This is a genomic window from Flavobacterium sp. DG2-3 (genome assembly GCF_030730925.1).
In the GTDB taxonomy this organism is placed as follows: Bacteria; Bacteroidota; Bacteroidia; order Flavobacteriales; family Flavobacteriaceae; genus Flavobacterium.
This window is the reverse complement of the sequence record NZ_JAVAMB010000001.1, coordinates 806,885-864,555: the sequence shown is the minus strand read 5'-3', so window position 1 is coordinate 864,555 and position 57,671 is coordinate 806,885. Positions and strand designations below refer to the sequence as shown.

Annotated in this window: 53 protein-coding genes and 1 tRNA gene (2 of these 54 running past the window's edge); 22 read left to right on the top strand and 32 right to left on the bottom strand. The window is 34.1% G+C overall.

The annotated features are described in order from the left end of the window. On the top strand, positions 1-206 hold the final stretch of the coding sequence (locus Q9Q97_RS03695; RefSeq protein WP_306154740.1) for an alpha-isopropylmalate synthase regulatory domain-containing protein. Its footprint begins 1,315 nt before the window's first position; 206 of the gene's 1,521 nt are visible here — the last part of the coding sequence; its start codon lies beyond the left edge, outside the window; the stop codon is at positions 204-206. A gap of 149 nt (positions 207-355) precedes the next feature. Next, positions 356-1,411, top strand: a complete 1,056-nt coding sequence (gene leuB / locus Q9Q97_RS03690; protein ID WP_289664457.1) for a 3-isopropylmalate dehydrogenase — start codon at positions 356-358, stop codon at positions 1,409-1,411. Positions 1,412-1,508: 97 nt separating this feature from the next. Here leuB and Q9Q97_RS03685 read toward each other — a convergent pair whose 3' ends face one another. Then, positions 1,509-1,880 carry an RNA-binding protein gene (locus Q9Q97_RS03685; protein ID WP_306154737.1) on the bottom strand — a complete coding sequence of 124 codons (372 nt, stop codon included), beginning with the start codon at positions 1,878-1,880 and terminating at the stop codon, positions 1,509-1,511. Positions 1,881-1,989: 109 nt separating this feature from the next. Continuing rightward, the gene (locus Q9Q97_RS03680; RefSeq protein WP_306154735.1) at positions 1,990-2,478 is read right to left on the bottom strand and encodes a DUF6252 family protein; all 489 of its coding nucleotides are present in this window, start codon (positions 2,476-2,478) and stop codon (positions 1,990-1,992) included. Positions 2,479-2,661: 183 nt separating this feature from the next. Here Q9Q97_RS03680 and Q9Q97_RS03675 point away from each other — a divergent pair, with 183 nt between their 5' ends. The 4 genes from Q9Q97_RS03675 (at position 2,662) to Q9Q97_RS03660 (ending at position 5,176) form a co-directional block, all read left to right on the top strand. Further along, positions 2,662-3,225 (top strand): 30S ribosomal protein S16, encoded by a 564-nt coding sequence (locus tag Q9Q97_RS03675; RefSeq protein ID WP_306154734.1) that lies wholly within the window; start codon positions 2,662-2,664, stop codon positions 3,223-3,225. Between the two features lie 15 nt (positions 3,226-3,240). Continuing rightward, positions 3,241-3,765, top strand: coding sequence for a ribosome maturation factor RimM (gene rimM, locus Q9Q97_RS03670; protein WP_306154732.1), 525 nt, complete (start codon positions 3,241-3,243; stop codon positions 3,763-3,765). Between the two features lie 232 nt (positions 3,766-3,997). Continuing rightward, positions 3,998-4,348 carry a four helix bundle protein gene (locus tag Q9Q97_RS03665; RefSeq protein ID WP_306154729.1) on the top strand — a complete coding sequence of 117 codons (351 nt, stop codon included), beginning with the start codon at positions 3,998-4,000 and terminating at the stop codon, positions 4,346-4,348. Positions 4,349-4,468: 120 nt separating this feature from the next. Next, a complete protein-coding gene (locus tag Q9Q97_RS03660) occupies positions 4,469-5,176 on the top strand; it encodes a tRNA1(Val) (adenine(37)-N6)-methyltransferase (RefSeq protein ID WP_306154727.1) in 708 nt (235 codons plus the stop codon). 37 nt (positions 5,177-5,213) lie between these two features. Here Q9Q97_RS03660 and Q9Q97_RS03655 read toward each other — a convergent pair whose 3' ends face one another. The 7 genes from Q9Q97_RS03655 to Q9Q97_RS03625 form a co-directional block, all read right to left on the bottom strand. Next, positions 5,214-6,854, bottom strand: coding sequence for a S41 family peptidase (locus tag Q9Q97_RS03655; RefSeq protein WP_306154725.1), 1,641 nt, complete (start codon positions 6,852-6,854; stop codon positions 5,214-5,216). Positions 6,855-6,890: 36 nt separating this feature from the next. Next, entirely contained in the window at positions 6,891-8,180 is a 1,290-nt protein-coding gene (locus Q9Q97_RS03650) for an HlyD family secretion protein (RefSeq protein WP_306154723.1), read from the bottom strand. A 2-nt stretch (positions 8,181-8,182) separates the two neighbouring features. Then, positions 8,183-10,375 carry a peptidase domain-containing ABC transporter gene (locus tag Q9Q97_RS03645; protein ID WP_306154721.1) on the bottom strand — a complete coding sequence of 731 codons (2,193 nt, stop codon included), beginning with the start codon at positions 10,373-10,375 and terminating at the stop codon, positions 8,183-8,185. A gap of 314 nt (positions 10,376-10,689) precedes the next feature. Continuing rightward, entirely contained in the window at positions 10,690-10,881 is a 192-nt protein-coding gene (locus Q9Q97_RS03640) for a hypothetical protein (protein ID WP_306154719.1), read from the bottom strand. A gap of 45 nt (positions 10,882-10,926) precedes the next feature. Beyond that, positions 10,927-11,061, bottom strand: a complete 135-nt coding sequence (locus Q9Q97_RS03635) for a hypothetical protein (RefSeq protein ID WP_306154717.1) — start codon at positions 11,059-11,061, stop codon at positions 10,927-10,929. A 69-nt stretch (positions 11,062-11,130) separates the two neighbouring features. Further along, positions 11,131-11,313, bottom strand: coding sequence for a hypothetical protein (locus Q9Q97_RS03630; RefSeq protein ID WP_306154715.1), 183 nt, complete (start codon positions 11,311-11,313; stop codon positions 11,131-11,133). A 57-nt stretch (positions 11,314-11,370) separates the two neighbouring features. After that, on the bottom strand, positions 11,371-12,927 hold the full coding sequence (locus Q9Q97_RS03625; protein WP_306154713.1) for a vitamin K epoxide reductase family protein: 1,557 nt from the start codon (positions 12,925-12,927) through the stop codon (positions 11,371-11,373). 583 nt (positions 12,928-13,510) lie between these two features. Here Q9Q97_RS03625 and Q9Q97_RS03620 point away from each other — a divergent pair. Continuing rightward, positions 13,511-13,654: a TIGR04149 family rSAM-modified RiPP gene (locus tag Q9Q97_RS03620; protein ID WP_306154711.1), complete on the top strand. Its 144-nt coding sequence runs from the start codon at positions 13,511-13,513 to the stop codon at positions 13,652-13,654. 45 nt (positions 13,655-13,699) lie between these two features. Continuing rightward, positions 13,700-13,843 carry an rSAM-modified peptide gene (locus Q9Q97_RS03615; RefSeq protein ID WP_306154707.1) on the top strand — a complete coding sequence of 48 codons (144 nt, stop codon included), beginning with the start codon at positions 13,700-13,702 and terminating at the stop codon, positions 13,841-13,843. A gap of 13 nt (positions 13,844-13,856) precedes the next feature. Here Q9Q97_RS03615 and Q9Q97_RS03610 read toward each other — a convergent pair whose 3' ends face one another. After that, complete coding sequence (locus Q9Q97_RS03610; protein ID WP_306154705.1) at positions 13,857-15,635, bottom strand: helix-turn-helix domain-containing protein; 1,779 nt, start codon at positions 15,633-15,635, stop codon at positions 13,857-13,859. A gap of 167 nt (positions 15,636-15,802) precedes the next feature. Between Q9Q97_RS03610 and Q9Q97_RS03605 the strand changes: the two genes are divergently transcribed. The 3 genes from Q9Q97_RS03605 (at position 15,803) to Q9Q97_RS03595 (ending at position 18,679) form a co-directional block, all read left to right on the top strand. Continuing rightward, positions 15,803-16,981 carry an acyl-CoA dehydrogenase family protein gene (locus tag Q9Q97_RS03605; protein WP_248729059.1) on the top strand — a complete coding sequence of 393 codons (1,179 nt, stop codon included), beginning with the start codon at positions 15,803-15,805 and terminating at the stop codon, positions 16,979-16,981. An 88-nt stretch (positions 16,982-17,069) separates the two neighbouring features. Next, complete coding sequence (locus Q9Q97_RS03600) at positions 17,070-17,852, top strand: DUF3050 domain-containing protein (RefSeq protein ID WP_306154701.1); 783 nt, start codon at positions 17,070-17,072, stop codon at positions 17,850-17,852. Positions 17,853-17,920: 68 nt separating this feature from the next. Further along, positions 17,921-18,679, top strand: coding sequence for an SGNH/GDSL hydrolase family protein (locus tag Q9Q97_RS03595; protein ID WP_306154699.1), 759 nt, complete (start codon positions 17,921-17,923; stop codon positions 18,677-18,679). 220 nt (positions 18,680-18,899) lie between these two features. On the opposite strand, the gene Q9Q97_RS03590 is transcribed toward Q9Q97_RS03595, so the two are convergent. The 8 genes from Q9Q97_RS03590 to Q9Q97_RS03555 form a co-directional block, all read right to left on the bottom strand. After that, the gene (locus Q9Q97_RS03590) at positions 18,900-19,919 is read right to left on the bottom strand and encodes a hypothetical protein (RefSeq protein WP_306154697.1); all 1,020 of its coding nucleotides are present in this window, start codon (positions 19,917-19,919) and stop codon (positions 18,900-18,902) included. Next, complete coding sequence (locus Q9Q97_RS03585) at positions 19,897-21,525, bottom strand: NAD(P)-binding protein (protein ID WP_306154695.1); 1,629 nt, start codon at positions 21,523-21,525, stop codon at positions 19,897-19,899. The genes Q9Q97_RS03590 and Q9Q97_RS03585 overlap by 23 nt, the downstream gene beginning before the upstream one ends. Beyond that, on the bottom strand, positions 21,500-23,020 hold the full coding sequence (locus tag Q9Q97_RS03580) for a polyamine aminopropyltransferase (RefSeq protein WP_306154693.1): 1,521 nt from the start codon (positions 23,018-23,020) through the stop codon (positions 21,500-21,502). Before Q9Q97_RS03580 ends, Q9Q97_RS03585 begins: the two co-directional genes overlap by 26 nt. After that, positions 23,013-23,228, bottom strand: a complete 216-nt coding sequence (locus Q9Q97_RS03575; protein WP_306154691.1) for a DUF350 domain-containing protein — start codon at positions 23,226-23,228, stop codon at positions 23,013-23,015. Before Q9Q97_RS03575 ends, Q9Q97_RS03580 begins: the two co-directional genes overlap by 8 nt. Before the next feature lie 206 nt (positions 23,229-23,434). Further along, positions 23,435-24,661 carry a DUF4178 domain-containing protein gene (locus Q9Q97_RS03570; protein WP_306154689.1) on the bottom strand — a complete coding sequence of 409 codons (1,227 nt, stop codon included), beginning with the start codon at positions 24,659-24,661 and terminating at the stop codon, positions 23,435-23,437. Between the two features lie 3 nt (positions 24,662-24,664). Beyond that, positions 24,665-25,027 (bottom strand): S-adenosylmethionine decarboxylase family protein, encoded by a 363-nt coding sequence (locus tag Q9Q97_RS03565; protein ID WP_306154686.1) that lies wholly within the window; start codon positions 25,025-25,027, stop codon positions 24,665-24,667. Between the two features lie 307 nt (positions 25,028-25,334). Then, a tRNA-Ser gene (locus tag Q9Q97_RS03560) sits at positions 25,335-25,421 on the bottom strand. A 54-nt stretch (positions 25,422-25,475) separates the two neighbouring features. After that, positions 25,476-26,345, bottom strand: coding sequence for a LysR substrate-binding domain-containing protein (locus tag Q9Q97_RS03555; protein ID WP_306154684.1), 870 nt, complete (start codon positions 26,343-26,345; stop codon positions 25,476-25,478). Positions 26,346-26,435: 90 nt separating this feature from the next. Between Q9Q97_RS03555 and Q9Q97_RS03550 the strand changes: the two genes are divergently transcribed. After that, on the top strand, positions 26,436-27,680 hold the full coding sequence (locus Q9Q97_RS03550; RefSeq protein ID WP_306154683.1) for an MFS transporter: 1,245 nt from the start codon (positions 26,436-26,438) through the stop codon (positions 27,678-27,680). 139 nt (positions 27,681-27,819) lie between these two features. On the opposite strand, the gene Q9Q97_RS03545 is transcribed toward Q9Q97_RS03550, so the two are convergent. From Q9Q97_RS03545 to Q9Q97_RS03520, 6 genes are all read right to left on the bottom strand, one after another. Next, on the bottom strand, positions 27,820-28,848 hold the full coding sequence (locus Q9Q97_RS03545; protein WP_306154681.1) for an asparaginase: 1,029 nt from the start codon (positions 28,846-28,848) through the stop codon (positions 27,820-27,822). Then, positions 28,838-29,974 (bottom strand): 1-acyl-sn-glycerol-3-phosphate acyltransferase, encoded by a 1,137-nt coding sequence (locus Q9Q97_RS03540; protein WP_306154679.1) that lies wholly within the window; start codon positions 29,972-29,974, stop codon positions 28,838-28,840. Before Q9Q97_RS03540 ends, Q9Q97_RS03545 begins: the two co-directional genes overlap by 11 nt. A 63-nt stretch (positions 29,975-30,037) precedes the next feature. Then, positions 30,038-30,826, bottom strand: coding sequence for a TatD family hydrolase (locus Q9Q97_RS03535; protein WP_306154677.1), 789 nt, complete (start codon positions 30,824-30,826; stop codon positions 30,038-30,040). Positions 30,827-31,227: 401 nt separating this feature from the next. Then, positions 31,228-32,937 carry a S41 family peptidase gene (locus Q9Q97_RS03530; RefSeq protein WP_306154675.1) on the bottom strand — a complete coding sequence of 570 codons (1,710 nt, stop codon included), beginning with the start codon at positions 32,935-32,937 and terminating at the stop codon, positions 31,228-31,230. Between the two features lie 507 nt (positions 32,938-33,444). Further along, on the bottom strand, positions 33,445-34,170 hold the full coding sequence (locus Q9Q97_RS03525) for a tol-pal system YbgF family protein (protein ID WP_306154672.1): 726 nt from the start codon (positions 34,168-34,170) through the stop codon (positions 33,445-33,447). A 2-nt stretch (positions 34,171-34,172) separates the two neighbouring features. Further along, on the bottom strand, positions 34,173-34,757 hold the full coding sequence (locus Q9Q97_RS03520) for an RNA polymerase sigma factor (protein WP_306154671.1): 585 nt from the start codon (positions 34,755-34,757) through the stop codon (positions 34,173-34,175). 131 nt (positions 34,758-34,888) lie between these two features. Between Q9Q97_RS03520 and Q9Q97_RS03515 the strand changes: the two genes are divergently transcribed. The 5 genes from Q9Q97_RS03515 to Q9Q97_RS03495 all read left to right on the top strand — a co-directional run bounded on the left by Q9Q97_RS03515 (position 34,889) and on the right by Q9Q97_RS03495 (position 41,849). After that, positions 34,889-35,188, top strand: a complete 300-nt coding sequence (locus Q9Q97_RS03515; RefSeq protein ID WP_306154669.1) for a hypothetical protein — start codon at positions 34,889-34,891, stop codon at positions 35,186-35,188. 365 nt (positions 35,189-35,553) lie between these two features. Continuing rightward, positions 35,554-36,537, top strand: a complete 984-nt coding sequence (locus Q9Q97_RS03510) for a hypothetical protein (protein ID WP_306154667.1) — start codon at positions 35,554-35,556, stop codon at positions 36,535-36,537. 112 nt (positions 36,538-36,649) lie between these two features. Beyond that, on the top strand, positions 36,650-38,602 hold the full coding sequence (locus Q9Q97_RS03505; protein WP_306154665.1) for a PKD domain-containing protein: 1,953 nt from the start codon (positions 36,650-36,652) through the stop codon (positions 38,600-38,602). Positions 38,603-38,811: 209 nt separating this feature from the next. Beyond that, positions 38,812-41,442, top strand: coding sequence for a CHAT domain-containing protein (locus tag Q9Q97_RS03500; RefSeq protein WP_306154663.1), 2,631 nt, complete (start codon positions 38,812-38,814; stop codon positions 41,440-41,442). Next, on the top strand, positions 41,412-41,849 hold the full coding sequence (locus Q9Q97_RS03495; RefSeq protein WP_306154660.1) for a retropepsin-like aspartic protease: 438 nt from the start codon (positions 41,412-41,414) through the stop codon (positions 41,847-41,849). Before Q9Q97_RS03500 ends, Q9Q97_RS03495 begins: the two co-directional genes overlap by 31 nt. A 67-nt stretch (positions 41,850-41,916) precedes the next feature. On the opposite strand, the gene Q9Q97_RS03490 is transcribed toward Q9Q97_RS03495, so the two are convergent. The 6 genes from Q9Q97_RS03490 to Q9Q97_RS03465 form a co-directional block, all read right to left on the bottom strand. Further along, on the bottom strand, positions 41,917-43,167 hold the full coding sequence (locus tag Q9Q97_RS03490) for a TCR/Tet family MFS transporter (protein WP_306154658.1): 1,251 nt from the start codon (positions 43,165-43,167) through the stop codon (positions 41,917-41,919). Positions 43,168-43,288: 121 nt separating this feature from the next. Continuing rightward, positions 43,289-46,465 carry an efflux RND transporter permease subunit gene (locus Q9Q97_RS03485; protein WP_306154656.1) on the bottom strand — a complete coding sequence of 1,059 codons (3,177 nt, stop codon included), beginning with the start codon at positions 46,463-46,465 and terminating at the stop codon, positions 43,289-43,291. Positions 46,466-46,567: 102 nt separating this feature from the next. Then, entirely contained in the window at positions 46,568-47,635 is a 1,068-nt protein-coding gene (locus Q9Q97_RS03480; RefSeq protein ID WP_306154654.1) for an efflux RND transporter periplasmic adaptor subunit, read from the bottom strand. A 12-nt stretch (positions 47,636-47,647) separates the two neighbouring features. Next, on the bottom strand, positions 47,648-48,982 hold the full coding sequence (locus Q9Q97_RS03475) for a TolC family protein (RefSeq protein WP_306154652.1): 1,335 nt from the start codon (positions 48,980-48,982) through the stop codon (positions 47,648-47,650). 89 nt (positions 48,983-49,071) lie between these two features. Continuing rightward, on the bottom strand, positions 49,072-49,671 hold the full coding sequence (locus tag Q9Q97_RS03470; RefSeq protein ID WP_306154650.1) for a TetR/AcrR family transcriptional regulator: 600 nt from the start codon (positions 49,669-49,671) through the stop codon (positions 49,072-49,074). Positions 49,672-49,779: 108 nt separating this feature from the next. Next, positions 49,780-50,301 (bottom strand): YceI family protein, encoded by a 522-nt coding sequence (locus Q9Q97_RS03465; RefSeq protein WP_306154648.1) that lies wholly within the window; start codon positions 50,299-50,301, stop codon positions 49,780-49,782. Positions 50,302-50,565: 264 nt separating this feature from the next. Between Q9Q97_RS03465 and Q9Q97_RS03460 the strand changes: the two genes are divergently transcribed. After that, positions 50,566-51,540 carry a polyprenyl synthetase family protein gene (locus Q9Q97_RS03460; protein WP_306154645.1) on the top strand — a complete coding sequence of 325 codons (975 nt, stop codon included), beginning with the start codon at positions 50,566-50,568 and terminating at the stop codon, positions 51,538-51,540. Positions 51,541-51,586: 46 nt separating this feature from the next. After that, on the top strand, positions 51,587-51,940 hold the full coding sequence (locus Q9Q97_RS03455; protein ID WP_306154643.1) for a hypothetical protein: 354 nt from the start codon (positions 51,587-51,589) through the stop codon (positions 51,938-51,940). Between the two features lie 169 nt (positions 51,941-52,109). Here the strand turns inward: Q9Q97_RS03455 and Q9Q97_RS03450 are convergent, their stop codons facing one another. Both Q9Q97_RS03450 and Q9Q97_RS03445 read right to left on the bottom strand, forming a co-directional pair. Next, positions 52,110-52,538: a hypothetical protein gene (locus Q9Q97_RS03450; protein WP_306154641.1), complete on the bottom strand. Its 429-nt coding sequence runs from the start codon at positions 52,536-52,538 to the stop codon at positions 52,110-52,112. A gap of 43 nt (positions 52,539-52,581) precedes the next feature. Further along, on the bottom strand, positions 52,582-53,133 hold the full coding sequence (locus Q9Q97_RS03445) for a hypothetical protein (protein WP_306154639.1): 552 nt from the start codon (positions 53,131-53,133) through the stop codon (positions 52,582-52,584). Between the two features lie 116 nt (positions 53,134-53,249). Here Q9Q97_RS03445 and Q9Q97_RS03440 point away from each other — a divergent pair, with 116 nt between their 5' ends. The 3 genes from Q9Q97_RS03440 to Q9Q97_RS03430 form a co-directional block, all read left to right on the top strand. Then, complete coding sequence (locus Q9Q97_RS03440) at positions 53,250-56,024, top strand: 2-oxoglutarate dehydrogenase E1 component (RefSeq protein ID WP_306154638.1); 2,775 nt, start codon at positions 53,250-53,252, stop codon at positions 56,022-56,024. Positions 56,025-56,099: 75 nt separating this feature from the next. Next, on the top strand, positions 56,100-57,332 hold the full coding sequence (odhB, locus tag Q9Q97_RS03435; RefSeq protein WP_306154636.1) for a 2-oxoglutarate dehydrogenase complex dihydrolipoyllysine-residue succinyltransferase: 1,233 nt from the start codon (positions 56,100-56,102) through the stop codon (positions 57,330-57,332). A gap of 199 nt (positions 57,333-57,531) precedes the next feature. Next, a protein-coding gene (locus Q9Q97_RS03430; protein WP_306154634.1) for a TonB-dependent receptor crosses the window boundary here: on the top strand, positions 57,532-57,671 show its beginning. 2,353 nt of this gene lie beyond the right edge of the window; 140 of the gene's 2,493 nt are visible here — the first part of the coding sequence; its start codon is at positions 57,532-57,534; its stop codon lies off the right edge, out of view.

Sequence of the window (57,671 nt, the reverse complement as noted above, 5' to 3'; positions counted from 1 at the left end):
AGATTTACAAAAGCAAAAAATTAACGCTTCCAAAATTAATCGATTACGCAGTAAGAATCCCACCTGGAAGTAGTTCTGACGCTTTATGCGAAACGATCATTACGTGGGTAAATAACGGAAAAGAATTTAAAACAAGAGGTTTAGATTCAGATCAAACGGTTGCAGCGATAATTGCAACACAGAAAATGCTTAATATAGCTGGTTAAGATGCTAAGTCGCTAAGCTACTAAGGTTCTAAGATTTATTGGAACTTAGTAGCTTAGCATCTTAGTAGCTCAGAAGCTTAAAAAATAATCGCTAAGAAACCTTAGAATCTTAGCAACTCAGAACCTTAGAACCTTTTAAAAAAACTAGAATGAAATTAAACATAGCCCTTTTAGCCGGTGACGGAATCGGACCAGAAGTAATCGATCAAGCCGTAAAAGTATCAGATGCTATTGCACAAAAATTTGGACATGAAATTACTTGGAAACCAGCTTTAACTGGTGCCGCTGCAATTGATGCAGTTGGCGAGCCTTATCCAGATGCAACACACGAAGTTTGTAAAAATGCTGATGCCGTTCTTTTTGGAGCGATTGGACACCCAAAATATGATAACGATCCTTCTGCGCCAGTTCGTCCAGAACAAGGTTTGTTAAAAATGCGTAAAGCATTAGGTTTGTTTGCAAACGTAAGACCAACTTTTACATTTCCTTCATTATTAGACAAATCTCCATTAAAAAGAGAAAGAATCGAAGGAACAGACTTAGTTTTCTTAAGAGAATTAACTGGCGGAATTTATTTCGGAGAAAAAGGAAGAAAAGATAACGGAGACACTGCTTACGATAACTGTGTTTATACAAGAGCTGAAGTACAGCGTTTGGCTAAAAAAGGTTTCGAATTGGCAATGACTCGTTCTAAAAAATTATGTTGTGTGGACAAAGCAAACGTTTTGGAAACTTCACGTTTGTGGAGAGAAACGGTTCAGGCAATGGAAAAAGACTATCCAGAAGTTGAAGTAAGCTACGAATTTGTTGATGCAGTTGCGATGCGTTTGGTTCAATGGCCAAATTCTTATGACGTATTGATTACAGAAAACTTATTTGGAGATATTTTAACAGATGAAGCTTCTGTAATTTCTGGCTCAATGGGATTAATGCCTTCTGCATCTATGGGAGCTGAAGTATCTTTATTTGAACCAATTCACGGTTCTTACCCACAAGCTACAGGATTGAACATTGCTAATCCAATGGCTACTGTTTTATCTGCTGCTATGATGTTCGAAAACTTCGGATTGATGGAAGAAGGAAAAGCAATGAGAGATGCTGTAAACAAAGCTTTAGAAGCAGGAGTAGTTACTGAAGATCTAGCTAACGGAGGCAAAGCCTACGGAACAAAAGAAGTTGGTGACTGGTTGGCTGCGAATGTATAATTAGTTAATTTTTGTTTCAGGTTGCAGGTTCCTGAAACTTGAAACAAAAAAAGGGATCAATGAAAATTGATCCCTTTTATATTTTAGAAAAAAAATATTAATATCCTCCTCTGTTTCCACCACGGTCATTTCCATAACCTCCACGGTCATTTCCACCACGGTTGTTTCCATAACCACCACGGTCGTTTCCGCCACGGTTGTTATTAAAACTTCTTCTTTCGCCTTCTGGTTTAGGCTCAGATTTATTCACAACAATTGTACGTCCTGAAACTACAGCACCGTTCAATTCATCGATAGCTTTTTGAGCCTCACTATCATTTGGCATTTCAACAAAACCAAATCCTTTACTTCTTCCAGTAAATTTATCAGTAATAATTTTAACAGAGTCAACTGCACCATAAGCCTCAAAAGACTCTCTTAAATCTGCTTCCTCAATACTGAATGGAAGGCTTCCAACAAAAATATTCATAGATATTTATTTATAATACTTGACAAATGTAGTCTTATTTTTTTCTAATCTACTATATATAAGTTTATTTAAGTTTTTATTTGGATTTAAGCATAACCGAATAGCAGTATTATTCGGCTGGAATTTTATTATCTGCCCCTATCTTAATTTTATAAAAAACACCTTCAGTAAAATGTATTTCCTGTTTTTCAGCATCAGGATTAGTATTAACAGCCGTAAATTTGAATGTTCCCGAAATAGTATTTTCTTCCTTATTATATTCGGTCACTGTAATTTCTCCATTTCCTTTACCTGCTCCAGTGCTAAATTCTGCCTCTTGTCCTTCAATTGTAGTTTTATAAATGGCCTTTGTATTTTCATCCACACCTAAAACAAAAGTTTTCTCAGCTATTTCAGGAAGCTGAAAATTGATTTGTTCGTAGCCAAGAGAACTTTCGACAATAAAAACTCCATTCGTTTCCATTTCTACTCCATGAATTTGAGCTCTCCAAAAAGTGTTCTCTTTTAAAGCTTGAAAAGCGGTATTATTAGATGCAATATCTGCTGTACAAGATCCTAGCAGAAGTATAAGTGATAAAAAACAGAAGTATTTTTTCATGTTTAAAAATGAATTTGGTGCAGACTTAATACACTAAGAACTGAAACTAAAAAGTCAAAAAAATGCTGAAAAAACAGCTCTTATATATTTAATGCTTTTTGAAACGTATATTTCGTAAAAAAATTATATCTTTGCGCCCTTAATTAACAGAGGTCGAGTACCTCAAAATTTAATCATCAGATTATGTCAGTAAAAATTAGATTACAAAGACACGGTAAAAAAGGAAAACCTTTTTACTGGGTTGTAGCTGCAGATGCACGCTCAAAAAGAGATGGTAAATACTTAGAGAAAATCGGTACTTACAATCCAAACACTAACCCAGCAACTGTTGAGCTAGATCTTGACAGCGCAGTAAAATGGTTACACAATGGTGCACAACCAACTGATACTGCAAGAGCAATCCTTTCTTACAAAGGCGCTTTATTGAAACACCACCTTGATGGAGGTATCCGCAAAGGAGCTTTAACTCAAGAGCAAGCAGACGCTAAATTAGCAGCTTGGTTAGAGGCTAAAACTGGAAAAGTTGATGCTAAGAAAGATGGTTTATCTAAAGCAAAAGCAGATGTTAAAGCTAACGCTTTAAAAGCTGAAAAAGAAGTAAACGCTAAACGTGCTCAAGCTCAAGCTGAGGCGCTTGCTGCTGCTACTGCTGTTGAAGAAGCTCCTGCTGCTGAAGAAGTTGCTGAAGTTGAAGCAACTGAAGAAGCTCCTGCTGCTGAAGAGAATAACGAAACAACTGAAGCATAATTTTACTTAGCGATAATGCGTAAAGAAGACTGTTTTTATTTAGGTAAAATCGCTAAAAAATTTAGTTTCAAAGGTGAAGTTCTGATCTATTTAGATACAGACGAACCTGAGTTATACGAAAATCTGGAATCAGTGTTTGTTGAACACAACAAACACTTGGTTCCTTTTTTTATTGAGTCAAGCTCAATGCATAAAAACGACTTTCTAAGAGTTCGTTTTGAAGATGTAAACACCGAAGAAGAAGCTGATGCTATTGTTGGAAACGGTATTTATCTTCCTTTATCTATGTTACCAAAACTTAGCGGTAACAAATTCTACTTTCACGAAGTTATTGGTTTTGAAATTGAAGACAAACGTTTAGGCGTTTTCGGAAAAATAACTTCTATCAATGATTCAACTGCCCAACCTCTTTTTGAAGTTTTAAATGGCGAAGTTGAAATCTTAGTTCCAATGATTGACCAATTCTTGGTAAAAATCGACCGCGAGAACAAAAAGGTTGTTATGGATCTTCCTGAGGGATTGATCGAAATGTACCTTTAATTAAAATTCCAAATTTTTTAAATTCCAAATTCCAACTAAAAGGAAATTCCAATATTGAAATCCCAAATTCCAATGCTGGGAAGGAATACCTGTGAGAAATTCCAAATTCCAACCGAAAGGAAATTTCAATTAAAGTGTTATTATTTCAAAAACAAATTTGAAAGAAAAAACTTTCTTTTGATAACATTTGTTCTATATTTACAATCCCAACTTGGAATTTGGAATTTACACCATGAATAAACCATTTGACTTAGAAGAGCGAACTTTTTTATTTGCTAAAGAATGTCAAAATTATATTAAAACACTACCTAAGACAACTTCTAATATTGAAGATGGTAAACAGCTTGTAAGATCTTCTGGCTCTGTAGGTGCAAATTATATCGAAGCAAATGAAAAACTTGGTGATAAAGATTTAATCTTCCGACTCAAAATAGCCCGAAAAGAAGCTAAAGAATCTAAATTTTGGATTCGCTTATTACATGAACTAAATCCCGAGCAAAAAAATCAATCTGAATCTCTATTATTCGAAATAGAAGAATTGCGAAAAATTTTATCAGCTATAATTTCCAAAACATCAAAGTAATTAATTTGTAAAATATTACTTTTGTTGCTCAATCCTCTTCAATTGGAATTTGGGATTTCAATATTGGAATTTCTACCCAACATTGGAATTTGGAATTTAAAAAATTTGGAATTTTTATTTATGTTTCAATTCAAACAATTTTCTGTAAAACAAGATAAAACAGCAATGAAAGTCGGTACAGACGGCGTTTTATTAGGCGCATGGGCTCCTGTTTCTCATCATCCGTTTAGTGTATTAGATATTGGTGCGGGAACCGGAATTATTGCTTTGATGATCGCACAGCGTTCTAGCGCAGAACAAATTGATGCTTTAGAAATTGATGAAGATGCATACGAACAAGCGGTAGAAAATTTTGAAAGTTCTCCTTGGGGCGATCGTTTATTTTGTTTTCATGCAGGTTTGGATGAATTTATCGAAGAACCTGAGGATGAATATGATTTGATCGTTTCGAATCCGCCGTTCTATGCTGAAAATTATAAAACAGAAAGTGAACAACGTGATTTAGCGCGTTTTCAAGATGCAATGCCTTTTGAAGAAATTGTTGAAGCTGCCGATCTATTACTTTCTGAAAATGGTATTCTTGCGATTATTATTCCTTTCAAAGAAGAAGAAAAATTTATTGCTTTAGCCAAGGAATCAGAACTTTACCCAATAAAAATTACAAGAGTAAAAGGAACTCCGACTTCTGAAATCAAACGTAGTTTATTGGCTTTTAGCCGAAATGAAATTTCAGAAATCGAAGTTAATGAATTAGTCATTGAAATTGACAGGCATGTTTATACGCCCGAATATATTGAATTGACAAAAGAGTTTTATTTGAAGATGTAAAAAACATCTTTGACAAGGGTTTCTATTTAAATTCTCCCTATTTTCCATTTTTAGCAAAAAGAATTGCCCTGTCCAGAATTTCATCTTTACCCTTCTGAATTCCTAAAATAGTTTGCTGAACTTCAATATCTGGAACAATCCCAATACGTTGGGTCTCTTTTTTATCTGGATAAAAAACTCCATAACAAGTAAAAGAAGTCCAAAGACCTTTAATAATTTCAAATCTATAACTATATCCGTCTGAGCCTGCGGTCTGATTTCCTATTATAGTTGCTTTTGGAGCAACTTTCAAAGTCATTGCAGAATATTCAGAATGGCTGATTGTTTTTTCATTTACTAAAATAATGACATTGCCTTTGTAATAATCTGGATTAATTTTTCCGCATTTCCCACCTTCAGCATCTTTTCTCCAAATAAAACGCCCAGGAGAACTTAAATCAATATCGACCGATTTTACAAATTCGACTGGTTCCGGATTTAAATATTCTGCAATAAGATAATTGGTGCCCTGCGGATAGTTGCGAATATCAAAAATTATAGCTTTTGTATTTTTAAATTTTTCCATCATAGCTTCCACATCATCAGGAAATAACGCTCCCATGTTCACATATCCAATATTATTTTCCAGCAATTTATATTTCTCCTGATGATTTTCATAATTAATCATTAGTTCTTTATATTCATAGAAATTTATTGTTTTTATCATTGTTTTATTATCTCTGATAAATTCAATTTCAGCAGTATTTGTCTTATTATAAAAAACGGGCCAATCTATTTTGTTTAAAATAGCAGGAGAATTAGAACCTTCAATATATTTTTGATTTTTCTTTATAAGCTCGACAACTGATTCTCCTCTTATTTTAGTAATAATATCACCAATTTTTACATCGTTTATCTTTGATAGAGAATCATTTTTAAAACCCGTAACGATTGCCTTATCATCAATAATTTTCACATTAAAAGGAATAGATTTCCATCCGAAAATTTGAAATAATTTATTTGCTCCAAAAAGAGCATGACTATCATTCAGTTTAGCACTCAGTTCTTTTAGTGATAAATAATAATCATTCTCAGAGATTGGACTAATTGTTCTTGGCAGAAATTCATTCAAAGTCAAATCCCAGTTTTGATCCATTTGGTATTTGTACGGAAAGAAATATTCTACATAATTCCAAAAACGAAACAAAGCCAAAAGACGAAATTTTTTATCCTTATCATTAAATTCACTGTATTCTATTTCATTTTTGAATGCAATGCCTTCTTCAACATAATATTGCTTTCCTTGAATTTTATTCTCTTCAATAAATTTAAGCTTTTGACAAAGGCTTTTAGCAAAAAATTCATTTTCCTGAATCCAAGAGAGATCAAAATTTTTATCAAAATACTCCATCTTTTCAGAAACAATTTCAGCTTTATAGACTTTTACTTTCCCTAAAGAATTAATCCATTTTTCTAAAACATCTGAAAACTCAGCATCAGTTTTTGCTTTTTCAATTTTAGGCAAAACTTCGAAAAGCTGTTGATCCCAATCAAATTTTCCACTCGCAACATTTGGGTGGTAATATTTTAGAAACCCCCAAACTTTACATGTTGCCGCTAACTTTTGAGTTTCATTTATTGGTTTTGAAAAAGAAAACTGAAATAATAAAAGAAGAATAAAGAGTAATGTTTTTTTCATTTAGGAAAATGGTTCTGGTTAGATTTGTGATTTGTGTTAAACCTGTTCAAAAATATTTTTAAACTGATATAAAATTCGTTCTATTAAACGCAAATCTTCGGTTACAATTTCTGCGCTTCCTTTCATTTCCTGCTGAAAGGCAATCTGTTTGTTATAAGAAGTTTTTAAACCGTTTGGAAGTGCCACGTCCAGCAATAAATTTCCATCTTTATCTGGCACTAAGGAAATATTTTTTATTTCACCTTTCAGAACGCCAAATTCTCTATCAGGATAATTGGCCAGTCGAATATTGACTCTCTGCCCCACTTTTATTTTTCCTGAATTTAAAGCCGGCGCTTTTACTTTTCCGATGAAGCTGTTTTTTGCATCTGGAATAATCGAAAACACATTGTCTCCAACATTTATGGTCTGATTCTCATTCCAAACCTGCAGAAAAGTGACCTTACCGCTAATTGACGATTTTAAGGCGTATGCCAGTTCCCAATCTCGTATTACTTTTTTTAACTGGTAAAAAGACTGAGAAACACTCCGACCGAGATTAACTTCTTCTCTGGTACTGTTTATCTGCGAATTCTGGCTTGATTTTGTATTGTCAATAAGAGAAGACCTCAGTTGGGAAATTGACGACAGTAAACTTCTGTAATTCTTTTGAGCTTGAAGAAAATTCAGTTTTTTGGCTTCCATTTCTTGAGCCGAAATAATCCCTTTATTGAATAACGTTTCAAAACGGGCAACCTCGTTTTTCTGAAGTTCCAATTCGCGCTCATTAAGCAATTTCTGCTGCTGCAGAATTTCTAACCGCTCTGTAATCTGAATTTTTTCTGACTTCTGCGCTCTGCTTTCAATCTCAAAAGGATGCAGATCCTGGTTTAATTCCTGCGCTTGATAATCTTTTTGAAATACGGCAAATGCACTTTCTATTTCGCCTAATTGTTTGTTTTTTAATAATTCGAAAGGAAATTCTTTTTTTGAGTTGTTTATATCATATTTATCTACAATATTTTTTAGCAGAAAAACATCTTTGTAATTGGCCGTATTTTCAATAATGGCCAATGTACTGTTTTTGGCAACCAGCGTTTTGTTTTTAACTAAAATAGCTTCAATGCGCCCAGAAGATTTGGACACTATTTTCTCTGGCGGAATATTAGTGGTGATTACGATTTCCGTCCTTACAACGTCTGGATATTTTACAAACCACGAAACAAAAAACAGCATGATGATGATGGCAAATATCAGAACAGTTCCCCATCGTATCATCCAATGCGGCACTTTGGTCAGGATATCCTGCACTTCTTCGCTTCTTAATTCAAATGTATCTTCGTTCATGATTAATTTCCTAATTGCAGCTGATTTCTAACCAATTCAAAATAATTTCCTTTTTGTTCCACCAATGCAGAATGGCTTCCGATCTCGATGATTTTTCCTTTGTCTAAAACCACAATCTGATCTGCATTCATTACTGTACTCAATCGGTGCGCGATTACAACTACGGTTTTGTCTTTGAAAAAGATATCCAGTTTTTTCATGATTTCTTTTTCATTATTGGCGTCTAATGCCGAAGTTGCCTCGTCAAAAAATAGAATTTCAGGATTTTTATAAACTGCTCTTGCAATTAATAAGCGCTGTTTTTGTCCGGTACTCATTCCCAGACCTTCTGCCCCTATTTTGGTATTAAACCCTAAAGGCAATTCGCTGATGTATTCTTTAATATTGGCTACATCAGCAGCATAAAGCAGTTTTTCTTTATCTACCCTGTCAACTCCAATAGCAATGTTATTGGCAATAGTGTCGCTAAAAATAAAACCTTCCTGCATCACAGCGCCAATATTGGATCTCCAGGCACTTTGCGATATATTTCTAAGCTGCGAATTTCCGATAAGGACTTCTCCTTTTTCGGGTTCGTAGAACTTAAGAAGCAGTTTCATTAAAGTTGTTTTACCACTTCCGCTGACTCCTACTATCGCAGTTACTTTATTGCAAGGAATTATCAGATTTAAATTATCTAAAACGGGAACATCTGAACCTAAATATCGAAAAGAAAGATTTTTAATTTCAATATCGACATTTTGCGGGACTTCGTTCGTCTGATTGATTTCCTGCTGCACTTCGTCTTCTTTCTCATGAATTTCGGACAATCTCGCAAGCGAAATTTTAGCATCTTGCAATTCTCTTACAAATTCAATCAGTTGTGTAATTGGACCATTTAAACTTCCAACAATGGCGCTTATGGCAAGCATCATACCCAACGTTATAGAACCATCGATTACTAATTTGGCCGACAGGAAGATGATAAATATATTTTTTAATTCATTAATAATCGAAGAACCGATGGTTTGTGTCTGCTCCAAAACCAATCCTTTTATAGAAACCCTGAAAAGTCTCGCCTGAACATACTCCCAGCCCCAGCGTTTTTGCTTTTCGGCATTATGAAGCTTTATTTCCTGCATTCCGTTTATGAGTTCCATTACTTTACTCTGTTCGTTAGAAACTTCCGCAAATCGTTTATAATCTAATGCTTCTCTTCTTTTCAAAAACAAAACAATCCATGCAAAATAACATACGCTTCCTGCAAAAAAGACTAAAAAAATCTGCAGATTGAAATAGGCCAAAACAGCCCCCATGACAAACATATTAATCACAGAAAAAAGAACATTCAATGATGATGTGGTCAATATTTTCTCAATACGGCGATGATCATTTATTCGCTGCATAATATCTCCCGTCATTCGAACATCAAAAAAGGAAATAGGCAGATTCATTAATTTGATAAAGAAATCTGAAATAAGAGAAATATTGATTCGAGTGGATAAATGCAGCAGAATCCAGCTTCTGATGAGTTCTAAGCCTGTTCTTCCTGCAAAAACAAAAAGCATGGCAAAAAGGATCAGATAGATAAAATGGATATTCTGATTCTGGATTCCGACATCAACAATACTCTGTGTCAGAAAAGGAAAAATCAGATTGAGCAAACTGCTCGCTAAAAGTCCTATCGCAAGCTGGATAAGAAATGATTTGTATTGAAGCAGATATTGGGAGAGAAAACGGAATCCTAATCCTGAATTTTCTTCTTTATCAAATTCAGATTGAAAAAATTTAGGCGTTGCTTCGATCAATAAGGCAATACCTTCTTTTGTTTGGTCATTGGCATTATTACCAATCCAGAATTTAACAAACTCTTGCTTATTGTATTCTAAAAGGCCAAAAGCAGGATCTGAAATATAATATTTCCCCTTTTTAATTTTATAAAGTACTACATAATGATCGTTATTCCAGTGAAGAATACACGGCAAAGGAGCTTCTTCAATTCTTTTTACAGACAGTTTAACCCCTAAAGTTCGAAATCCGATTTTCTCGGCGGCATCACTCAAAAAAAGCAAATTACTCCCTTCACGAGTTGTTTCGCTAAAATCTCTCAACTCCTGAATATTGATTGTTTTACCGTAATATTTAGCAATAATTTTTAAACATGTCGGTCCACAATCTTTATGGTCTGCTTGTCTATAATGCGCGAATTTTTTCAATTTTATTTTGATTTATTCAAGACCAATGTAAGAAAAAATTTTCTTGTTAATCCATAAAAAAACAGAGAAGATATAAATCTTCTCTGTTTAACTATTTAAAAACAAATTTTAGCAACACAATTTCTTTAGGACATGGCCGCGGTTACCCTAACCAAATAAAACTAACACAGCGGCCAACTCCTAAGAATCTCAGTACCAATCATCAATACTGAGAATATGCTCAATGTTCCACGATCGAGCGCCTATACATTCAAAAAAAACATGACTAAATTCTAAATAAGGCTATATCGTATTACTTTTAAAAAAGTTAAAAATTAACAACAAAGACGACTTGTATCACAAATACCCGATGATGTATTTAGCGGACAAGTTTCGCCTGGCGGTATTAAAATGCATCCTGCTTGCAAAGCATAAATCCAGCATTCTGGAATTCCCCCTCTAATGGTTTTTTGCTCACTTTTATTAATGTGCTGAGCACCTTCAAGGCTTAAAATTTTCTTTAGCATATAATACCTTTTTTAGTAACTATCTTTCTGTTACTTCTTTGAAAATTAACAAGCATAATATTTATCGACAGCCGCATCATTGCAATTGAATTCTTGCGCATAATCACTGCCCAAAATATTTTTCTGCTCTTTTTTTGTCAGTTTTCTTGTTTCTTTGCTTTTCAAAATTTTTTCTAACATAATCTAGCTATTTACATTTTTGAGTTTAAGCCTCAAATCTCTAATAACTTGATGCTTAAAATTTCCTCTTTAGCAGCTTCCGACATAATTACTTGGAATGCAGTTCCAGTACGCTGGTACAGTTCCAAATTCTGTACATCTTTTAGCTTTAAATCCGTCTTCACAAATAGGAGCATGATCTCCGTTTATTGTTTTCAGTTCATTAGCAGTCAATTCTACTGCACCTTTCAATTTCAAAATATTTTTTAACATAACTGCAGGTTTTTGGGGTTTAACTATTTCTATTTGGACAGTCGAAACTTCTGTGTTTTATGCTGTTTTTTCTAAAATTTGAACTTCTTCTACAAAATCATTTAAGAAATATTTCAATTCATTCAATTCATATTCATTAGGAAACAGCCTGTCGTTTACAATTTTAATAGGTGTGTAATTAAAATTGTTCATAGAGCACCAATCGTATTGTTTCTGAATTTCTTGATTTATCATCATGCTTACAGAATCAACATTCCATTTTTTAAGCCATTTTTTGTGAATCATTCTCTTGATATACCAGTCTGAAATTGCTTCAACTGTTTTTCCTGGCGTTGTTCTATTAATCGTTAAAAGTCTTTCGACAACCGCTTTGTATGGATTATCGTTGTTTTCTGGATTAATATTAAAAAGAACATTCAAAAATATTTTATCTGGATATTTTAACACTAAATCAAAAGCTTCTTGAAAAGTTTTATAGCAATGTCCGCAGCTTGGGCTAAGGATTACAGAAAGCCTCACTCCTGCATTTTTATTACCAAATGTCAAACCTCTTAAATCTTCAAATCCTTTTGTATATTTTACTTTTTTAGACAAAAAGTTTAATAGCGAATAATTTCTTTTAAATTTCTTAAGCTCTTTAAGAGAGTTCTCATTCTCAAGCATTTTTCTAATCATTACCTTAACTGTTGCCCAAATTGGTATTAAAAGCAATAAAGAAAACACGTATGGAAAAATGGCTTGGAAACTAAAACTTAGTGTAAATAAATCTGAAGAAAACCAAACAATACTCTGAACCAGTATTAAAAATGAGATTGCTAAGCACATGATGCACCATTTTTGAATCTCAAATTTTTGAATCCAAATCGAACAAACTATTATTGGAATAGCCAATAGACTTAAAAACCCAACAAAAACAGCTGAACTTAAAGGCTGAACCAATATCGCAATAATGCTTGAGCTAAAGAAAAGCAATGGCAAATCTGAAAAACTAATCCATCTATTTGCAATATCATCATTGAAGCTTATTACGGAGTGGCAAGAAGAATTGGAACTTAAATTGCAGAATTTTGAAATCACTGTGTTTTTAACTCCCCATCTTTCTTGTACAATAAAGATGCTTACAATTAAACCAAGAACAGATGTTACCAAAAATGAAGCGCTAAATATATCAAAACGATTGTAGAAGAAAGACAATCCGGCTAGAAGCACAAGTGGCAAAAAGTATTTTAACCAATTGTATTCGATTTTTAGATTTTCTCTTGCTACAACATTGTTTGGTTCAATAGCTACAATTACACCATTCCAGTCTAAAAGGAATTTGTCATACGATAATTTTTGAGTTCCTTTTTTTGTGGTTGTAATTCTAACTCCGCTTTTGATCTTTTCGACTAAGATTAATTCATCTTTAAAATAAGCCAAAAAGTTAGACGGCAAATCTTCGATCTGTTCTTTCGAAACTCTTACGGCTGCATTCTCTACAGAAAGCAAATCAAACGAATCTGTAATGGCAAACAAACTCGGATAATTCGGATGAGACAAAAACAGATCCTTGAACTCATTTTTTATGTCTGAGTAGCGATTGATTTGCAGAAATTTTTGGACCAGTTTTAACATCGTTTTTGATCGTTTTTAAATCATAATTACACTGCAAAGATTGGGGATTTTATTGATAAAAAATGCATATATGCATACATTTTATTAATTATACCACATACAATTTATAAATTATACCAAGTATAGTAAATATTGCAATAGATTGTTTTTCAGCGCATTACGTACTCGTTTTTTCATCAAAAAGCTCAAAAAGTCCATTTTCGATTAACGGTCTTTCTTTTTATCTAGTTTTGGATAAGCAATAATCTAAACATTAAAAAACATGAAAAATAGGGCAAATAAATCCTATGATTTTACAAGAAAAAAATCATAAAAAAAGGCAACAAAAAGTGATTTTAAATCATCAAAATTGCCCCTTAAAAGCATCAAAAAAACACTCCCAAAAAAGTAAGTTAGGATTAATTAAAAAACATAGAATTACCTTAAAGTAATATTTTTTCTACTGCTTTTTGAACTAAAATAAACCAAAAAAATCTTTACATAAACCAATTTTTTAGCGCAGTTTTTTGTCGCATTTGATAAAGTTGCTTAGAAAAATTATGAAAGATTTATAGTACTAATTTTTAATATAATGCATAAAAACATGAATAATTCTAAATTAACATTCAACGATTTTCAATTAGAAACAATTTCTAAAAAAGAGCTAAAAACAGTCAAAGGTGGACAAGGAGAACCAGTTGACGGGAACGATCCTAAAAAAAATGACGGTGGAAATGGTAACACCTAAAGCAAACCAGAAAAACTTTTAAAATTAATCCAAAAAAATAATGTCATGAAAAATAACAAATTAACATTTAAAGATTTTCAATTAGAAACAATTTCTAGAAAAGAGCAAAAAACGATTAAAGGTGGGGAAGATGATCCTATTGATCCAAACGATCCGAAAAAAAACAATGGCGGAAATGGAAATACATAGAAGTTAATACAGATTAAATATTATTCGCAAACTGAGCTGGAGACACTCCAGTTCTTTTGCGAAATGATTTTGCAAAAGAAACGGCATTTTTAAACCCAACACTTTCTGCAATTGCTTGTGTAGAATATTTTCGATACAAATGATTTGTAATCATCTGGTTAATTACATAGTTGATTTTCAGTTCATTGGAATATTCACTAAAAGATTTTCCAAATCTTTTATTCACGACATAAGACAAATAAGTTGTATTGGTTTTGATTTTTTTGGCCGCGTACGAAAGCGTAAAATCGGCATTTAGGTATTCTAGTTTTTCTTCAAGCGCCAATAATTTTTCTACAATTTTATTTTCCTTAGCCTCATCAATACTTAAATTTGCATTTTCTTTCTTCAGAATAACATCTTCATTTTCAGAAACCTCAACTGTTATCTCTTCTTCCGCACGAACATTCTCTATTTCTGTTTTCTCAAGTTCTTTTCTTTCTAGATTAGCTTTGAACTCTTCAATCAAAGCATTCATTTTCTTTTGGGCTTTATTTTTATCTCTAATATTTTTGATGAGGAAAAATACAATTCCGATAACCAGAATTACATAAAATATTTTCAAGGCCTTATTCCAAAAAACCTCATATTTATATTTCTCCTGGACATCAAACATTTCTTGACTTAGATCTTCTGTTCCCAGTTTATAGTTAACCTCTAATGCTTCCTCTCTTAAATTCCCTTCGTATTTTTCATAAGAATCCAAATATACTTTAGAGTGTTTGTAAGCCAGTTCAGGTTCGTTTTTAATACTGTAAATTTTGGCCTGTATGTAGTTAGACTTAAAAAAACCAATATCAGCAGTTTTGTTTTTTTGGCTAATAGAATCTACCTTTTTTAAAAATATAAGTGCTTTATCATATTTCTTAATAGAATAGTAAAGGTCTCCTAGGTTATAACTGGCAATTTGATATAGATATTCATTCTCTACCTGTTTAGCATAAAAAGAGATATCATAGTAAATTTTTTCGGCGTTGGTATAATCTTTTTTAAATACATAAATATTACCCAAACTAAGTTTTGAAGTAATTTTATTATTAATAAACTTATCCGAGTATGCTATACTTTTTTTATAGTAATACTCTGCAGAATCTAATAAATATTTTTTCTCTCGATTTTTATTGTAAAATCCTTCATAAGAATTTCCCAGATTAGTATAGGTATTACTTTTAGCATTTTGAAACTGATCTTTTTCATATAGCCCTTCATTCTTATCTAAAAACAAATCATTCTGTCTTAAAATTTTTATGGATAATTGATAATTGCCTACACTCTCATTGAGTAAAGCAATATTCGCTTTGAATTTTATAACCTGAACGACATCATTTATTTTAGAAGAAAGCTTAACCCCTTCCTGATAACTTCCTAGCGCTTTTCCATAATTAGATCTCTTCCAATAAATAAGACCTCTATAGTTACATAAATACGCATGCAATTTTGTTTTCTCATTAGACTCCGGAATCTTATTCAGATGCTTTAAAGCTTCAGCATACATTTTTTCAGATTTGTCAATGTTGCTCTTTAATTGATATAAATAAGAAGCTGCTCCATAAGCAAATGCAACATGAATCTCATTTTTAGACTTAAGTATTTGATTTACATAAGTCAAGCCTTCGTCATAATTACCATTAATGCTGAAACGTATTTTATCCTGTAATTCTAAATACTTCTCTTCTGAAAGCTCTCCATTAGTTTGAGCGGCTCCACTGCAAAGTATTAGTAATAAAAAGAAAAAAGAGATGATCAGCCTCATTAAAGTTTGTTTTTGGAATTCAAAAATAGTCTATAAATTATCAATAAACTACAATTAATTTGCCAAATTCCTATTAATTATATTTTTACTATATATAAATATAACAATTTAACCGTTATTTGTTATATTTTTATTGTGTAACTTTGCTTTGATAAAAATTAAACAACATGAAACCAGACCTATTTCAATCTCCAGATTATTATAACTTAGACGATTTGCTAACAGACGAACATAAATTAGTTCGAGAATCTGCTCGCGCGTGGGTTAAAAGAGAAGTTTCTCCAATTATAGAAGAATATGCTCAAAAAGCTGAATTTCCGAAACAAATTATAAAAGGTCTTGGTGAAATTGGTGGTTTCGGTCCTTATATTCCAGTAGAATATGGAGGAGCAGGATTAGATCAAATCTCGTACGGACTTATTATGCAGGAAATTGAAAGAGGCGATTCTGGCGTAAGATCTACCTCATCTGTACAATCTTCTTTGGTAATGTATCCAATTTGGAAATACGGAAACGAAGAACAGCGAATGAAATATTTGCCAAAATTGGCTACAGGAGAGTTTATCGGCTGTTTTGGTTTAACAGAACCTGATCACGGATCAGATCCAGGAAGTATGATTACCAATTTTAAAGATATGGGCGATCATTATCTTTTAAATGGTGCCAAAATGTGGATTTCAAACGCGCCTTTTGCTGATATTGCTATTGTTTGGGCTAAAAATGAAGAAGGAAGAATTCACGGATTAATCGTAGAACGAGGCATGGAAGGATTTTCAACTCCAGAAACACATAATAAATGGTCACTTCGTGCATCGGCAACTGGCGAATTGATTTTTGATAATGTAAAAGTGCCTAAAGAAAATCTTTTACCTAATAAATCTGGTTTGGGCGCTCCGCTTGGCTGTTTAGATTCGGCTCGCTACGGAATTGCATGGGGAGCAATCGGAGCAGCAATGGATTGTTACGATACGGCTTTACGATATGCAAAAGAAAGAATCCAGTTTGGAAAACCGATTGGAGGAACTCAATTACAACAGAAAAAATTGGCCGAAATGATTACCGAAATCACAAAAGCGCAATTATTAACTTGGCGTTTAGGTGTTTTAAGAAATGAAGGAAAGGCGACAACAGCGCAGATTTCTATGGCAAAACGTAACAACGTAAACATGGCAATTACCATCGCACGCGAAGCAAGACAAATGCTCGGAGGTATGGGAATCACTGGCGAATACTCGATTATGCGTCACATGATGAATCTAGAAAGTGTGATTACTTATGAGGGAACTCATGACATTCATTTACTGATTACTGGAATGGATGTAACTGGAATTCCTGCGTTTAAATAATTGATAATTATTAAAATATATACAAAATCAATCTAAAAAGCTTCTTCTAACAGAGAAGCTTTTTATCTTTGCATCAAAATTTTTTAAAATGAATATCGAAACGATAAACAAAAGCATACAACCACAAAAAGACCAATTATTAAACCACTCTTTATATAATAAGATTCAAAACATAGATGAGTTACACAGCTTTTTAGAAACTCACGTTTTTGCTGTTTGGGATTTTATGTCACTATTAAAAGCATTACAAGCCAAACTTACCTGTACAACAACACCTTGGTTTGCCACTAAAAATCCAGAAACCCGTTATTTAATTAATGAAATTGTTCTTGCAGAAGAAACTGATTTAACTTTAGACGGAAGGAGACAAAGCCATTACGAAATGTATTTGGAAGCAATGGAAGCTTGCGGTGCCGATACAACTGGAGTTTTGAGCTTTTTATCAGAAGTACATTCGCTACATAATATATTTGTTGCCATCAAACAAAGTTCATTGCATCCAAATGTAAAGTCTTTTCTTGATTTTACTTTTAGAGTTATCGAAGAAGGAAAACCACACGAAATTGCAGCTGCGTTCACCTTTGGAAGAGAAGATTTGATTCCGAGTATGTTTACTCAGATTTTGAAAAATTTCCAGAAAAACCTTCCCGATACCGATCTGACGAAATTACTTTACTATTTTGAAAGACATATCGAACTAGATGCCGACGAACACGGACCAATGGCGATGCAAATGATTACAGAATTATGTGAAGAAGATGCACAAAAATGGAAAGAAGTTGAAGAAGTTTCTATTCTTGCCTTAGAAAGACGCATCGCACTTTGGAATGCCATTGAAGAAGAAATCGTGATGAAAACCGAAATGGTATAAAATCCAAACCCGCATATTTAACGTAACTATTTGTTTAAAGCGACTGCAAAATCTAATTTAAACAGATTATGAAACCACATTTTAAACAAATAGTTACCGTTATATTTTCCATATTTCTTTTGAGCTGTAATGCCGAAGAAACAGATTCACCTCCGCCTGTAATAACTCCCCCGGTTGTAACTCCGCCCAAAACGCCCGAACCTCCAATTTCAGGTTCAATAAATTATTTAGCTTTAGGCGATAGTTATACCATTGGCCAAAGCGTTTGCGCGACTTGCCGTTTTCCAGAACAACTCAAAGCGAGTTTAAACGCCATGTATTCTAGTTCGATTTCGCTTAAAATAATTGCGACAACAGGCTGGACAACATCTAATCTATTATCAGCAATTGAAACCCAAAAGCCAGAATCCAATTATGATTTGGTTACACTTTTAATTGGCGTCAACAATCAATATCAGCATAGAAATTTTTCTGTTTACGAAAAAGAATTTCCAGAACTGGTCAATAAAGCGATAATGCTGGCCAAAGGCGACAGAAAAAATGTTGTTGTGATTTCTATTCCAGACTACGCGTATACTCCATACGGTCAAGCTCTTGCAGGAGATCAAAGCAACAAAATTTCAGCAGAAATTACACAATACAATAATTTTGCAGAGAACTACTGCAACACCAATCAAATTGCTTTTGTTTCGATTACTGAGATTACTCGCGAAGGCCTTAACAGTCCAAGTTTAGTGGCTTCAGACGGACTTCATCCTTCAGAATCTGCCTATAAAATATTTGTCGACAAAATGATGCCAAAAGTTAAAATAGCGTTGCAGAATTAGTTTTTTTTTAGAAATAGAAAATTCGTTTTTTTAACGGATTAAAATTCGTCGCTACTAAATTTTATTTTGAAATATAGAAGAGCCATCGGCTCGAATAATTTTGTAGGGACGGATTTTAATCCGTCCATAAGCGGCGGCAGGAAAATCTATATGAATCTCTTTTCAACGGATTAAAATCCGTTGCTACAATATTTATTCGTTTCTACGAAACTTGATTGATTTATTTCTTCGATTTCCAAATAAAACCATCCAATAAATAATGCGTAAACTGAGGCACCGTCAGTAATGGAACCAATAAAATCTGCCAGTTCGAAAAATCAAAATTGGATACACTGATATTTTCATTCCAAACAAAAAGTTCCCAAAGAAATTCTTCCGAAAAGGCAATTGCAAGAAGAATTCCAATATAAATCAAAAGTCCTTTATATTGTTTTAAAAAAGACAATTTCCCTAGTTCAGATTCCGATTTTCCGTCGATTTCTTTAAAATAAATCAATGCCATGTATGGAATTCCGTGCGAAACGACATTCAATAAAGTAAAAATCAAATCATTATTAAAATAAACAATTCCGAAATACCAAGAAAGTGCCGTTCCTAGAATAATGCTGTTCTTCGGAATATTAAAAAACTGATTTTGAATAGATTTTACAGCGGTGTAAATCACATACAAAATCATAATTGCAACATAGATCCAAAACAGGATTTCCAGCAATTTTTCGTTTTCAAATCTAAAAAATTCATTTTCCACAAACCAGTTGAACTTTCGCTTAGACGAAAAAAACCAATATAGCATCGGATATCCAGTTGAAGCATAAATAGCCAAATTATCAATCCAAACTGACATTTTGGTTTTAGTTTCTTTTCTAGCGTATAATCTCATAAATCCGTATTGCTGCCTGATGAAATGGAAAACCGCCACGTAAGCTAAAAATGACCAAAAGACTAAACTTCCAAAAGAAAAAAGCACAATTCCTGTTACAAAACAAAAAAGAGGCAGTAAAATCAATCTTCGCTTTTGTTTCTGAAATTCATCGGCAACAAAATAAGTTTTAAATAAAGTCGCATAAACGTGCGCTACGTCTATAAAAACAATTAGAAAAAGCCACGTATAAAAAGAATAATGTTCTTCAATTTCAGTAATATAATCCTGAAAAATAAAGATAATCGCCAGCACAAAAAAGGATGGTCCGATAATAAATGCCAGATCTGTTTTGGCTTTATGAATCCAAGGTTGTGTCATCTAATAATTCGTTTACTGCATTAATTCCTTGATGAAAAGCTTCTTCAAAAATCGAAATTCCAGACAAATCGCTATGCGCGAAATATATCTTTTTCTGAATATTCTGTTTGGCTTGTTTCTTCGCTTCACCAAAAATAAATCCTGGTGCTGGCGAAATCATTCCGTGTCCCAAAAGAAAAACTTCTATGTCTTCTGTACATTCTTCAATATCAGGATGGGCAATTTTTAAATCATTCAAAACAAACTGTTTCCAATATTCTTTGTCTTTTTTATAAAGTTCTTTTCTTGTTTTCTTTAAATCGGCAGAAGAAAAACTATAATAATACGTAATGACCTTTTTATCCTGAACTTGATTCAAAGTCTGATGCTGATCATAAACATATCCCAAACCTTTTGCACCATAAATTACATTATCCCAAGACAGCGGAAAACTGCCATTATCTGATAAATCATTGACAACTAAAGTCGCCAAAAGCCACGGTGTATAATGAAAATCTTTTGTAAATGCCTTTCGATCTGAAATCAAATACTGATTTACAAATTGCGGAGATGCCATAATTACTTTATCAGCAATGATTTCAACAGAAGTTTTTGTCGCATCATCAAAAGCTTTTGCGATTACTTTTTGGTTTTCGATTTTCACTTCATAAACCAAATGATTCTTCAAAGATTTATCAGTCGTATATTTTTTTAAATGAGTGGCAAGTCGCGCATTTCCTTCTGGCCATGTCAAAACGCTGTCGTGTTTTTCGGGCGTGCTGTCTTGCTTTCTTCCGGCAAAATAATGAATTCCTGCCCAAGCCGAAACGTATTCAATTCCCAAACCGAAATCGTCTTTACAACAATAATCGATATAATTAAACAAAGGTTCAGAAGTAAAATGATTGTCTATAAACCATTGTTTCATCGTGATTTTGTCTAAAGTTCTTGTCTTTTCGTCTTTAGAAGAAAGATAAATTGGTATATCAAACAGAAATTTTTGGTCTTCTCCTTTTCCAGTTCTAAAAACGTCCATTTGCTTGAAGAATTTCTCAAACTCCAAATCATCAGAAACTAAATTGCCGTTTTTTGGCACTACGCCTTCTTGCCAGTTGTTTTTGTAAAACAAACGTTCGTCTGGAGCAAAAGTCAGCTGCAATTCGTCAAAAATGGGAAATCCTTTTGAATCGTAACCTAAAATTATTTTTTCTTCTTCTAGAAAATGAAGCAGTTCTTTGTCTTGAAAATTGGGTAATGGCAGATAATGTGCCCCTAAAGGATATTTCGAGTATTTGTTTTGTCCATTGGAAGAATTTCCTCCTAAATGGTTTTCTAATTCTAAAATTAAAAAATCTGAAATGCCTCTTTTTTGAAATTGTCGTGCAGCGCTCAAACCCGAAATTCCTCCGCCGACAATTAAATACGGAATATTGATTTGCTTAGTCGGCTTAGGAAAATCTTTAATCCATAAACGATGTCCGAGCAAATGTTTGGTTCCAGATAAACGAATTAGCAGCACCGCAATTTTATCCGAACAAAACTGCAGAAACGGAACCGCAATTAAAGCCGCACCGATTACTTTTATAAAACTCCTTCTAGATTTATTGCAGTCTTCCCCACTCTTCATCAAAATAACGTACTAAAATCTGGTTGTCTAAACGATTAATTTCGATTTCGTTCGAAATCATATCGTTTGTAAAATAATTAAATCGATCAAACTGATAATTGTAAAATTTCAATTTTTCTGCTTTTCGGTTTACGGTATTAAATGTAGTCCCGAAACCGTTTATCGCAATCGTATAACCCCATTCTCCAAATGACGGAACGTATGCATGATACGCGTCGACTTGCGGGAAAACTTGCATTACGGTTTTATTTATACACCAAAAAGATTTTGGCGCAAAATAAGGCGAAGTGGTTTGTATAACTGCCACTGCGTCTGGCTTTAAAATGGTTTTTAAGGTCTGATAAAAATTCAGCGAATACAATTTCCCCAAACTATAATTGGACGGATCTGGAAAGTCGATTATCGCGACATCAAATTGCTCTTTACAGCTTTTTGCCCAAATATAAGCGTCTGTATTGATCACTGTTACTTTAGGATTATTGAGTGAATTTTGGTTGAAATTGGTCAATACCGTATTGGTCTTGAACAACTTCGTCATTCCTTCGTCCAAATCGACCAAAGTTACTTTTTCGACGTCTTTGTATTTCAGGATTTCACGAACCGCCAAACCGTCTCCTCCACCCAAAACCAAAACATTTTTGACGCTTTTTGCCATCGACATTGCGGGATGAACCAAGGCTTCGTGATAACGGTATTCGTCTGCCGAACTAAACTGCAAGTTATTATTCAGATAAAGTCTGTAATCGCTCTTATTGTGCGTTAAAACAATGCGCTGATAAGGTGTCGAATTGGTATAAATGATGTTTTCTCCGTACAATTTGCCTTCTGAATACGCCAGAATATCATTCGAAAAAATAAAAACCGCCAGTAATAATACAAACGAAAAAATGGCTTTTGCTTTCAGAAAATAAACCTTTTTTAATTCTCTTTTCAGCAAAAAACAAAGTACGATTGCAATGCTTACATTGATCATTCCGAAGAAAAGAGAAGTTCCCATGATTCCTAATTTCGGAACCAAAACCAGCGGAAATAGAATTGAAGCCAGCAAAGCCCCGATATAATCAAACGTGAAAACATTCGAAACGAGGTCTTTAAACTCGACTCTGTCTTTTAAAATATTCATTAAAAGCGGAATCTCTAATCCGACCAGGAAACCCGTTACAAAAACGAATAAGTATAAAATAAACTGAAAAGACCCAACATTTTCGAACAATAGAAATAGAACTACCGAACTCAGACCTCCTATAAGTCCGACCAGTATTTCGATTTCAACAAAAGTGTTGAGTAGATTTTTATGAAAAAACTTGGAAAAAAACGAGCCTATACCCATAGAAAACAGGTATACGCCAATAATAAACGAAAATTGTTTTACCGAATCGCCTAATAAATAACTGGCCAAAGTTCCTGCAACCAACTCATAAATAAGTCCACAGGTGGCAATTATAAATACGGCAAAAAGTAAAAGATATTCAAACCTAAGAAACTTTTTACCCATGAATTGCGGCACTAATAATCATGGAGATTCCAATGATAAATGCTGCCAAAACAATCGCAACAGCAACATTATTTTTTTCTACAACTTCTTTCCAAGTGTGTTCTGGAGTTAGTTTTTCAATGATAAAATAGCCGATTAACAAAATAACAATTCCTAAAAAAGAATAAATTATCGAGTTTACTATTGGCTGGGCGTGAATTAATTCCATATTGATTGATTTTTTTATTTGTGATAAAAACGGTTATAAGATGTTCGGCTTCCGCTCGTTGTTGATTTATAATTTTCTGTGGTTTCGCAATCGCAGATTCGGTTTCCTGCGAGAGTAAAATAGATGTAAACTCCAAAGCAAAAGAACCCGATTGCCAAAGGAGCCCAATTATAGCTGAAAAAATCAAAAATTCTTTTCATATTAATTTATTCGTAAGTAGAGTAAGAACTGTCTGCCCATCTCTTTTTTTCAAATTGAATTCTAAAATAACGTACTATAAAGTAAATTACAATCATTCCGATAATAACCAACCAAGCATTTCTGTTCGAAGGCTGATTCCAAACTACACTGATCGACATTTCGCTGTTTGAAAGATCTTCTGGAGCTTTCATTGGGGTTATTAAAAGATGGTATTTTCCGCCTTCTACACCGCAAATATTAAATTTCTCAGACTGGCTTCCTTCTGTCCACGATTCTCCATCAGAACTGCCGTAATAATATTCTATGTCTTTGTTGGCGTAAATTTCGTCATTCGTATCCTCATTTATCAAAGCAATATTTACGTTTGCCCAAGAATTATCAACGCCTGTAGAAACCTTTATAGTCATAGGTGCCGAAGCGCCATTAAGCACAAAAGACGGACTTGTAATTTCCTTATTATCAAATTCGGTGAATTTAATCTTACTGTTAAATACGTTTTGCTCTACTTGATCTTTATAAATATACCAGTTTGCAGTAATAATCAGCAAAGCAAAAAGACAGAAAATAACAGCTGTATTTTTAAGATCAAAATAAAACGGCTGAATCATACTAGTTCCTGACTGATACGGCAATGTTATTCCTGGAAATGCTTTTTTGATTTTATTTTTGCTGATATATTCACCATGAAAAGCAGTTTGAACATTATTCATTTTTTCAACCGAAACAATGTATGGCGGATTTATAAATTCTGCCAAATGAATTTTCTTATTTGGAATCTGAAAATCGAAAAATCCTTTCGCATTAATTATGTCAGCATCCGAATGTTCAAATAAGTCGTAATCTCTTCCATCATATTTCAGAACTTTCGTTCCTTTTTTGATATCGGCAATCTCTTCCATTTCGGTAAGCATCATCCAATGCCCGTTTGAAAGCGACAAGTAAAGAAATTCTTTTTCTTTGTTCTGCAAGATAAATTCTGTCCAAATGTAATCTGGATACACATTTTTCCTTAAAATTCCCGTTACTGTGTACTCACTTCCGTTTAAGAAACCAGTGTCGTCAATTGCCAGCGGACAATCATGAAAAGGAGCTTTATATTGCGATCTTCTTCTAAATTGTCCCGCATCATCAACGACATAAACACTATAACATACAGGGCAAACAAAATTTATTACTTCAAAACCAACCTCTAATTCGGTTTCTGTATTACAGTCGTAACAAGGAATCTTCATATCTTAACGGTTAATTTCAAAATCTTTAATAATTGCTGCATCAAAATACGTAATATAATCAGCCATTACAGCACGCACTTTTGCCGAATTATCCTGAAGATAATTGCACAAATAAACGTCTAAAGTCAACTGATTGTATTCTGGCCAAGTGTGTATACAAATATGCGATTCTTTGAGACAGTACGAAATCGTAAAACTATCGTTATCAAAATCGTGAACCACTGCTCCGACCTTCTCCAATTCGTATTTTTCCAAAATAGAATTGGTAACCGCAACAAAACCTTTGCTGTCTGTAAGCTTCGAGATTTGGCCGACATGTAGAGTAACCAGTTTATGTAACCCTGGCGAATAAGGAGGTAAATCCATCAAATTATTTGTATTACACAGGAGCCAAATATATAATATTTCTGTAATAAAAAAATGCGGGAAACCGTATTTTTAAAATAACTTTTTAGGACTATGTATTTGTACTTTTGATGTTTTTTAGGAGCAGAAATTTTGGTTTTCAGAACAAGTGTAGTCCCGTCCCGATAGCTATCGGGACTATATCTTTTGTGTTGAACCCCAACACAAAAGGATGCCGCTTCTATCGGGGCTAGATTAGAGGTTTTTTGTTTTTATAAGACAAAAAAAATCCAAAATTTCATAAATTGAAATTTTGGACTTAATCTAGCAGAGAAGAAGGGATTCGAACCCTCGATACAGTTACCCATATACTAGCTTTCCAGGCTAGCTCCTTAAACCACTCGGACACCTCTCTATTTGGTCTGCAAATAACACAAAAAAATATGACTTTACAAAAGTAAAATCGAAGTTATATGCTTTTTCTAAATTCTTCCATAAACAGTTTTACCGCTTTTTTCTGATAACTGCCAATTGTAAGCATAAAAGCCTCTCTTTTGGTTGCAACTCCTGTAATTTGTATCGCTTTGAGATCATCCCAGCCCTTTAACGCTTTTTCAGCCACTATGGTCGACCAGTCACTGTTTTCTACCATTTGCAGTAGTGCGTGAATAGAATGCAGTTCGATCGAAATCTTGGGTTTCATGTTAAACTTCTGGAATAATTCTTCGACAAATTCTCTTGAGTTTGAACCTTTTCCGGGCAGAATCAGCGGAATTTCTTCTATTTTCTTAAAAGCAATTTTATCTAAATGCGCCAAAGCATGATTTTTAGAAACCGCCATCACCATATTCGATGTAAATAAAGGCACTTTTAAAATCGGACTTTCAATGGTATGCGACGGAATGACCAGAACGACATCAACGTCATTATTAATCAATTTTTGCTCGAGCGATTCTGTGGTGCCGTATTCTACAATAATTTTTAGGTTCTTATATTGTTTGGCAAATGTATTGACAACAGGCAGAATCAAGAGTCCGAAAATATAAGTCACGCCAATTCTGAGTTCGCCGCCAATCATTTCATTTAAATCTTCGATCGCTTGTTTTCCGTTCTGAACATTCTCGACTACTTTTTTCGCATGAATCAGAAAAACCGAACCTGCTTCTGTCAATTGCACTTTTTTGCCGATTCGCTTAAACAAAGGCATGCCGAGTTCTTCTTCGAGTTTTTTTATTTGCTGCGAAAGCCCCGATTGGGTTACAAAACACAATTCGGCTGCTTTGGTAAAGTGCAAAACCTCAGCCGTTTTAATAAAATATTCCAGTTGATAGATTTCCATATTGATAAGTTTTAATACTTATTATCAGTAAAATTATTAATTTTTCTAATGCTATCATAATCCCGACCTTTGTATTAAATATTTAGAGTCATGTTTAAAGCCTTAAAATCAAAAAACTTCAAGTTATTTTTCTACGGACAATCCGTATCAGTTATTGGAACCTGGATGCAGAAAACAGCCGTAAGCTGGATGGTTTATAGCATTACAGGATCTGTATTTTTATTGGGTTTGGCAACTTTCTTAAGTATGATTCCGTCTTTGTTTTTAGCGCCTTTGGCAGGAAGTATTATTGGGCGTTACGACAGACACAAAGCTATGATGGTATTGCAGTCTTTGGCAATGCTTCAGGCTGGAACTCTGGCTTTGCTTATTTATCTTAAAATATACAATATCAATTTTATACTGGCATTGAGTCTTATTCAGGGAATTATCAACGCATTTGATATGACCTGCCGCCAAACCATGATGATCGATATTGTTGACAATAAAGAAGATCTTCCAAACGCGGTGGCGCTTAACTCCACTTTAAACAACTTTGCTCGTATTGCAGGTCCTGCGCTTGCTGGGATTATTTTGCATGAATATGGAGAAGACATTTGTTTTATTGGAAATTTTGTGAGTTATATTCCTGTTCTTATTTCGTTAATGATGATGAAAATTACACCGCATATCAAAACCGAAAACAAACTAAACATGATTGACGATCTTGTAGAAGGTCTTGATTATGTAAAAAAAGAAACCGAAATGGCCCGAATGCTCATGATGCTTACGTGCAGCAGTTTATTTGTAATTTCTTTTAATACTTTGATGCCGGTTTTTGCCAAAGATATTTTTAACGGAAATGCAGAAACTTTCAGCTGGTTCGAAAGCGCTGCTGGAATTGGTTCTGTTTTATCTGCGATTTATCTTGCCAATCTAAAATCTGCAGAAAACATGAATAAATTGATGATCGCAGCAAGTTTACTTCTAGGTTTCAGTGTAATTATTTTAGCGGTTTCAAGCAGTATCACAATCGCTTTAATCTGTATGACGCTAAGCGGAATTGGAATGATGGGACAAACTTCTTCTATCAACATTTACATTCAGACACATAGCGCTGTAAATATGCGTTCTAGAAGCATTAGTTATTATATGATGGCCTATCAGGGAATGATTCCTGTGGGCAGTTTGATTATTGGGTATGTTTCTCACTCTCTTGGCGTAAGAGCTACAGTTGCTATTCAGGGAATTATTTGTATTCTTTCTGTGATTGTTTATGTGTATTACAAAAAACATAAAGCTACTGAGGAGGATTTGGAAACTTGTCCTGTTCCTTATGGAAATTCCAAAAAATAAAATCCAAATTCCAATTGAATTAAACCATATAAGTCATGTAAGTTTTTTTTAAAACAAATGCGTCTAACTTTGACAAAGTTAGACGCATTTGTTCAGTTACTTAAACTGAACTTATATCACTTATATGGTTCAAAAAAATTTACGAAATCTCACCACGAAGAGCAGTTTCGAAAACATCTTTAAACTCGTTTTGAGGAATTTTATGTCCTAGCAAATACATTAGTTTTGTAATTGCAGCTTCTGTAGTAATGTCTTTTCCAGAAATAACGCCTAAAGATTTTAGGGCTGTACTGGTTTCATATTGTCCCATGTTCACGCTTCCGCCTGAGCATTGCGTTACATTTACGATATGCATTCCAGATTTAATGGCTTTTTCAATTAAGTTTAAAAACCAATCTTCGGTTGGTGCGTTTCCTGAGCCGTATGTTTCCAGAACAATTCCACGCAGGCCAGAAGTTCCTAGAATCGAAGCCAAAACAATTTCGCTCATTCCAGGGAACATTTTGATAATGGCTACGTGATTGTCTAAGTTTTTATGAACGATCAGTTTTGCATTTTTATTTACAGGAAGAAATAAATGTCTATTTAGTTTTAAATGAACGCCAGATTCTACCAATTCAGGATAATTTGGAGCCGTAAAAGCTCTAAAATGTTCTGCATTTACTTTAGAAGTTCGGTTTCCGCGGTACAATTTGTATTCAAAATACAAACAAACTTCTGTAATCACTGGTTTTCCGTTTTCTAAAAGCGACGCAATCTGAATTGCTGTAATCAGGTTTTCTTTGGCATCGGTACGCAAGTCTCCAATTGGCAATTGCGAACCCGTAAATACAACTGGTTTTGCTAAATTCTCGAGCATAAAACTCAATGCCGAAGCCGAATATGACATGGTATCTGATCCGTGAAGGACTACAAATCCGTCAAAAGCGTTGTAACTTTCCTCGATAATTGTGGCAATTTTGGTCCACATTTGAGGATTCATATTTGAAGAATCTATTGGGTGCTCAAATGAAATCGATTCTATTTCGCAGTCCAATTGTTTGATTTCTGGAATTTTCTGAATTAATTTACCAAAATTGAAGGCTTTGAGCGCTCCAGTTTCAAAATCTTTGCTCATACCGATAGTTCCTCCGGTATAAATCAATAATATTTTTGCTTTAGATGACATCTTGGTATTTTAATTTATTGACAACAGGATTAGCATACATGGCTAAAAACCCTTGTCTTGTAACAGGATTATCGCTTCCGATTCTCATTTCTAAACGACGTTCAAATAACGACTTTTCGCTTTCTTTGTATTTGTCAGCAAATCGGTCTGTTTCGTTTAAAATATCATAAGCAATAAAATTAGTTGGCCACAATTGATAGTTTTTCAAGATAACATCATCAATAGTTTGTGCCAAAGCTTGAACTTGCTTGTTTGCATTATCATTCTCAGCTACAATCTGATCGATTTCGGTATCTAAAACATCTCCGACAGAAATATGTATTCTTTTTTTAGTTCCCATGATACCACTTATAATGGTCATGAAATCTTCATTTTTATCTTTTACGTAAACTTCGTTGTTGGCTTCTGCCATCAATTGCGGCATTTTTAGCACATCCGTCGGATCATATTCGTAAGAAATAGAAACTGGAACGATTCTCAATTTCTTAAAATAATCCATTAAGTTTTCTTCGTCAGAACCCATTCCGATCATTTTTAAAACTCCAGGATTGGTTTCGTCATTTCCATCTTTTGTTCTTCCTTCTCTTTGTGCAATCCAAACCGAACGGTTTTCGCGAAGCAGTAATTGTCCCATATATTCAGCCAATAACTTAGAACTTTGCAACATTTCACGAGGCGTTAATCCTCTTAAAACCAAAAAGTTTCTGTTTAACTTCGCTAAAGTTGCCAAGAAAGCTTTCTTTACTAGATTGTCTCCAATTGCCGAAGCTGTCATTACTAAACCATGTTCGAATAAACATACATTTAGTAAAGTGGTGTCCAAAAGAATATCTCTGTGATTCGAGATGAATAAATAAGAAGTATTAGGTTCTAGTTTTTCAAAACCTGAAGTCGTTAAACCTTCAGAGCTTTTTTCTAGGACTTTCTGAATTGTGTTATAAATAAAGTTGCATTGAAAATCACGAATCGAGTGTGTTTTCTTTAATTGTTCCTTCCAAACCTCATCTTCTACTTCCGGAAAAGTAAAGTTCATCATGGTTTTCATCATCGGATGATTAACCACACCATGAAGTGCTTCATTTATTTCGGAATCATAAAAAGGTCGAATGGCATCAAATTTCTGCATTATTTATATAGATTTAAGTGGGCAAAAGAACAAAAAAAAAATTAAAGTTTTGTAAGGCACAGGTTAAATCCCAAAAACGTCTTTTGAATTTTGGGTTGTAATTGTTGCGATTTCTTCTATAGAAACTCCATATATATCGCTCAATTTAGCAATAACGTTTACCAGATAACTGCTTTCATTTCTTTTTCCTCTATAAGGAATTGGCGCTAAATAAGGAGAATCTGTCTCCAAAACGATATGTTTTAAATCGATTTGATTTAAAAACTGATCGATTTTTCCGTTTTTAAAAGTCACAACTCCACCAATTCCTAATTTCATATTATAAGAAATAGCTTGCAATGCCTGTTCTAAAGTTCCGGAAAAACAATGAAAAATCCCAAACAAATCTTCAGATTTTTCTTCTTCTAGCACCTCAAAGATTTCATCGAAGGCTTCTCTGCAGTGAATTACAATGGGTAATTTGTATTGTTTTGCCAGCTGAATTTGTCTTTTAAAAGCAATCTGCTGTTCTTTTAAATGCGTTTTATCCCAATACAAATCGATTCCGATTTCGCCAACTGCATAGAATTTTCTTTTAGATAATTCGGTTTCCACATGCGCCAATTCGTCCAGATAATTATCTTTCACGTAAGTGGGATGCAAACCCATCATCAAAAATATATTCTCAGGATAATTTTTCTCTAAATCGTACATAGATTGTGTCGCCGCAGCATCGATTGCAGGAATAAAAAAACGTGTAATTCCAGCGTTTATAGCGCGCTGAATCATTTCGTCTCGATCCTGATCAAACTCTTCAGAATATAAATGTGTGTGCGTGTCGGTAATAATGGGTGTTGAATTCAAGGCTTTCATTTTAAAACGCCAAAATTACGACAATATTAAAAGAATAGCAATTCTGGAGTTGGAACGCGGATTTTACAGATTCGCTTTCGCGAAAGCGCAAATGAAAAACGGATTTTTATTTTTTTTGTTATTTCTGAAAGAGAATTCTATGCATCGTTAGACCTGACAGGTTTTAAAAACCTGTCAGGTCTAGACGCGAAGTTGTTGCGAATTTTTCCTCTCGCAGATTTTGCAGATATGGCGGATTTTCACACACCGTTTGTCTTCCTGAGCGGAGTCGAAGGATCTCATGCTGCGTCTACACATTGTGGTTACTGCACTTGTCCTTCGACTCCGCTCAGGAAGACAAAACTTTGTCGAGTTTCTTGCGAAAATCCCTCGTACCTCGGGATGACAGACATCGCGATTTCTTAGTTTTTAAGATTTTCCAGATTCTTGATTGTTGCTTGTTGCTTTTGAGAATCTTGTGTTTTTAATTCTCCTTTTTCTATAAAAGAAAGCGCTTTTTCTAAAACCTCATCTCGCCCTTCTTGAATACCTTTTATAGTTGGTTTGACTTCAATATCTGGAACAATACCGATTCTTTGGGTTTCTCGACCGTCTGGATAATAAACTCCAATTCCTGTAAAAGCAGTATGAAATCCTCTGAAATCAAACTCAAAATTATTTCCATCTGTTCCCGCTGTCTGACTTCCTATAATAGTCGTATTTCCTGCCGTTTGAAAACACATTGCCGTCCATTCTGACTGACTTATGGAATCTTCGTTAAGCAATACAATCACTTTTCCTTTGTAATGATCTTTGTTGGCAAATCCAGCTTTTCTTCCTTCTTCAAAAACAAATCTACCTGGATAGTTTAAACTAGGATATGTATAATCGCAAAATTTCTTTTCCTCTGGATTCAAAAAATCTGAAATCTCTTTAAAAGTTCCTTTTGGATAATTTCTCATGTCAAAAACAATTGCTTTTGTCGATTTGAGATTCTCTATCATATCAGGGATATTTTTGGGTTTAATTTCGCCCATATTAACATAGCCGATATTGTTCTCCAGAAGTTTAAATTTATCTTTCTTTTTCTGCGCTCCTTTTTTAAATTCATTTCTGTGTGAATCATGGTAATTAAACCATTTCATCGCTTTTGTTTCGTATTTTCCGTTTGTTAAAAATTCTACTTTAACATTTTCAGATTCGCTTTTCAGTAAACTAGCAATAATTCTGTTTTGATAAGAAACTTCATTTGAAGCACTAACAACATCTCTCTTTTCTTCAATAAGCTCTTTAATCGTTTTATTGTTGATCTTAGTAATTACGGTTCCAATTTTAATATTATCAGCTTCAGCTAGACTATCCCCTAAAATCTCAGTAATGACTAGCTTTTCATCTATTATTTTACCTGTTGCAGGAAAATAAACTGGGCTTTTTACAGTTGTTGCATCTGGATAAATGTGAAACATAACATGACTGTCATTTAGTTTCGTACTCATTTTTCTTAATGCTTTATTAAACTCATCCGAATTTTTCGCCTCAACCATAGCAGGAAGTATTTCATTTAAAGTAATATCCCATTTTTGATCCATAATATATTTATATGGAAAAAAATATTCTATTGCATTCCAATAAGCAAATGTCATTAAAAGTCTGTTGCTTTTATTATTATAATCAAGGTCAAAGTAATTTTTTACCGTTTTAAAAGCATCAAAATCTGGGTTAAATTCTGTATTACTCTGAAACCTATTTTCTTCAATAAATTTCAATTTTGCCGAAAGATTTCTAGAAAATAAAGCACTTGTATTGATCCACGATAAATCAAAATTTTTATCAAAAAACTTGACATCTTTCGGCTCTGCAATTGGTGCAATTAACGGCACTTCTCCTAAAGTATCTATCCAATTTGAAATTACCAATGAAAACTCTTTTCTGGTTTGCGCCTTTTCGACTTTTGGCAAAATGTCTATCAATTGCTGATCCCAATTAAATTCACCTGCGGCAACTTTTGGATGATAATATTTTAGAAATCCCCATACTTTACAGGTTGTGGCAAGTTTTTCTGTTTCGGTAACTTTTTGGCTAAAGAGAATGTGAGAAAAGATAATTAGAAAAAATAAGGTAATTTTTTTCATGCAATGGTTTGGGGGTTAGATTTGAAAAAGTTTTGGGAAACTTCATTTTTTAATTCCGTCGAATGTAGGAAATATTTCAAAACAACTTTTACGGTTTTCCTCAAATTATACTGAAAATTAGCAAACTAAAAGCGCCTAAAAGATTCGCTTTCGCGAAAGCGCAAATAAAAACAGACTATTATACTTTGCTAAAAACAAAAAACCTTTGTCAAAGCTTAACTTTGACAAAGGTCTGAACAATAATAACCTATTTTTGTTATTCTAACGAACGAAGGACCTCACAAGAAGCTTCGAAAAAGAAAACCCCCATTTTTTCTCTCGATCAGCTAGTGCGATCCCTCGTTCCTCAGTACGACAAACAGGTTTTTAATTTACCTGCTCCTATAAATAGCAAAGTGCGTTCCAAACTTCATTTTCTCTAAAAAGAAAATCGAATTTAGAACTAAAATTCCAAATTCGATTGAGGTTTCCCGTATTCTGGGCATTTTTTTTACAAAAAGTTGAAATTTATTCCAATTCTTCTAATAAATGTTCCACTTCATCATAATCTTCATAATCCTGTGAGATGGTTTCTAGAATTGCTTTACACTCGGCATATTTTCCTTGTTTTAGCTTAGACAACGCCAGATTCCACTTTGCTTTTTCTTTGAAAACAGAATTTCCTGCTTCTAATTCTTTAAAAATAGTTTCAGCTTTTACATATTTGTTTACCTGCAATAATGAAACACCGTAGAAATATTTAATTTCTGGTGAATTATTTTCTTTCAAAATACTTTCAAAAAGCGGAATTGCTTTCTCATATCTTTTTCCATTAAAATCATTTTCTGCTTTTTTCAAAGTTTCTTCAGACACGCCTCTCTCTGTAAAATAAGCACTTTCTGGATGATTGTAATCTTCAAAATTTGGATAATGTTTATAATCAAAGAAAAACAATCCGAACATAATAATTACTGATGCTGCAACGGCAAAATACCACGGTTTAAGCGATACGACTTTTTGTTTCTTTTTATTGAAGTATTTATCCGAAATTCGAGTCAGATTTTCTTCAAAAGCGGCTCGCTCCTGTTCTTTTCCAAATTTATTTTCCAGCTGAAAATGCATTTCTTTGAAACTTTCAAACTCCGAAGCCAGTGTAGCATCTTCAGAGAGCTGTTTCTCAAAATTGTTTTTTTCATCAACGGTCAGTTCGCCTTGAAGATATTGGTCAAATAATATGTAGCGTTCTTCGTTCATGATTAATTGTTTTTTAAAGAGTTAAAATTTTTCGCTTCCTGAATCCACTGCGTTAATTGCCCTGTGCACAACGATTTCTTTTTTCGGACATAGCCGTAAGTTACATTGAGTTTTTGTGCCACTTCTTCCATCGATTTTAGAGAAAAACTGAGTTTCAAAACTTCTTGACATTTCTCTCCCAATTTCTGAAACATGGTTTCGAAAAGCTTTTGTTTTTCATCAAATTCTTCTGCTTGAGCAATCAGTTCGTGAGCAGATTCATTGATAGATACCACATTCTCATAAATTGTTACCCCTTTATTGGCAGAATTTTTCAATTCGTTTAGCCAGCGTCTTTTGCATAACAGGAAAAAATAGGCATCAAATGGGCAAGTCAGCTGAAGTTTTCCGGCTTTCGCCTGATTAAAAAGCAAAATCATGATTTCCTGAATCACATCCTGCGCATGATCTTTGTCACCAGAATTATTAGTGATAAACTGGACAACTTTTGGCGCGAACTTTTTATATATCATTTCAATAATTACAGAATCGTTTGCCGCAAGTCCGTCGATATATTTTTGATCAGGATGAATTTTATTTTGATCCATAAAAAAACATTTTACAGCTAATTTAAAAAAAAGAATCTTAAAAATCTTTAAAAACGAGAGGTAACAATATTACAATCAATTGTATATATCAAAACAAAAGTCTTTTAAAAACCTTTAAAAAATTAAAAGAAATGGAAAGTTACCAATTTATTACTGAAAAAAACATAGATCGATTTTACGAAATAATCGCCGCCAAAACACGCAACGGTTTTGTTATTACAGAACAAAATGAGAAACTGCCTTATGTGGTTTTGTCTAAAGAAAAGAAAGCTGTAAATCATACTTTTCATTTGTTACTCAGCATTATCACTTTGGGTTTCTGGCTAGTTGTCTGGATTTATCTCACTGTTACATTTTCCCGTAAAAAAGACATCCTGGTTGCTGTTGATGAAGACGGAAATCTATTTGAAGACAAATGTATTTCCGTTTAAAAACTATGTGAGTTTTTTTAAACACATAGAAACATAGGTTTTTATACTGTAAAAAGAATATGAAAAGAAACTAGTTTCTAACACATAACCTACACCATTTTTACTATGTGAATTTAAATTAAGTGAAACGCCTTTTTTAAAGACTCCTAAAAACTATGATTCTATGTGTTTAAAAAAAATGAGCATTAATGGGGTAACAATTTTTCAGTCTAATTGATATAACACTGTAAAAGCCTTTAAAAAATATTTTTTCAAAACAAAGGGTAACAAAATCAAACCCAAATTGATTTACAAAAAAATGTAACAACCAAAATCTGAAAAACCACTTGATTCACATCAAGCCAGATTTATAAAAACTAGAAATTATGAAAACAAATTTTAAAACAATCGGACTTTCACTTTTATTACTAATCTCTTTTGCAAGCTGCGATAATACCGACGGAGACGACATCAAACTTTCGCCACCAACTGCTGGAGCTTTTAAAAGCATTAGTGAAAAAGGAGTAAAAAGAAATACACAAAATTTTACGATGACAGCGGGAAATGGCGTTGTAACGCTAACCTCAGCGAAGGGTGTAAAGCTTTACATTAATGGAGATTGTTTGACCAAAAACGGAAATCCGGTTACAGGTCAAGTCGATATAGAATACATTGAACTTTTTGACAAGGGAAATATGCTGGTTACCAATAAACCAACAATGGGAATTATGCCCGACGGAAAGAAAAATCTTTTAATTTCTGGAGGAGAATTCTTCATCAAAGCAACTCAGGGGGGAGTCGAATTGCAAACTTCTTGTTCATTAAGCATGATTGTTCCAACTGCTTTAACAAATGGGTTTGATAACTTAATGACTTTATGGACTGGAGTTATAGATGAAGATGGCGAACTGGCTTGGAGAGAAGCCAATGCCAATGCTGATGGAACTGGAGGAAAAGGTGGCGTGCAAGGAGAAGGAAACAATTATTATGTAACATTCGGAAACTTTGGATGGACTAACGTTGACCGTTTTTATAGCGATCCGAGACCCAAAACAACTATTCTGGTTGATGTTCCAGACGGATACAACAACACAAACAGCGCCGTATATCTTTCTTATGATGGAGAAGGCACAAACGCTCTTGCCAAATTGGACACTTATACCGCTGAAGGATTGTTTAGCGAACATTATGGACAAATTCCAGTTGGTTTAGCTTGCCATATCATCTTTGCAACTGAAGATAATGGAAACTGGCGTTATGTAATAAAAGGCGTAACAACAACTGCAAATGCCGTTTACACCTTTACATTGTCCGAAACAACAGTCGGCACAGAAGCTCAATTGGTTGCTGCAATAAATGCCATACAGTAACTTACAAATGCTTTTTTTAAGAAAAAGTGGTGATTTGCTCATCACTTTTTTTTACATTTAATCTTGTTTTAAAATTGATTCTGAAGATTTTAAAGCCAAAAACTATCTCGTTATGAAACCACAACTGTCTATTTTCTTTATTCTATTTTCTATTCTTGCAATAGGTCAAACCAAAGTAAAAGACACCATAACTCGAAGAGCCAATATCGGTTTTACTCAAAACGGAAATCAGGTTGTTTTTAAACCCGAAACACCGCCTTTGATTCCGATTGCGGGTGCGCCAAAACCAAGTTATTCGTATTTATGGGAACTTGGCGACGGACATTATAGCAAAGAAGCCGAGCCGAAGCATGTTTATAAAAAGAAAGGCACCTACACGACAAGACTTGCGGTAACGAATAATTATGACAATGGAAAACCGCCCGCAACACGGCCTAAAAAAGTAGCGATAAACGATATTACCGACACCAATTATAAAGACATTGCATCTATTGCAGATCAAAACGGATTTGCGATTATCAAGAACTGCGACCCGATTCCAGAGCAAGAAATGGTAGTTGTGGTGAGTTATCAAAATCTGGAGAATTATGTTTCAAATGGAAAGCTTTATTTGTTTTATAATGAAAAGCAATTCAAACACAACAATTTCGAATTAAGCGATTTTAGAACGTATGCGGGCGAACGTGAAGTTCAAGAAAAATTGGTTGCTTCTACTGATGATCTCAACGATTCGAATACTTTTTTGGCTTCCGCCGAAGGGAATTTCAAAACCAAAAAATACCGCAATACCACAACCGAAGAAGATTTGGATGCTTCGCTTTTAGATGCAAATAAAACGTATCATAATGTTTCCATTTTAGAATTTGATGAAGCCAATCCTGGAGAAACGCGAAATGTTTTTTATACTTTTAAAACGACTCCTGAAATGATAAAAGATACCAGCGCTACGGTTACCATGCGCGGTATTTTTGTTCCGAATCGAAGCTATAAAAACCATAACGTAAAAAATCTGGAAATGGAAATTGTAACTTCTCACGATCCAAACAAAATGGGATCCAACGGAAGTTTTATGAATTACAGATTGGTGCGTTTTAAAAGAGTAAATTTCAAAACTCGTTTTCAAAATAACGGTGAAGGTCCGGCGCGAAAAATCCGTTTAGAAACTGATATTCCCGATATGTTTGATAAAAAGACTTTTCAGATTGAAAGCATGTATCCAGAATGTCCGATTTGTCCAAAAGGCGAAGAACCAACTGTGAGCTGTCTCGATACGATTATCAAACAAAAGCAGATTATTTTCACTTTCAAAAACATTTATCTGCCAGGAACAGAACAAAAAAATGTGCATGAAAAAGATTCCACCAAAGGCTTTGTCAAATATTCGATGAAGTTTGGCGAGGATTTTCATAAAGTAAAAACCAGAAGCCGAACAGCAATTATCTTTGACAAAAACGAACCTATTATAACCAATTATGCCACGACAAGATTCTTGCCCGGAATTTCGATTGGTGCCAAAGCAGGTTATAATATTTATCCCGATTTAGATAAATCTACGAGCTATTTTGTAGGCGCAACGCTTTCGCCTTTTAAGTCCTATCGTTTTTATTGGCAGGTAGAATGGGAAAATGCTCTAAACCAATATAATAGTGCTGTAACTGTTGTTGATGCCTTTAATACCAATGCCAACGGAACGAGACAACTAGTGCGAACGACAACTTCTACAGAAAATAAAAATATCAATTGGGAGATTCCGATTTTGATTCGATACAACATTAATAATTATATCGGAATTGGCGCAGGAATTCAGGCGAATGTCAATGTTTCATCTGAACAAAATCAAACAATTCAGGTGGATACTTACGAAGGCGACAAAGAAAATTTCTTGATTAGCACCGAAACCAGTTCAAACAAAATAAAAAACACGTTTACCGATTACAAAGCAGGACTTCTATTTGATCTTACGGCTGGTTTTGCGAGAATTGGTCCAAGTCTGGGCGCGCGTTATGTGATGAATTTCGAGCAGAATTTTAATTATATCCAGCTTTATGGTATTTGGAAGTTTTGATTGGTTACGCAGAGACACACAAAGTTTTTTGCCACAGATTAAGAGGATTAGAATGATTTTTTATGTTCTTTGGCTAAAGTTTTTGCTACGAATTTCACTAATTTTCACTAATTTAATTTGTGCTAATTCGTGAAATTCGTGGCAAAAAATCTCAGCGAAACTTTGTGGAAATCCTTTGAGAATCTCTGTGAAATAAAAGCAACTTTAATATGAACTTATATCGCTTATATGGTTTAATCTTCTTTTTCCTGACAATAAATGGTTTCAGCCAAAGTCAGGAAGAAAAAATCTATAATACGATTGATAGTTTTATAGCAAAACCTTCCGCGGAAGCGTTGCAAAATTTAAGAAATGCAGAAAGTGCTTTTTGGAAAAGTGCCAAACCGAAAACTAAAGATGAGTTACTAGCGATTGTGGTTTTAAACTGCAACAAAGCCTATTTTGAAAATCAGTTTGGACAGACTTTAAATGCGGTAAAAAGTTATGAAAAAGCTTGGGTGATTTATCAAAAAAACAAATTGAAAAACTACGATATAACTGAATATTGCCTTAAACCTTTAGGCAATTTATATACGGTTTTGGGCGATTATGAAAATGCCGAAAATATCATCAAACAATATTATTTTATTGCCAGCAAAGAAAAAAACGAAACGCAGAAAATTTCGGCGATTCTCAATTTATCCAATGTTTATCAAAACACTGGAAATGTTGAAAAAGCCATTGATTTAATCGAAAAAACACTTCAAACTGAAAAACTTTCTCCCACTCAAAAAGGCATTTTATACAATAATTTAGGGGCTAATTATTTATTGACGAATGTTGGTTTTGTTGTAAAAACTAATGCTGTAAAGAATTCCGAAAACTCTTTTTTAAAAGCAGTTTCTTTATTGAAAAAAGATAAATCTCAAAGTGAAACTTTAGCGAATACGTACCGAAATTTAGCCAAACTAAAAATGGAGCAAAACGATCTGGAATCGGCTTCAGAATTTTTAGCGAAAGCGAATATCGAATTTCAGAAAACGGTCAAAGAACCACGAAAAATTGCGCAATTGTATTATGAAACCGCTTTTTTGAATTTTAAACAGGGAAAAATTACTGAAGCGAATCAGAACATTTCAGCTGTTTTTAAGACTTTAATTCCAAATTATAATTCGAAAAATATACTTCCAAATCAGAATTCGCTTTATGCGGAAACTGTTTTATTGGATGCTTTCGATTTGAAATCGGAGATTTTTTTAACCGAAAATAAACCTCAAGATGCTTTGAAAAGTTTTGCTCTTTCATTTCATATTGAAGAGTTATTACAGACACTTTTGATCTATGAAAATTCTAAAATCGTAACCCAAATCAGAAACCGAAATCGAACTGAAAAGTGCATCGAGATTTATTATTCGCTTTACCAAAAAGAGAAAAAAACGAGTTATTTGGAAAGTGCTTTTTTACTTTCGGAGAAAACAAAATCGGTTGTTTTAAAAAATCATCTTTCGAATACAGCGTCACTTTCGAGAGAACAAAAACTGATTTTACAGCAATTGCAAAACTGGAATACCACGATTTTAAAAGAGCAGCAAAAATTGGAATTGGCGGATATTTCTAAAATAAACGAAGCGATAAAAAAGCAAAATCAATTGATGCTTTTGCTGAAATCAAAAAACACAAAAAACAATGCGAAATCGCAAAACACGTTTGAACTAGCAAAGTTGTTTGACAAATTAGAAAAAGACAATGCAGTTCTAGTGGAATACTTTTTTGGATCGAATTCTATTTACAATTTTACTATTGAAAACAGAAAAATAAAACTCTTTCCTATTTCTTTGGATGGTACTGGATTAACGAAAATAATTGGTTTCATTAATTATTTTAATGACGCAAAGACAATAGCAAATCATCCAAAAAATTATAACCGTTTTGGGAATAAAATTTACAAAGAACTTGAAATTCCAAAACCTAATCATCACAAAAACCTTATTATAATTCCAGATGGGATTTTAGGCTTTCTTCCTTTCGAAGCTTTGATTACTCAAGAATCTGAAACAACAAACTTTGCTAAAATGCATTATTTGCTTCATGATTTTGATATTGCCTATAATAATTCTGCTGAATTTTATTTGAATTCCATTCCACTTTCGAAAGGAAAAAAATCGGTTGTAGGGATTTTTCCAATTTTCGAAAACACTAATTATGAACTGCGTTTTTCTAAGAATGAATTAGAGTCGATTAAGCATAATTTTGAAGGTCAGTTTTTTGAAAATGAAAAGGCAACTTTTTCTAATTTTAAAAATAATGTCATTGGAAAATCGATTATTCATTTAAGTACACACGCTTCGGCAGGAGATCTGGAAACTCCTGCTAGCATTAAATTCTACGATCAGGAAATCTTATATTCTGAGTTGTATAATTTACAACTCCAACCCGATTTGGTTGTTTTGAGTGCCTGCGAAACAGGAATTGGAAAATTGTTTAAAGCCGAAGGTGCCATGAGCGTAGCAAGAGGTTTTCAGTTTGCAGGCGCGCAGAATCTTTTGTTTTCTTTATGGAATGTGAATGATTATACAGCTTCCGTTTTCATGGATTATTTTTATAAAGAAATAAAACACAATTCTTCTTTTGTACATGCAACAGCAAACGCGAAGAGAGCATTTTTAAAAGATGAAAATATTCCGAATGCGAAAAAATCACCCTATTATTGGAGCGCTTTTGTGTATTATGGAACTCTAGAAGCACCAGAGAAATCTTCAAATTATATCTTCTATATCATTAGTTTTTTGGGTGTAATTGCTTTATTTTTGATATTTAAGAACAGGGATAAATGGAAAATCTTCACAAAATTCTCAAAATAGAGAAGTACAAAAAAATAAAGTTTAAAATTACCAAAACACAGCATTTGCAGATTAAAGCTAAGATTAATGGCATTTCTGGAATTTTCATTTTAGATACGGGCGCATCCAATACTTGTGTGGGTTTTGAGTCGATTGAGCGTTTTGAACTTTCTGCAAAAAACTCTAAAACAAAAGCTTCTGGAGCTGGAGGAACTGGAATGACTACACAGATTTCGTCTGAAAACAAACTGCAGTTAGGAAGCTGGAAAAGCAAAAATTTCAGTATCGTTATTTTTGATCTTTCGCATGTAAATGAAGCTTTAGAATCTTTTAAAGCTAAACCTGTTCATGGCATAATCGGCGCCGATGTTTTATTGGAAGGAAAAGCGATTATTGATTATTTTAACCATTACGTGTATCTTAAATAAAAGGAAATTCCAATTTTTTAAAATCCAAATTCCAAATAAAAAGCCTTCTCATCGAAGGCTTTTACTTTTATTCTATTTCTTGTTCGACAATTTCTGTTTTTGAAACCGAATGCTTTTTCAACGAAAAATAAGCTACAACCGTACTCAACAGCATTAAAACCCCACCCAAAATAAAAGGTGCTCCTGCAAATTTGAAAGGCGCGTCTTCGTGAGTGAAAAAGTAAAAGGTATTGGCCATCATAGGCGGCCCAATGATTGAAGAAGCACTCATTAAACTGGTTAAAGTTCCTTGGATTTCCCCTTGTTCGCTTGGTGCTACTTTACTTGCTACAACAGATTGCAAAGCGGGTCCTGCAATTCCTCCCAGACAGTACGGAATTAAAAACACGAACATCATCCAGCTTTCTGTTGCAAAAGCAAATAACAACATTCCGATTGTGTATAAGGCCAGACCTATATAAATACTTTTCTCATTTCCAATTTTAGGATTGATGTAACGAACTAATCCGCCTTGCACCACTCCTACTAATAAACCGATTATTCCTAATGAGATCCCGATCATTCTTTCGTCCCAATTAAATTGATAGATGGTGAAGAAACTCCAATTGCTTTGTACAGCATGCGAACCTACATACAACAGAAATATTGCGGCTATTAATCCGATTAATGTTGGGTATTTTCTCAATCCTAAAATTGCTCCGATTGGGTTGGCGCGTTTCCAATCAAACTCTCTTCTGTTTTCTTTTTTAAGGGATTCTGGTAAAATGAAAAATCCGTAAAGGAAATTTAGCATACATAAAACTGCGGCAGCATAAAATGGAACTCTTGATCCGTATTGACCTAAAAGTCCGCCAATAACAGGTCCAATGATAAATCCTAATCCGAAAGCAGCTCCAACTAACCCAAAGTTTTTAGCTCGATTTTCAGGTGTGCTTACATCGGCAATATACGCAGATGCTGTTGTGATACTTGCGCCTGTTACTCCAGCAATAATTCTTCCTATAAAAAGCCAGATTATAGTTGGCGAAAATGCTAATAAAATATAATCTAAAGAAAATCCGAAAAGGGAAATTAATATAATTGGCCTTCTTCCGAATTTATCGCTTAAATTTCCAATTACGGGAGCAAAAACAAACTGAGTTATCGCATACGCGAAAGTTAACCAGCCGCCAATTTTTGCGGCTTCGCTGATGTCTCCATGAATCAGTTCTTCGATTAATTTTGGAATTACAGGAATAATAATTCCCCATCCTGTAATGTCTATTAACATGGTTATGAAAATAAACCCAATCGCTGCAGACTTATCTTTTTGTAGCATAATACATTTTAAAAATGAATTACAAATAAACGAAAAATCCCAAATTCCAATTTAAGGAATCTGGGATTTTTGTTTGAAATTCCGAATTCGGGTTCGAAATTTCTATTGAAAATTAAAACTATTAATGTGTATGTTTCGGATTAAAACCATCTTCGCTTAATTCTGTGTGCTCGTAATCGGCATGCATTTCAGCTTCATAATCGATTTTTTCTCCTTTAGAGAACTTACGGATAATTTTCTCCATAATTTCATAGATTACTGGTACAACAATCAAAGTAAGGAATAATGATGAAATCAAACCTCCAATGATTACCCATGCTAATCCGTTTTTCCACTCAGCTCCTGCTCCAGATGCTAATGCAATTGGGAACATACCGAATACCATCGCAATTGTTGTCATCAAGATCGGACGTAAACGCGCGTGGTTTGCTTGGATTAATGCTGTTCTGATAGATTCACCAGCAGCTCTTCGCTGATTGGTATAATCGACAAGCATGATCGCATTCTTACACACCAGACCAATCAACATGATGACCCCTAAGATGGTAAAGATATTCAGTGTATTGTTTGTTAAAGCTAATGCAAATAAAACTCCAATGAACGAAAGCGGAATCGCAAATAATACGACAAACGGGTGAACGAAACTGTCGTAAAGACCAACCATTACAAGATAAACCAAGATAATAGCGGCTAATAATGCAATTCCTAAAGTACCAAAACCTTCAGATTGGTTCTCTTGGTCACCACCCCAGATGTAATTAACTCCAGTTGGTTTTTGCAATTTATCCAGTTTTTCCTGCCATTGCTGTACAATTGTTCCTGCTGGCACCCCAACGTTCTGACCTTGTACGGTTACAGAAGCCGTTTTATCTCTACGCTCTAATTTACTTGGTCCAGAACCTTCTGTAATAGTAGCAAATTGGTTTAATTTAATCTGCTGACCTGCATTGTTTATGAAAATCAAGTTACTAACGTCTGTGATGTTTTTTCTATCAAATTCGTTGTATTTGATGTTGATGTCATATTCGTATTCACCAGCTCTAAATTTACCGTCTGTGTTACCACTATAAGCCGTCTGCATGGTTAAACCAACTGTTTGAAGTGTTAATCCTAAAGCAGCCATTTTATCTCTATCCACCTGAACGTTGATCTCAGGGTTTCCGTCCTCAACTGTTAATTTAATCTCTGTTGTTCCAGGAATGGTACGTAATTCAGCTTCTGCCATCTTTGCAAATTTCATAGCGCTTTCTACGTTTGGACCTGTTACGATCAAACCTAAAGTTGCATCTTCAGCAGTTCCTAAGATACCTACTGGTACTGTTTTAACTTTAGCTCCAACCAAAACTTTCTCCAGTTTACGTTTTACTTTTGCAGCATACACGTTCGCGTCATCTGTACGATCTTTTTGTTCGATCATTTTAACGTCGATCTCTGCTTTGTAAGCCGTTGCCTGAGCAGCTCCTAAACCTTCACTGGTTTGTCCTACAGTTGTAATCTGGCTGAAAACGTATTTTTCTCCTTTTAAGAAAGCTTCTGCTTTTTGCGTCATAAAGTTAGTTTGTTCTAACGAAGCATCTTTCGGCATCTCGATTTGTACTAAGAACTCCCCACTATCAGATGATGCAAAGAACTCTCCTCCAATGTATCCACCTCCCATTAACCAGAAGATCGTTCCAAAGAACATTACAATGATAGCCACCATTGTTTTGATATAGTGATCTAAACACCAGTTTAGTAAGTTTGATACCCAGTTTGTAAAACGAGTTAAGTAGCTTTCAAATCCAAGAATGATTTTTCCGAAAAGGTTTTTGCCTTCAATATGCTCTAGTTTTCCAAAACGAGAAGACAACCATGGAATAATTGTAAATGAAGCCAATAAAGAGAACATTGTAGAAATAATTACCGTAACACAGAATTGTGTAATAATATTCGATACCAATCCTGTACTCATTGCAATTGGCAAGAACACCACCACAATTACCAATGTAATCGAAGTTACCGTTGCTCCAATTTCGGCAGTTCCATCATAAGAGGCACGAATTCTGCTCTTACCCATCTCCATGTGTCGGTAAATATTCTCCAATACCACAATCGCGTCATCCACAAGAATACCTACAACAAGAGATAAACCAAGTAAAGACATTAAGTTAAGCGTGTAACCTAATAAATAGATTCCGATAAATGTAGCAATCAAAGATGCTGGAATAGATACCATTACGATTAACGAGTTTCTAATACTGTGCAAGAAGAACAACATTACAAATGCTACCAGAATAACCGCGATTAACAAGTCATGTACAACAGAATCTGCTGCCTCAAGCGTAAAGACTGTACTGTCTTTTGCCACTTCTAATTTCAATTGAGCCGATTTGTAATCGTTCTCTAATGTTTTGATCGTTTTAATCAACTGCTCACTTACCGCAACGGCATTCGCATCTGATTGTTTTACAATTTGAAGTACAATTGCACTTTTCTGATCTACACGCGCAATTTTCTCCGCAATTTTTTGCGTATCCTGAACGTCAGCAATATCTCCTAAACGAATTTGAATTCCGTTTTGAGAAGAAACTACTAAGTTTCTTAATTCGTCAACGTTCTTATATTTACCCGCTAAACGGATTAAGATTTTTTGATTTCTAGTTTGAATATTTCCTGTTGGGAAATCCAAGTTTGATGTCAAAATAGTCTGCTGTACTTGCGGAACAGAAAGTCCGTAACCTTGCATTTTAACAGCATCCAAGTTTACTTGAATCTCACGCTCTTGACCACCGATAATGTTTACCTGTGCCACACCTTGCACACGAGATAAAACTGGAGCAATCTTTTTATCTATCAAATCATAAAACGCTGCTTCGTCCATTTTTCCATTCGCACCAAGCGTCATAATTGGTAAATCACTCAAAGAGAATTTAGTCAAAGACGGCGGATCTGCATCGTCTGGAAGATCGCTTAAAATCGCATTAATTTTACGTTGCGCATCGTTCATCGAAATATCTACATTGGCAGTAGAAAGTAATGTGATCGATACTACAGAAAGTGATTCGTAAGATTTCGAATCGATTTTCTTGATATTTTCTAAGGAAGCAATCGCGTCCTCAATTTTCTTAGTAACCGTGTTTTCAACCTCACTCGGAGAAGCTCCAGGATATACAGTTGAAACCGTAATTACGTTGGTTTCGAATTTTGGGATCAGCTCGTAGCCCAATTGGCTGTAACTGAACAATCCACCTAATGTCAGAATTGTAAACAATACAATTACCAACGACGGACGTTTAATGGATATTTCGGCTAATTTCATATATTTTTTTATTTTATTAAGTCCTTAGTTTTTAGTCCCTTAGCGGTTAGTTTTTGGCTAATTCTAAGGACTAGGTACTTTGTACTAATAACTAATTAACTATTACTTAATAATTTCTACTTTATTTCCGTCTTGTAAGTTGATTTGTCCTGTAATGATTACAACTTCTCCGTCATTCAAACCGTTGATAATTTCAACTTTATCTCCTAAAATTCTTCCAGCAACAACTTTTTTCAATTTAGCAACATTGTTTTCTACAACAAAGATTTCGTTGCTGCTTACACTTCCAACAAAAGCATTTCTAGGAACCACTTTTAAGTTTTGTTTTTGGTTTTTAGCACCAAAGTTTGCCGTTCCGTACATACCTGCTTTTAGGTCGTTGTTAGCATTGTTTGTAATTTCGATTTCAACAGGGAAATTTAAAGACGCATCTGCTTTTGCAGCGATAAAAGTAATTTTACCAGAGAAAGTTTTATCAGGATAAACACTTGCAGTAATTTCAACAGGGTTTCCTAATTTTAAACTAGCCACTTGGCTTTCGTTTACGGTAACTGTCAATTTCAATTTAGAAACATTTACAATATCAAATAAAGCAGTTGCAGGCATTCCAGCTAAAATAGAACCTGGTTCGATATATTTTTTATTGATGTATCCGTTAATTGGCGCTTTTACTCTTGTATCACCAACATTGATTTTTGCTTGAGTGTAATTAGATTGAGCATTTGTCAAAGCCAATTTTGCCTGATCTAATTGCTGTTTTGTAACACCGCCAGTTTTAAAAGCATTTTCATATCTAGCATAATCCGATTTTGCATTTTGATACGCTGCTTCAGCTGCTTGAGCGTTTACGTTGATAACGTCACCTCTTACTGTTAAAAGAGTTTGTCCTACTTTTACATAGTCCCCTTCTTTAACTAAAACACTAATTACTTTTCCAGATTTCTCAGCAGAGAAAGTCAATTCCTGAATCGGTGCAAAGTTTCCGTTTGCAGTAAAACCTAAGTTAACATCTTCTGTTTTTACTGTTGCTACTTTTACAGAAACCGCTGCATTCTTTTCAGCCACAATTGCAGTTTTGCCTTCGTTTTCTGCTTTGTTTTTATTTAAAATGTAGTTAATCCCGACAAAAGCCACGACTATGATTACGATTGTTATAATTATTTTCTTCATTGTAATAATTTGTTATTTAGTAAGAGATTTTAGTTCGCCTTTCGATTTGATTAGAGATATTTCGGCAATTTTATAATTTAAAACTGCTCTTGTAAAGTTATTTTGAGCTTCAAGCGATGCATTTTCTGCGTCTAGCAAATCGGTTAAAGAGGCTAAACCTTGAAGGTAATTGTTTTTGGTATTGCTTAGAATTTCACCCGCTAAACGCATGTTTTCTCTCTGATTCTCAATAGTAACCAAATTGTTTTTTATCTGAGTCATTGCGTTTCTATAATCTAAATCAAGAGAAAGCTTGGTGTCTTTAATATCTTCTTGAAGTTCTCTGATTTGAACATCTGCTTGTCTCACTTTAGCACGAGTTCCAAAACCTGTAAAGATTGGCACGTGTAAGTTTAAAGCAACTGCAGAGAAATCTGACCAGTAAACTCCTTTTTCTGGTTTTGCAAACCAAGGCATTTCTGGACCTTGCCCAAAATAATTGTAGCCAGCAGACAATGAAAGCGTTGGATAATATCCTGCTTCAACTGCTTTTTTATTGAATACTAACAATTCTTCTTGTTTTTTCAATAATAAGTATTCTGTTCTGTTTTCAATATTTGGCTCTTCTGTTAAAGCTGCTGGAACGACTTCAAATTCTTCTTTTGGCAATACGATTTGCGTTTCAATTGGCATACCCATATAGAACTTCAATGCATTTTCCTGCAATTCAATTTGATTTTTAATCTGCTGACGCTCTGTGTCTATATTAGACATTTTCACGATAATACGATCTAAATCAATTTTTTTAGCCAGACCATTATCAAACTGCCCTTGTACGATATCACGAACTTTTGTAGTATTTACATAATTGCTATCTAACAAAATAAGTCTTTCTTGCTGCACGTAAACAGAATAGTAGTTGTTTGCAACTCTCTCAATAACTTGCTCTTCTGTCAATTGATCATTGATTTGATAGAATTCGCGAGTAGATTTTGCTGCTCTCAATCCTGTAAAAACAGACTGATCAAAAATTGCCTGAGTTAAAGAAAGTCCAGCAGTTGAAGACCATTTTTGACCAAAAGCTGCTTGAATTGTAGTTCCTGGCGCACCAAAAGCCGCTCCATCAATAACTGTGGTTTGAATTACTGGATTATAAGTCAGATTTCCGTTTGCGCTAATTTGCGGTAAAGCTCTCGAACGCACTTCTTGAATTTGATACTCACTATTTTCAACCTGAAGTTTTGCTTTTTTAGCATCCGCTTTATTTTGAAGCGCATAATTGACTGCGTCTTTCAGAGTTAAAGTAGTGGTTTGTGCGACGGCAGACAAGCCTATTGTACACAAAACTATAAGAAAGATTCTTTTCATAAGTAGTTACTATTTATTTAAATATTTGAGATGGCATCGTCATTTTATCTTTTACAACTCTCCCAGTAAAATGACGACAATTTGGATAATTAATTATTAATTTTTTTTAATTGCTTTTCTAATTCCTCTACTCCTTTTTCAGTTGCCATGGCACGAGTATGATATTCCAAGGCTTCTAATTCTATTCTTTGCGCTTCACTTTCAGAAACCGTATTTTCGTTTATATGAAAAACCAAGGTGTAATAAAATTTAACATAAATCTCTATGTTTAAATCACTTCTATAAAGACCTTCTCGAATTCCTTTTTCAATATTATCTCTAAAAAGCTGGGTACACTGATCGATTTCGTACGATAAGATGTTCTGATAAATCTCCGGATAATGTTTTTTTAACTGATAAATTGGAGAAGTATCAATATTGTTTTTAAACATGTCACGAAACATTTCTCTAATCTCAAAATTTTCATGAATTGCATTATAATTCTTTGCTATAATGGTGTCCATAATCTCGTGAACTTGACTATGAACCAGTGAAGTGCTTTCTTCAATTAAAACTTCCTTATTGCAGAAATATTTGTAAATCGTTTTTTTCGAAATACACATTTCTCCTGCAATATCATCCATTGTAACACTTTTAAAACCAAGCTTTAAAAACAATTCGCTTGCTTTTGCTATTATCTTCTCTTTCATTTTAAATTCTCGAATTGCCTTACAAATATACTTTGGAAACTAAAATCAAAAAAATAGTTTCCGATTTATTTGTAATAATTTTACATTAATTTATTCTTTTAGTAAGATTTATATGCTAAATTCTAAATTTGCTATAAGTTTGATGTCCTTACCTAAAGCTGCACCAGAAGAATGATTGAAAGAGCTGAAATCTAAACCAAAGTCTTCGCGCTTGATATTTCCTTTAATTTCAAAAGCTACTTTCTTTTCTCCGTTGTAAATATTCTCGCCTAAAAATTCTGCGTCCAATTCAACTACTCTCGTAATATCTTTTATCGTTAAATCTCCTTTGAAAAAATTGATGTTCTGATTTACTTTTTGAAATGATGTCGATTTGAAACTAATAATTGGATGCTCATCTTCTTCAAAAAAATCTTGAAGTTGCAAATAAGCATCTATAGATTGGAAACTTTCATTTTTGTTATTGATATCCAATGAAAATTCTACAGAAGCATCTTCAATTTCATTGTCTTCAATATTCACATACCCATCAAATTTATTTGCAGTTCCTCCCAAATAAGAAGTTCGCGATTGTCTCATTTTCAATAAAACATCTGATTGGCTAGAATCTAAGGTCCATTTTGTTTTCATAAGCACTTGATTTAATTGATTTTATAAATCATTCAAAAATCTTAATGGAAACTTTTATGGTTTTCTCAGTTTCCATTAACGCTGCAAATATAGACAGGAAACTCTGAATACCAAAAAAGTTTCCAAGTTTTTTAGATTTTTTTTAAAACATTAAAAATGAGAATAATTAAAAGCCCGTTTCCAATCATTAATCGGCTTTTAACATTTCGTCCTCAAAAATTCATATATGAATTGTATATTTGAGCCTCGAAATCAGAATTTATTATGCACGATATAAGTCAGTACCAAGATTTTTTCATCAATTATCTAAAAAACCAAAACATACATAAAGAGCCTAAAAATCTTTACGAACCTATAGAATACATTTTAGGACTTGGCGGCAAACGCATTCGCCCTGTTTTAACTTTAATGGCTGCAGAGGTTTTTGATACTGATTATTCGACGGCACTTCCCGCAGCAATGGCGGTCGAAGTTTTTCATAACTTTTCTTTAGTTCATGATGACATTATGGACGATGCGCCTTTAAGAAGAGGACAAGTTACAGTGCATGAAAAATGGGATTTAAATACGGGAATTTTATCTGGAGACGCGATGCTGATTTTAGCCTATCAGTATTTTGAGCAATATGAACCAATTGTTTTTAGAAACCTTGCCAAATTATTCAGCAAAACGGCGCTTGAGGTTTGCGAAGGACAGCAATGGGATGTTGATTTTGAGACTCGTAAAGATGTTACGATCCCGCAATATCTTAAAATGATCGAATATAAAACAGCGGTTTTGGTTGCTGCGGCCATGAAAATGGGAGCAATTGTGGCTAAAACTTCTGAAAAAGAAGCTGATTTAATTTACGATTTCGGATTGAATTTAGGACTGGCTTTCCAACTTCAAGATGATTATCTGGATGCCTTTGGAGATCCGGAAACTTTTGGAAAACAAGTTGGAGGAGATATTATAGAGAACAAAAAAACGTATTTATATCTAAAAGCTTTAGAATTTTCGTCAAGCGAAAAAGCTTCAGAATTAGAACAGCTTTTTACGTTACAATTAGATGATAATTCAGAAAAAATAGAAACAGCAAAAGCTATTTTTAACGAATCTGGAGCTTCAAAAGCAACTCAAGATGCCATCGAAATGTATACTTTAAAAGCTTTTGAAACGTTAGAAAAAATGGATATCAATGCCGAAAAGAAAGACATTTTGAGAACTTTTGGAGAGAACTTAATGGGACGTAAAGTTTAGTATTCAGTAAATCTACAATCATCACTCTAAAATCTAAAATAATAATATGTTTGTAGCACCAACAAATACAGAATCTTTACTAGAGCAAGCTCAAGCGCAGACTTTATATCTAAATCTTATTGAACAGATTAATAAGGATTTCAATCTGGCCAATGAAGGAATCGATTTTCCGTTAAGCATTTCGCCAGACGAATTAAAAATCCAGCTGCACGAGAAAATCTACCGAATGATTCAGTACAAATTTGCTGAATATTTGAACCTGCTTTATATAATAGATGTTCCTGAAAACGAAATTAAAAGCCTAGACGGTTCTGATTTGGTAATTCTAGCCGAGCAAGTTGCTTTTTTGATTCTGAAAAGAGAATGGCAGAAGGTTTGGTTTAGAAATTATTACAAATAAGCTCCTAAGGTACTGAGTTGCTAAGGTTCTAAGGAGCTAAGTTTATCTTCTTTGCGAACGATACTTTTTAGTTTATCTAATTCTTTCCAAAGACCAAATCCTTCAGTATTCAATTTACTTCCAACAATCTGAAAACGACCACATTTAAAGCATATTTTTGCTACACCAATTAATTTTGTTTCTTTTTAAAAATAAAAATGTCTCGATACTCTGCTGCACAGGCAAAATAACCTTCAGGCAAAGAATCTTTTTCGCTAAAGACGTTTTCAATTTGTTTCTCCTGTTTTAATGAAAGTTCTGATTTTTTGTAATTATGCTTTATTAGTATTTTCTCAAAATCCTCTTTTGGAATTGAATCTGGAAAATCAAATTCAAAAATTTTTAAAAATTCTTCCTCATTTTGACTTGGTGTTTCTTTCTGAACTAATTTAAAAAAATCAGCCTCAGAAAAATTCAAATAATAATGATCAATTTCATCAGAATCAAAAAAAGGTCGCAATTCTCTTTTTGCAACCTTCTCATTTTCAATATTTGACTTCTTCGAATTATTACAGCTTAAAGCTATAATAGCGATAATTATAAAAATAAATTTTTTCAAATTTCTTGCATTTAAAACCTTAGAACCTCAGAATCTTAGCAACTTAAAAATAAACTCTCACAAAAGGCATAAATCCAGAGCCGTAAAGACTTTTATTCGGATCATACAAAACATCGTATCGTGCTCCAATTGTCACATTATTAGTTCTGTAACCTGCTCCTAAATATAGAGCTGTATTCCAATAGGCATCAGCAAAACCGGGATGGTAATAATTTTCTTCGTAGTCGGTATCAACCCTAACCTGCTCCAATTCTGCAGATAATTGCAGTTGCGGAATCGGGTTTACAAGCGTGATAAAACTTCCGCCGTAAACAAAAGATTCGTAATAATTTTTTTGATATAAATATCCAAATTGCAATCCGACACCAACGGCAACAATTTCGTTGATATTGTAAATCGCACTCGGCATTACCGAGACATTAGTGTAGCCAGATCCAAAACCCAATCCGAGACCACCTCCAAATTGAACTTTTTCCCAAAAATGGCTACTGTTGTCAATGACATATTTTTGTTGTGCAATAGTGTAACTAGAAAATAACACTGCCAAAATCACAAAAAAATATCTGCAATCGATTGAAAATTGAATTTTATTCATAGTTAACGTTTATTTTAACAAATTTTTACGTAAAAGTACGTAAAAAAAAGATTTAAATAAAGGTGATTGTTGTACTTTTGCCTTTCTATATAACAAAAAGTATATTCACTCATATTATGGATAGGTTTTCATTTTTAAACGCAGCGCATACCGAGTTTTTTGCACAATTATACGATCAATATTTAGTCAACCCAGACAGCGTTGAGCCTAGCTGGAGAAGTTTCTTTCAAGGTTTTGACTTTGGACAAACAACTTATAACGACGAAAACCCTGTGCAGACAATCGTTGAGTACGTGACTAGCGACAACACAGATTACAGTCAGGTTTCTGAAAAACTAAAGAAAGAATTCAACGTTTTAAAATTAATTGACGGATACCGTACGCGCGGGCATTTATTCACGAAAACAAATCCTGTTCGTGACCGTAGAACTTCATCTCCAACTTTGGATATCGAAAACTTCGGATTATCGGCGGCAGATCTTTCAACTGTTTTTGATGCTGCTCAAACTATCGGAATGGCGCCTTCTTCTTTGCAAGATATCGTAAATCGATTAAAAGCTATTTACTGTCAGCACATCGGCATTGAGTATATGTATATTAGAAATCCTGGCGTTGTAAAATGGATTCAGGATAAATTATCTGTAAACACAAACCAGCCTAATTTCTCTACAGAAGAAAAGAAAACGATCTTAAATAAACTTAACGAAGCGGTTTCTTTTGAAAACTTCCTTCATACTAAATATGTTGGACAAAAACGTTTCTCTCTAGAAGGTGGAGAATCTATCATTCCTGCTCTAGACGCTTTAATCGAACAAGCTGCTGAAAAAGGTGTTGAGCAATTCGTAATGGGAATGGCTCACCGTGGTCGTTTGAACGTTTTGGCAAACATCTTCGGAAAATCGACTCAAGATATTTTTGGTGAATTTGACGGTAAAGATTACGATCAGGAATATTTTGATGGTGACGTAAAATACCACTTAGGTCTTACTGCCGACAAAAAAACTAGAACTGGAAAAAGCATCAATATCAACTTAGCGCCAAACCCTTCTCACTTAGAAACTGTTGGAGCTGTTATTGAAGGTATTACCAGAGCAAAACAAGACAAATATTATAATGACGATTTCTCTAAAGTTTTACCAATCGCTGTTCACGGTGATGCTGCGATTGCAGGACAAGGTATTCTTTACGAAATTATTCAGATGGCACAACTTGACGGTTACAAAACTGGAGGAACAATCCATATCGTAATCAACAATCAGGTTGGATTTACAACGAACTACTTAGACGCTCGTTCTTCTACTTATTGTACAGACGTTGCCAAAGTAACGCTTTCGCCTGTATTACACGTAAATGCTGATGATGCTGAAGCTGTTGTACACGCTATATCTTTTGCATTAGACTACAGAATGCAATTTGGACGTGACGTATTTATCGATCTTTTAGGATATAGAAAATACGGACATAACGAAGGTGACGAACCTCGTTTTACACAGCCAGTTTTATATAAAATCATCGCTAAACATAAAAACCCAAGAGACATTTACGCTGAGAAATTACTTTCTGACGGTGTAATTGATGCTTCTTATGTTAATGCTTTAGAAAAAGAATACAAATCTAGATTAGAAGAAAACTTAGAAGCTTCTCGTAAAAAAGATTTGACAATTATTACTCCATTCATGAAAAACGAATGGGAAGGATTTGTTCAGGTTACTGATACACAAATGCTTCAAAAAGTGGATACCAGTTTTGATAAAAAAGGATTGGATTCTATCATCAATACAATCTCAACTTTACCAGAAGACAAAAAATTCATCAACAAAATCACTAAAATTGTATCTGACAGAAAAGCAGGTTATGATAACAATACTGTTGATTGGGGAACTGCTGAAGCATTGGCTTACGGTTCACTTTTAACAGAAGGATTTGATGTTAGAATTTCTGGACAAGACGTAGAAAGAGGAACTTTCTCTCACCGTCATGCTGTGGTTAAAGTAGAAGATTCTGAAGAAGAAGTAATTTTACTAAACGCTATTGAAAACAAAAAAGGAAACTTTGGCGTATTCAACTCTCTTTTATCTGAGTACGGAGTTTTAGGTTTTGATTACGGATACGCTTTAGCAAATCCAAAAGCCTTAACAATCTGGGAAGCACAATTTGGAGATTTCTCTAACGGAGCGCAAATTATGATTGACCAATATATTTCTTGTGGAGAAGATAAATGGAACAACCAAAATGGTATCGTGCTATTATTGCCTCACGGATATGAAGGACAAGGTGCTGAGCACTCTTCTGCAAGAATGGAACGTTACTTACAGCTTTGTGCAAGACATAATATGTATGTTGCAGATTGTACAACGCCTGCAAACTTCTTCCACTTATTGAGAAGACAAATGAAGAGCAATTTCCGTAAACCTTTGGTAGTTTTCTCTCCAAAAAGTTTATTGCGTGATCCAAGATGTGTGTCAACAGTTGAGGAAATCGCAAGCGGAAGTTTCCAAGAAACTATTGATGACAATACTGTAGATAAAAAGAAAGTTAAAACTTTGGTTTTCTGTACAGGTAAATTCTACTATGATATTGTTGCTGAAAGAGAAAACAACGGAAGAAATGACGTTGCGGTTGTTCGTATCGAGCAATTATTCCCTTTCCCAGCAGAACAAATCAAAGAAATCATTGCAAAATATCCAAATGCCGATGATTATGTTTGGGCGCAAGAAGAGCCTAAAAACATGGGAGCTTACAGCTTTATGTTAATGAATTTTGATTTCATCAAATGGAGATTGGCTTCATTAAAAGCATATTCTGCTCCTGCATCTGGAAGTTACACACGTGCAAAACGTCGTCACGCAGATGCTATCAGAATGGTATTCGATAAAAATTTATTTAGATAAAAAAATAATTGTTTCCTGTTTCAATCCCGATAGCTATCGGGATTGAGACTAACTAAAACTTTAAACAAAAACAAGATGATTTTAGAAATGAAAGTCCCATCACCAGGGGAATCAATAAAAGAAGTTGAAATTGCAACTTGGTTAGTAAAAGACGGTGATTATGTAGAAAAAGATCAAGCTATTGCTGAAGTTGATTCAGACAAAGCAACTCTTGAATTACCTGCTGAAATGAGCGGTGTAATTACACTAAAAGCAGAAGAAGGCGATACAGTAGCTGTAGGTGCTGTAGTTTGTTTAATCGATACAGATGCTGCAAAACCAGCAGGATCTGCTCCAGCAGCTGAAGCTCCGAAAGCAGAAGCACCAAAAGCGGAGGCTCCAAAGGCTGAAGCTCCAAAAGCGGCAGAAGCTCCTGCAGCTGCAAGTTATGCAGCAGGAACTCCATCTCCAGCAGCAAGAAAAATATTAGACGAGAAAAATATTGCACCAGCATCAGTTTCTGGAACTGGTAAAGGTGGAAGAATTACTAAAGATGATGCAGTAAACGCTGTTCCTTCTATGGGAACTCCAACTGGTGGAAGCCGTGGAACTGAGCGTACAAAATTATCAATGTTGCGTCGTAAAGTAGCGGAAAGATTAGTTTCTGCTAAAAACGAAACGGCTATGTTGACTACTTTCAACGAAGTAAACATGACGCCAATCAACCAAATTCGTAACGAATATAAAGATGCTTTCAAAGCTAAACACGGTGGTTTAGGTTTAGGATTTATGTCTTTCTTTACAAAAGCAGTTACAAGAGCTTTACAATTATACCCAGACGTTAACTCTATGATGGACGGTGATTACAAAATCGGATACGATTTCTGTGACATTTCTATCGCAGTTTCTGGACCAAAAGGATTAATGGTTCCTGTTGTTCGTAATGCTGAAAACTTAACTTTCCGTGGAATTGAAGCTGAAATCAAAAGATTAGCTTTAAGAGCTCGTGATGGTCAAATTACAGTTGACGATATGACTGGAGGAACTTTCACAATCACAAACGGTGGTGTATTCGGAAGTATGTTATCTACTCCAATCATCAACCCTCCTCAATCTGGAATCTTAGGAATGCACAACATTATCGAGCGTCCGATTGCAGTAAACGGAAAAGTTGAAATTCACCCAATGATGTACGTTGCTCTTTCTTATGACCACAGAATTATCGACGGACGTGAGTCTGTTGGTTTCTTAGTTGCGGTTAAAGAAGCTTTAGAAAACCCAGTAGAATTATTGATGAATGGCGATGCTAAACGTGCTTTAGAATTGTAATCAGCATAATTTTCAAAATATAAAAAGCCTGTTCATTTTGTTTGAGCAGGCTTTTTTGCTTATAAAACAACCATTTCCAAAACCTATTTTCTGACTAAAAATGATTATTTAAAAAAATTATTTAGAATAAATAAGAATAGCTTGCATTATATGCATTCAACATGTACATTTGCGCTATTAAAATCAATTCTAAATAAAAATGAAATTCAAATTTACAATTTCTTTTTTGAGTTTTTGTTTTGCTTTAATGACCAGCGTATCTGCTTTGGCTCAAGAAAAAGCAACTATTAAAGGCCAAATTAGCTTAACAAATAATGAAGCTGCAGACAACGTTTCTGT

Bases quoted from the DNA above. Each gene is read 5' to 3' on its own strand.
- leuB (WP_289664457.1), top strand. From the start codon at position 356: ATGAAATTAAACATAGCCCTTTTAGCCGGTGACGGAATCGGACCAGAA.
- Q9Q97_RS03685 (WP_306154737.1), bottom strand. From the start codon at position 1,880: ATGAATATTTTTGTTGGAAGCCTTCCATTCAGTATTGAGGAAGCAGAT.
- Q9Q97_RS03680 (WP_306154735.1), bottom strand. From the start codon at position 2,478: ATGAAAAAATACTTCTGTTTTTTATCACTTATACTTCTGCTAGGATCT.
- Q9Q97_RS03675 (WP_306154734.1), top strand. From the start codon at position 2,662: ATGTCAGTAAAAATTAGATTACAAAGACACGGTAAAAAAGGAAAACCT.
- rimM (WP_306154732.1), top strand. From the start codon at position 3,241: ATGCGTAAAGAAGACTGTTTTTATTTAGGTAAAATCGCTAAAAAATTT.
- Q9Q97_RS03665 (WP_306154729.1), top strand. From the start codon at position 3,998: ATGAATAAACCATTTGACTTAGAAGAGCGAACTTTTTTATTTGCTAAA.
- Q9Q97_RS03660 (WP_306154727.1), top strand. From the start codon at position 4,469: ATGTTTCAATTCAAACAATTTTCTGTAAAACAAGATAAAACAGCAATG.
- Q9Q97_RS03655 (WP_306154725.1), bottom strand. From the start codon at position 6,854: ATGAAAAAAACATTACTCTTTATTCTTCTTTTATTATTTCAGTTTTCT.
- Q9Q97_RS03650 (WP_306154723.1), bottom strand. From the start codon at position 8,180: ATGAACGAAGATACATTTGAATTAAGAAGCGAAGAAGTGCAGGATATC.
- Q9Q97_RS03640 (WP_306154719.1), bottom strand. From the start codon at position 10,881: ATGCTAAAGAAAATTTTAAGCCTTGAAGGTGCTCAGCACATTAATAAA.
- Q9Q97_RS03635 (WP_306154717.1), bottom strand. From the start codon at position 11,061: ATGTTAGAAAAAATTTTGAAAAGCAAAGAAACAAGAAAACTGACAAAA.
- Q9Q97_RS03630 (WP_306154715.1), bottom strand. From the start codon at position 11,313: ATGTTAAAAAATATTTTGAAATTGAAAGGTGCAGTAGAATTGACTGCT.
- Q9Q97_RS03625 (WP_306154713.1), bottom strand. From the start codon at position 12,927: ATGTTAAAACTGGTCCAAAAATTTCTGCAAATCAATCGCTACTCAGAC.
- Q9Q97_RS03620 (WP_306154711.1), top strand. From the start codon at position 13,511: ATGAATAATTCTAAATTAACATTCAACGATTTTCAATTAGAAACAATT.
- Q9Q97_RS03615 (WP_306154707.1), top strand. From the start codon at position 13,700: ATGAAAAATAACAAATTAACATTTAAAGATTTTCAATTAGAAACAATT.
- Q9Q97_RS03610 (WP_306154705.1), bottom strand. From the start codon at position 15,635: ATGAGGCTGATCATCTCTTTTTTCTTTTTATTACTAATACTTTGCAGT.
- Q9Q97_RS03605 (WP_248729059.1), top strand. From the start codon at position 15,803: ATGAAACCAGACCTATTTCAATCTCCAGATTATTATAACTTAGACGAT.
- Q9Q97_RS03600 (WP_306154701.1), top strand. From the start codon at position 17,070: ATGAATATCGAAACGATAAACAAAAGCATACAACCACAAAAAGACCAA.
- Q9Q97_RS03595 (WP_306154699.1), top strand. From the start codon at position 17,921: ATGAAACCACATTTTAAACAAATAGTTACCGTTATATTTTCCATATTT.
- Q9Q97_RS03590 (WP_306154697.1), bottom strand. From the start codon at position 19,919: ATGACACAACCTTGGATTCATAAAGCCAAAACAGATCTGGCATTTATT.
- Q9Q97_RS03585 (WP_306154695.1), bottom strand. From the start codon at position 21,525: ATGAAGAGTGGGGAAGACTGCAATAAATCTAGAAGGAGTTTTATAAAA.
- Q9Q97_RS03580 (WP_306154693.1), bottom strand. From the start codon at position 23,020: ATGGGTAAAAAGTTTCTTAGGTTTGAATATCTTTTACTTTTTGCCGTA.
- Q9Q97_RS03575 (WP_306154691.1), bottom strand. From the start codon at position 23,228: ATGGAATTAATTCACGCCCAGCCAATAGTAAACTCGATAATTTATTCT.
- Q9Q97_RS03570 (WP_306154689.1), bottom strand. From the start codon at position 24,661: ATGAAGATTCCTTGTTACGACTGTAATACAGAAACCGAATTAGAGGTT.
- Q9Q97_RS03565 (WP_306154686.1), bottom strand. From the start codon at position 25,027: ATGGATTTACCTCCTTATTCGCCAGGGTTACATAAACTGGTTACTCTA.
- Q9Q97_RS03555 (WP_306154684.1), bottom strand. From the start codon at position 26,345: ATGGAAATCTATCAACTGGAATATTTTATTAAAACGGCTGAGGTTTTG.
- Q9Q97_RS03550 (WP_306154683.1), top strand. From the start codon at position 26,436: ATGTTTAAAGCCTTAAAATCAAAAAACTTCAAGTTATTTTTCTACGGA.
- Q9Q97_RS03545 (WP_306154681.1), bottom strand. From the start codon at position 28,848: ATGTCATCTAAAGCAAAAATATTATTGATTTATACCGGAGGAACTATC.
- Q9Q97_RS03540 (WP_306154679.1), bottom strand. From the start codon at position 29,974: ATGCAGAAATTTGATGCCATTCGACCTTTTTATGATTCCGAAATAAAT.
- Q9Q97_RS03535 (WP_306154677.1), bottom strand. From the start codon at position 30,826: ATGAAAGCCTTGAATTCAACACCCATTATTACCGACACGCACACACAT.
- Q9Q97_RS03530 (WP_306154675.1), bottom strand. From the start codon at position 32,937: ATGAAAAAAATTACCTTATTTTTTCTAATTATCTTTTCTCACATTCTC.
- Q9Q97_RS03525 (WP_306154672.1), bottom strand. From the start codon at position 34,170: ATGAACGAAGAACGCTACATATTATTTGACCAATATCTTCAAGGCGAA.
- Q9Q97_RS03520 (WP_306154671.1), bottom strand. From the start codon at position 34,757: ATGGATCAAAATAAAATTCATCCTGATCAAAAATATATCGACGGACTT.
- Q9Q97_RS03515 (WP_306154669.1), top strand. From the start codon at position 34,889: ATGGAAAGTTACCAATTTATTACTGAAAAAAACATAGATCGATTTTAC.
- Q9Q97_RS03510 (WP_306154667.1), top strand. From the start codon at position 35,554: ATGAAAACAAATTTTAAAACAATCGGACTTTCACTTTTATTACTAATC.
- Q9Q97_RS03505 (WP_306154665.1), top strand. From the start codon at position 36,650: ATGAAACCACAACTGTCTATTTTCTTTATTCTATTTTCTATTCTTGCA.
- Q9Q97_RS03500 (WP_306154663.1), top strand. From the start codon at position 38,812: ATGAACTTATATCGCTTATATGGTTTAATCTTCTTTTTCCTGACAATA.
- Q9Q97_RS03495 (WP_306154660.1), top strand. From the start codon at position 41,412: ATGGAAAATCTTCACAAAATTCTCAAAATAGAGAAGTACAAAAAAATA.
- Q9Q97_RS03490 (WP_306154658.1), bottom strand. From the start codon at position 43,167: ATGCTACAAAAAGATAAGTCTGCAGCGATTGGGTTTATTTTCATAACC.
- Q9Q97_RS03485 (WP_306154656.1), bottom strand. From the start codon at position 46,465: ATGAAATTAGCCGAAATATCCATTAAACGTCCGTCGTTGGTAATTGTA.
- Q9Q97_RS03480 (WP_306154654.1), bottom strand. From the start codon at position 47,635: ATGAAGAAAATAATTATAACAATCGTAATCATAGTCGTGGCTTTTGTC.
- Q9Q97_RS03475 (WP_306154652.1), bottom strand. From the start codon at position 48,982: ATGAAAAGAATCTTTCTTATAGTTTTGTGTACAATAGGCTTGTCTGCC.
- Q9Q97_RS03470 (WP_306154650.1), bottom strand. From the start codon at position 49,671: ATGAAAGAGAAGATAATAGCAAAAGCAAGCGAATTGTTTTTAAAGCTT.
- Q9Q97_RS03465 (WP_306154648.1), bottom strand. From the start codon at position 50,301: ATGAAAACAAAATGGACCTTAGATTCTAGCCAATCAGATGTTTTATTG.
- Q9Q97_RS03460 (WP_306154645.1), top strand. From the start codon at position 50,566: ATGCACGATATAAGTCAGTACCAAGATTTTTTCATCAATTATCTAAAA.
- Q9Q97_RS03455 (WP_306154643.1), top strand. From the start codon at position 51,587: ATGTTTGTAGCACCAACAAATACAGAATCTTTACTAGAGCAAGCTCAA.
- Q9Q97_RS03445 (WP_306154639.1), bottom strand. From the start codon at position 53,133: ATGAATAAAATTCAATTTTCAATCGATTGCAGATATTTTTTTGTGATT.
- Q9Q97_RS03440 (WP_306154638.1), top strand. From the start codon at position 53,250: ATGGATAGGTTTTCATTTTTAAACGCAGCGCATACCGAGTTTTTTGCA.
- odhB (WP_306154636.1), top strand. From the start codon at position 56,100: ATGATTTTAGAAATGAAAGTCCCATCACCAGGGGAATCAATAAAAGAA.